Below are 46,215 nucleotides of genomic sequence, written 5' to 3' on the forward strand. Positions count from 1 at the left end.
AGGGCGAAGGCGCCTGCGGTGACGAGCTCGTCGGCAATCATCTGTGGTGTCCTTGACGGTGCGTTTTGGGGCGCTGCGTTTTGGGGCGGCTGGAGCCGGACGGGATGCCCGGCCCCTTTATGCTGCGTTGTGCGCTGCACCTTAACAAACACCACGGATGGGCGGATTAATCCAAAGGATCAGGCAACCGCTCCGCGCAACATTGTCATGCGATCCCGGTCGACCCGGATGCGGTCCAGATGCTGGGCGACCACGGCGGTGATCGGCAGGGGCAGGTCCTTGGCGAGCGCGGTGTCGTAGCGGCTGACGCATTCGGTCTCGCCGCGTTGCACCTCGGCCAGGATGGCCTGCCGGTCGTGGCCGAGGACGTTGTTCTTCAGTTCCAGGAAAAAGCGGTGCGCGCCGCCGATCACGGTGCCGCCCATGTCCGGAGCCCCGCCCTGCTCGGCCACCAGCCGTTGCAGTTCGCGAACGATGGCGCCACGCTGGGCGGCCAGATCGTTGAACAGCGCCTTCAGATCATCCTCCTGCACCGTCTCCGCGGCCTGTCGGTAGGCTTCGTGGCTGTCCTCGACGATGCGAATGAGATCGTTGAGCGTGTCGACGATCTCGTCCTTTTCCATCATGGCCGCCCTCCCCTGGCGTGCTGCCCTACGATTGCTCAACCTGCGGCCCCGCCAAAGGTTCCCGGGCCGGCTGCCGGCAGCGGCCATGGTGACGGACCTTGGCCGCGCCTGTTGTTCGGGTCGAGCCCGCAAAGGGCGTTCCGATAACGAAACGACGGAGAGAGAACGTGGCCAACAGCAAAGAGTCCCTGACCGACTGGCTGCGCGATGCCCACGCCATGGAAAGCCAGGCGGTCGAAATGCTGGAACGGCAGGCCGAGCGCATCAAGAACTACCCCGAAGTGCTCGCCAAGGTGCAGGAGCACATCCAGGTCTCCAACCGGCAGGCCGACCGGCTGAAGCAGTGCCTGCAACGGCTGGGCACCGACACCTCGGCCATCAAGACCGGTGTGGCGATGCTGATCGGGAACGCGCAGTCGCTGTCCGGCGTCATCACCGCCGACGAGATCGTAAAGGCGGCGATCTTCAACTATTCCTTCGAGCATTTCGAGATCGCCAACTACCGCTCGCTCATTGCGGCGGCGGAACAGGTCGGCGAGCCCGAAATCGCCCGTATGCTCCAGCAGAGCCTGGACGAGGAGCTGGAGATGGCCGGCTGGCTGGAACAGCGCCTACCGCAGCTCACCAAGACCTATCTGGAGCGCAAGGAAACGGCCGGCGTCGCCGAGGCCAAACGCTGACCGCCGCACCGCGACCGCGGAACGGAGAGGGAGACGCCGCGCGCCGCGCGGCCTCCCTTGCGCGGCCACCTGGGCAGAGGTGGCGGCGCGGTCGCGCCACAGGCTCCACAGGTGGCCCGACAGCGCCAGCGCGTCGGAGGCCAGCCCGAAGGTCGAGCCGGCGAGCAGGTTGTGCCCGGCCCCGACCACGGTGGAGGACAGGAAGAACAGCCGCATCGTGCCGACCGAGCTTTGCCAGCGGCCGATGGTCCCCAGGATGAAGCCGGCCGCCGACAGGGCGGACATCGGCCCGTTCCACGTCGCCGCGGCGATGACCAGCGCCGTCGGGACGGTCATCGCGAAGACGACGCCCAGCCAGCGCGGGCGGTTCTCCGGATAGGCCGTGGCGAGCTGGATCAATCCAAGCGCGCACATCAGCATGCCCGTCTGGGCACCCAGGCACAGGAAATGGAGCACGAACAGAGCGCCGGCCCCGGCCTGCGCGGCCAGGATCGCGCGCCGGTCCTGCAGCAGCGTCGACAGCGTGGCCAACGCCAGACCGGCAAGTCCCGTGACCGTGACGAGGGACAGGGACGGCAAGTAATGCAGCAGGAAAACCATAATCGAACGCCCTTGAGTTCCGGGTTCTTTGAATTCGGTTGACCCGAATTCCGCTTGATGCTGCGGCGCAGCAAAGGAAGAAGCAAAGGCGGCCGACCATAGGCGCCGGCGGTTAATCGGTTATGAATCGCGATGTGACCAGGAATGGACAGCTCTGCGGAGGAAGCAATACCGCCAGCACGGGCGCGCATGTCCATCCTGTACCATCGCTGTATTGAAAAGCATGGCCACTGTTCCAAGGGATAGCCGCTAACACCTTTGCGCGGTTCCCCCAGCGTTGGCGCGACGGCATTCTCCGCCCCCGACCGACCGCCCCTTCCTGTGACGAGCGATGACCACGCCCAAAAAGCCCACCAAGGCCCAACCGATCTGCTGTCACTGCACCCGGCCCCTGCGGACGGGGGAACCGCATTGGGCGGGCGACGCCCAGAACCGGCCCTGGCACTACGGCTGCGCGGAAAAGGCGGGGCTGACCGTCTCCTGGATGCGGGCCGCTTCCGGCCGCCCGCTCTGAGCGGTTTTGCGGCGACCGTTACGAAGCCGCGTCTTTTCTGTTGTCTGGCCTGTTGTCCAGGGATCAGCAACGGAGGGACGGATGAAGGGAAGCCCGCGCAGCGTCTGGCTTTCGATGGCGAACCGCACAGCCAATCAGGCGATCGGCTTCTGGAGCGGGATGTTCACCGCGGCGGCCAAGCGCAACCAGACCGCCCTGCTCAAGGCCATGACGAGCCCCGCGAAGGCCAAGGCCCCGTCGAAGGCAAAGCGCGCATCGAAGAAAAAGGCCCGCTGATCGGTCGGCCGGAAAACACAAAAGCCGCCTTGCGGCGGCTTTGTTGTGCACTTGAAGAAGAATGGCGCGCCCGAAGAGATTCGAACTCCTGACCCCCAGATTCGTAGTCTGGTGCTCTATCCAGCTGAGCTACGGGCGCATCCTGTCTTGTCTTCCCGGCGTCGGCGGTGACCGTCCGGCGTCGAGGCGCGCAACTTACTCAAAAGAGTTTTGGTCTGCAAGCGCTTTTTTCACCCGTCCCGCAAGGTTTCCCGCTGTGGCCTTTCGGGCAGGTCCGGAGCCCCGGATTGCCCACGCGCCAGGCTTTGCGTTATAAGCGGCGCACGTTTCTTTCGGAGTCCAAAACCGTGCCCGAAGCCGTCCCCTTCAACAAGCACTTCCCCGTGTCGTGGGAGGAGCTGCATCGCAACGCCAAGGCGTTGGCCTGGCGCCTCATCGACAAGGGTCCCTGGAAGGGCATCGTCGCGGTGACGCGCGGCGGGCTGGTCCCGGCCGCCATCATCGCGCGCGAATTGGAACTGCGCCTGATCGACACCGTCTGCGTCTCCAGCTACGACCACCAGAACCAGCGCGAGGCGATGGTCCTGAAGGGCGTGGAAGGCGCCAACGCCGGCGACGGCGAGGGCTGGCTGATCATCGACGACCTCGTCGACACCGGCAAGACGGCCATCATCGTGCGCAAGATGCTGCCGAAGGCCCATTTCGCCACCGTCTACGCCAAGCCCGCCGGCCGGCCGCTGGTCGACACCTTCATCACGGAAGTCAGCCAGGACACCTGGATCCACTTCCCCTGGGACATCGAACTGCAGTTCTCCCAGCCGATCGCGAAGCAGCACCGCGGCGGGTGATCCGCAGGCCGGCCCCGCGCAGCGGCGACGACGCTATGACGAAAGCAGTGCCCGTCCCGGCGGGCGCTGCTTTTTTCCTTTGCGCAATGTTAACCTTCCCCCGCGCATAAAAGTCGTCGCAAACTTTACCAATCGCGCGACCGAATCCGCATGTTCGACATGTCCGACGACTCCCTCCGGGAGAAGATCAACGATCTGGTCGCGCGCCTGCCCGCCAGCTTCGTCTACAGCCTGCTGAGCGAGATCGAGGGGATGGACGGCGAACCGTCCGAGCGCGTCCAGCTCGTCCGCCAGTATGTGATCGAGTATCTGAACCGCCAGCGCACCAACCGCGCCCGGCGCCTGTTCACCACGCTCTTCGAAGCCTTCATGATCGACGACGACGTGCTGTTCCACGCCGGCGTCTCCGTGCCGGGCATGGTGCAGCGCGTGGACGTCGGCGCCCTGTGGGAGGTGATGAGCCGCGACGCCTTCCCCCTGCTGGCCGTCGAGGCGCAGGAAAAGCTGGACGACATGGCGCGCAGCGAGGTCATCGACCGCGTGCTTCGTTCCGCAGCCGCAATGACGCTGATGGAACGCATGCGCGTCGCCGCCGTGAAGCATCTGGACGCCGTGCTCGCCACCAAGAAGGCGACGGACGAGACGCTGGCCGCCATGTCGCGCAATCGGCCGCGCCGCACGCGCCTGCTGTCCGCCTTCCTGGACAAGGCGCCGCACATCGAGGCCGGGACGCTCCAGACCATGCGCGACATCCTTGCGCACGCGGAAGGACCGGCGGCCATGGTCGCCGCCCGGCTGGAATCCTTCCCGGTCAACAGCGCCTCCGCCTGGGAGCGGGAGCGCATGGCCGAGGCGCTGATGAACGCCACCGACGATCTGGCGGAGCGGCTGAAGGACACCCCGCAGATCGCCGTGCTGCTGCCCCTGTCGGTGCTGAACGTGAAGCGCAACTACGCGGTCACGGCGCTCTACATCAGGCAGAGCGGCATCGACCCCGGCCGGGGCAACACCATCACCGACGCGCTGACCGCCCACTTCCTGGCGACCACCCGCGCGCTGACCGCAGCGCTCACCGCCGTGCTGAAGCTGAACGAGCGCGTCCCCGGCTCCCCCATCCGGCCGAGCGTCAAGGAGAAGGCCCGGATCGAGGCGCTGATGCAGCGCCTGGGCCAGTTGATGGAGGCGGTGACGGCGTCGGGCATGATCGAGGACCGGCGCAGCGAGCCGACCTTCCGCAACGCGTGGCAGGCCGCCGACAAGATCATGGCCGTGCGCGTGGCCGGCATCGCCATGGAACGCTCCGCCCAGGCCGCCGTCGCGCGGCGCCACGGGGTGGTCGATCATGCCGATGTGATCTGGCTGGACCGCCTGCTGTGGGCCTGGCAGGACCGCGCCCGTGACTTCGGCTATGAAACCTACGAGCTGGTGAAGTGGCGCGAGACCCTGCTGGAGGAGATGCGCGCCAACGTCGAGAAGGCCATGAAGTTCGAGGACACCGAGACGCTCGACGAACGCATGGAGCATCTGCTGCGCATCAACGGCATCAGCACCGTCTTCGGCCTGCGCATCAGCCGCTGGATCCCCACGACCAGCCACAACATGGTCCGCCTGCTGTGCCACCGTCTGGAGCAGGCCAAGACCACCGTCCTCGCCCCCGAGGAATGGGACATCATCGATGACCTGATCGCCACCGCGCGGACGGAGGTCGGCAAGTCCCGCTACTGGAAGAGCAACGAGCTGGTCGATCTGATCGAACTGTCGGAGAAGGCCCGGCAGCCGGGTTGACACAATCCCATTCGTCTTGTGTCAAGTGACGGCCGATTGCCCCCTCCCCCGCTTCGCGGAAGAGGGTTAGGGAGGGGGCAAGCGCCGCCTCACAGCACCCCCGCCGACCGGTGCCGCGGGTCCAGCACGTCCCGCAGCCCGTCGCCCAGCAAGTTCAGCCCCAGCACCGTCACGGCGATGGCCGCCCCCGGGAAGACCGCCTGGAGGGGTGAGGTGAACAGGAAGGTCTGCGCGTCGCCCAGCATCTTGCCCCAGGAGGGGGACGGCGGCTGGATGCCCAGGCCCAGATAGCTCAGCGCCGCCTCATTCAGCACGGCCACCGCGAACAGCACCGTCGCCTGCACGATCACCACCCCGGCCACGTTCGGCAGGACATGCACCAGCGTAATCGACACCGGCCCGCGGCCGAGCGCCAGCGCCGCCCGCACGAACTCCCGCCGCCAGACGGACAGCGCGGCACCCCGCGCCACCCGCGCGAAGACGGCGGCGTTGAACAGGCCCAGCGCCAGCACGACGTTGACCGCCCCGGCGCCCAGCACCGCCGTCAGCAGGATCGCCGTCAGCACCGCCGGAAAGGCGAACAGCAGGTCGCCCAGCCGCGCCACCGCCTCATCCCCCCAGCGGCCCCAGACGGCGGCGGCCAGCCCCAGCGGCACGCCCAGCGCGGCCCCAAGAGCCACCGCCGCCGCCCCGACGGCCAGCGAATTGCGCGCGCCCACCAGGATCATCGACAGCACGTCGCGCCCGAAATGGTCGGTGCCCAGCCAGTGCCCCGGCCCCGGCGGGCGCAGCCGGGCGACGATGCGGATCTGCTCCGCCGGGAAGGGCGTCCAGACCAGCGACAGCAGCGCCGCCCCCACCACCAGCGCGGTGAGGACGGCGCCCAGGATCAGGCTGGCCGGCCACTTCCGAAATCTGCTCCACAGGCAACTCATGCCTGCACCTTCGGGCGCGGGTCGATCAAAGCGGCGGCGATGTCCACCAGCGCGTTGACCAGAACCACCATCACCGCCAGCAGCACGACCACCCCCTGTACCACGATCAGGTCGTGCTGCCCGATGGCCTGGTACAGCAACCGTCCCAGCCCCGGCAGCGTGAAGACATTCTCCACCACCACCGCCCCGGCCACCAGGAAGGCGAACTGCAGGCCGAGGATGGTGGTCACGGGGATCAGCGCGTTCGGCAGCACATGGCGCAGCAGCACCGCCCGCCGCCGCAGCCCCTTGGCCCTGGCCGTGCGCACGTAATCCTCGCGCAGGGTGTCCAGCGCGGCGGTGCGGGTGATGCGGGCGAGGATGGCGGCCTCCGGCAGGGCCAGCGCCACGGCGGGCAGCAGCAGCGCCTTCAGCGCCGGCCCAGGCCCGCCCACCCAGCCGGGAAAGCCGCCGGCCGAAAACCAGCCGAGCCGCACGGAAAAGCCGAGGATCAGCAGAATGGCGAACCAGAAGCTGGGCACCGCGATGCCGAGTTGCCCGAAGACCATCACCGCCCAGTCCCCCGCCCGCCCCTGACGCGCCGCCGCCAGCAGGCCGAGCGGGATGCCGATCCCGGCCGACAGCAGAAGCGCCAGAACCGCGAGCGGCGCGGTGACGGCCAGCCGCTCCGCCACCAGATCGGCGACCGGGCGGGCGTAGGTCAGGCTGACGCCCAGGTCGCCGCGCAGCAGGCCGCCGACCCAGCCGGCGTAGCGCACCGGCACCGGCTTATCCAACCCCATCTGGCTGCGCAGCGCCGCCACCGCCTCCGGCTGGGCGCTGGTGCCCAGCATCAGCAGCGCCGGGTCGCCCGGCACCACCTCCAGCACGGCGAAGACCACCAGCGTGGCAAGCCACGCCGTCAGGGCCAGGGTCAGCAGACGGCGCGCGAGAAAAGCCAGCACGCGGGTCAGGCCCCCGGCGGGCGCTGTTTCGTCACTTCCACCGCACGCCCGTCACGTCGTTGGCCTGGATGGGGCGGTTGAGCCACATGCCCTCGATGCCGGCCTTCTGCACGGTGGCAGCCGGCAGCATGAAGAGGAAGCCGTTGACCGCGTCCTCCGCCAGGATGCGCTGCTGCTGGCCGTAAAGCTCGTTGCGCCTGACCTGGTCCTGGGTGCGGTCCAGCTCCGCCTGCACGGCGTTGAAACGCTCGCTCTTGTAATTGAAGTAGTAGTCGGGGCGCGCGTAGATGTCGATGTCCAGCGGCTCCGTGTGGGCGATCAGGGTCAGGTCGTAGTCCTTGCCGCGGAACACCTTTTCCAACCAGGGCGCCCATTCCATCGGCTCCAGCCTCACGCGGATGCCGACCTCCGCCAGCATGGCGGCGATCAGCTCGCCGGCGCGGCGGGCGTAGACCGGCGGCGGCAGTTTCAGCGTCGTGTCGAAGCCTTTGGGGTAGCCGGCCTCGGCCAGCAGCGCCTTCGCCTTGCCCGGGTCGTAGGGATACAGGCCCGTCAGGTCCACATAGCCGGCGCGGTGCGGCGGGAAGTGGCTGCCGATGGGCGAGCCGTTGCCGAACAGCACCCCGTCGATCAGCGTCCGGCGGTCGATGGCGTGGGCCATGGCGCGGCGCACCCGGACGTCGTCGAAGGGCTTGCGGGCGTTGTTGGTGGACAGGATCGTCTCCCCCTCCGTCGTGCCGACCATGACCGTGAAAGCCGGGTCGTCGCGGAACTGGGGCAGGGCCTCGTAGGTGTCGAACTGCGGGAAGCTGTCGATGTCGCCGGCCTTCAGCGCGGCGACCTGCGCCGCCGGGTCGCTGACGAAGCGGAAGGTCACGCTGTCCAGCGCCGGCTTCGGCCCGTCGTAATCGGGGTTGCGCGTCAGCACCACCCGGTCGCCGGCCACCCAGCGGTCGAACTTGAAGGGGCCGGTGCCGATGGGCTTCTGCTTGTTGGTGGCCGCCGTCTCCGGCGCGACGATGGCGGCGTCGCCGGTGGCCATGTGGAACAGGAACAGCCCGTCGGGCCGCGACAGCGTCACCACCACCGTGTGCGGGTCCGGCGTGTCCACCGAGGCGATGGCCGCGAAATAGGCCTTCTGCGCGTTCACCGAATCGGCGCCGCGCGCGCGGTCCAGCGAGAATTTCACCGCCGCCGAATCGGCCGGCCGCCCGTCGTGGAACTTCGCCCCCTTGCGCAGCATGAAGGTGTAGGTCAGCCCGTCGCCCGACACGGTCCAGCGCTCCGCAAGGCCGGCGACGACGTTGCCGTCGGCGTCGACGCGGGTCAGCGGCTCGAACAGGTTGGCGTAGGTAACCTCCTTGATGGCGGCGGCGGCCCCGGCGGTGGGGTCGAGGTGCGGCGGCTCCAGCCGCATGCCGACCACGAGGTCCGTGCGCGGCCCGCCCTTGCGCTCCTGGGCCGCCCCGAGACCGGGCGCCAGCACCAGCGCCGCCCCCAGCGTCAGGGCGGCGGCGAGCGCGGCGCGCTTGGTGCGGTTCAGCATGGCGGCATCTCCCCCTTCTTTTCGTCTTGGCGCGGGATGATGCGTCGCCGCCTGCCCAAGTTCAAGGCCGCACGCGGAGCGAATCCCCCCCCTCGCCCGCCTCCGGCTCTCAGCGAATGCCGGAGGCATTCGCCTGACGCCGTCAGCGCAAGCTTCGCTTGCGCGAGAGGCGGGAGAGGGAGGGACCCATGGCGGAGCCATGGGAGGGTGAGGGCAAGGTTGAACCGAGAAGTCTGCGACTGCATGCCCTGGATTCTCGGGCTGACCTTGCCCTCACCCTCCCACTGCTTCGCGGCGGGTCCCTCCCTCTCCCAGCGGGGCTGGGCGAGGGTTGGTCGGCTTACGCCTCCGCGACGAAGGCGCTGTACTGGCGGGCGATGGCCTGGACCGCGACCTCGACGAGGCGCTGCCCGTGCTCCGGCGTGGCGAGGCCGGGGGCGGAGCCGATGCGGCCGTCCGGGTGGCGGCGCCGGAAGTCGCGCCCGTCGTAGAAGCCGCCGGCCGGCGCCGTCTCCGGGTCCAGCGTCGCGGTCTTGATGGCGTCGGGGTAGGCGAACTGCGTCACCGACACCTCGCTGGGCGTGGCGTGGGAGCCTTCCTTGTTACCGAACAGCTCCTTCGACAGGCGGCCCACGTCGGCGTTCTCCCACCAGTTCACCAGCGTGCAGCGCAGGTCGGGCGCATCCTTGCCCCGCTGCGCGCGGTTTTCCGCATAGACCTCGTAGAAGGCGGCGCGGACGGAGGGGATGTTGCCGCCGTGGCCGTTGATGAAGAAGAAGCGCTCGAACCCATGCTCCGACAGCGCCAACAGATAGTCGCGGATCACGGCGATCAGCGTGGACGGCTTCAGCGTCATGGAGCCGGGGAACTCCATGTGGTGCACGGCCATGCCGACCGGGATGGTCGGCCCGACCATGGCGCCGGCCGCCTCGCCCACGCCGCGCGCGATGAATTCGGCGCAGATGGCGTCGGTGCCGATCAGCCCGTTCGGCCCGTGCTGCTCGGTGGAGCCGATGGGCATGATGATGCCCTTGGATGTCTTCAGATAGGCCTCGGCCTCGGCCCAGGTGCTGAGAAGAAGCTGCACGGTCCCTGTCCCTCTTGTTTGGTGTGCGGAAAGGAGTTTAGGGCAGATCGGGCCGCTTCCAAAAGCCGGTTGGCCGGGGATCGACCGGGGATACCCGCGACGCTGGCAAATACCTGCGCACTTTCATACACTCGCGTGCGTTCGCACGGGGGTGACGGTCGGCATGGTTGCGAGGATCAACACGGTCGCGTTCCAGGGGATCGAGGTTCTGGACATCGACGTCCAGGTGCAGATGTCCGGCGGCATCGTGGCCTTCACCGTGGTCGGCCTGCCCGACAAGGCGGTGGGGGAAAGCCGGGAGCGGGTGCGGGCGGCGCTGCACGCGCTGGGGTTGGCCCTGCCGGCCAAGCGCATCACCGTCAACCTCGCCCCCGCCGACGTGCTGAAGGAGGGCAGCCACTTCGACTTGCCCATCGCGCTGGCCCTGCTGACCATCATGGGCGTGCTGCCGGACATCGAGATGGCCCGCTACTGCGCGCTGGGCGAACTGGCGCTGGACGGGGCCTTGACGCCGGTGGCTGGGGTGCTGCCCGCGGCCATCAACGCGCTGGCCAACGACCGCGGCCTGATCTGCCCGGAGGCCTGCGGCGGCGAAGCGGCCTGGGCGGGCGAAAATCTGGAGGTGCTGGCGCCCGCGAACCTGCTCACCCTCATCAACCACTTCAAGGGAAATCAGGTGCTTGCGCGGCCCCGACCGCGCCTTCAGGAATCGGGCGAGGCGCCGCTGGATTTGCGCGACGTGAAGGGCAACGAGACGGCCAAGCGCGCGCTGGAGGTGGCCGCCGCCGGGTCGCACAATCTGTTGATGATCGGGCCGCCTGGGTCCGGCAAGTCCATGCTGGCGGCGCGCCTGCCCGGTCTTCTGCCGCCGCTGGACCCGGCGGAGGCGCTGGAGGTCTCCATGATCCACAGCGTTGCCGGCCTGCTGGACGACGGCAAGCTGCTGCGGCAACGGCCCTACCGCTCTCCGCACCAGTCGGCGAGCCTTCCGGCGCTGGTCGGTGGCGGGTCGCGGGCCAAGCCGGGCGAAATCTCGCTGGCGCACAAGGGAGTCCTGTTCCTCGACGAGCTGCCGGAGTTCCCACGTCCGACGCTGGAGGCGTTGCGTCAACCGCTGGAGACCGGCAAGGCGGTGGTCAGCCGTGCGAACCACCATGTCACCTACCCGGCGCGGGTGCAGCTGAGAATTACAAAAGAGAATGACTTTAGCAGAAGAGGATGACATCATCCTTAGATAGCATGACATGCTCAGATGGTTGCCCCCACGGCGGTACACCGTTTTGGTATCCCGCCGCCCAAGTTAGGAGACGGGCGGATGCGGTTGCTTTATCCCGGGTACCAATACAAAGATCTCCCGGAAACCGGGTTCCATGAAGTGGTTTCACACGGCCGCCTCATGCCCGCCTTAGGGCGGCGTCAGTACCAGATTGAGGTTGGCTTACGGGAGCGTTTGGCCAACCCGGCCGACCCTAAGCGCCCTCTTGCGGAATACGTTAGTCAGCGTCCCTGGACCCTTGTGGTCGGCGTTGCTGATTTGGTCGCGTTTCCGATTGGCCGGATATTTCGCGGCCGGGAACCGATTGCTGATATTGTGCTCGACCCCGCACTTCGATGTCGCGACCATTTCAAGGTAGATCTTGAGGATGTTGTTCCCGACACGCCCGATGCTGTTCAGCCTTTCGATACAGGGATTCCGGACGGCCATCTCGCCCCGGAGTCGCTGATTGACCGACACATTTTGTGTACTGTGCTTTACTCGCGAAAGACAGGACAGCGGATTTTTGTTCCATGCTCCGAGTTGGTCCGTAAAATCTTTGGTGCAAGTTCTGAGATGCTGAAGGCGGTCGTGCATGGAAATCTGGGAACGCACAGTACAAGACGCCTTGCCATCTTCAACAAAGATCGGAGTCACTGGGACTCGGGGACCCAGGCGCAAGTCTACGTCCACGCTCACAGAAAGCTCACGGCATCTGAAGCACGCCTTGCGGGACGTCTCGTCGCCGATGATCCACTGTGGGAATTTTCGAGGTCAATATGGGGCCGGGCGCGGGTGGATAATATCGAGAAACACCCCGTTCATCTGAAGGCCTACCTTCCAGACCGGCCCATTCCCCGCGTCAGATTGCTGTGCCAGGATTTGGTTTTTGAACCGCCAAGCGGAGTCCAACCGGATCCGGGCAACTTGGTCAGCGGGCAGGTTCGGCGAACGATGGTCGCCCGTATCCTGGAAATCGATGTTCCCAATCCGGTCAAACGTCTGGTGGTCGGCGTACCATCAAAAGCCTTTGATCCCGAGCGTCCAGGTGGACCACGCTATAAGCCGATGACTGTTGACCCGCCGAGTCTTACGTCGCTCAATCACGCGGACGAACCCGGCCATGCGGGCGCAAGCCCCTTCGATTTGCCCGACCCCAAAATGGAATCCGTAGCAAGCAACTCGAACCCGATAAAAATTGAAGAAGTCCAGTATATCATAGGGTCTTCGGGGGACAAACTTCAGCAACTCGGCCCAACCGCCGCGTCGTCGAATGGCTCGACATCGGATCCGAGCTACGGAAAGCAACGCGTGAGTCACGTCAATCTCGTCGATACGGGAGCCGATCTATCGCTTCTGCATAACCCGCCGGCGGATCGTGGCCTTTCCCGCCGCCTCGTCGTCGCGGCGGAAGCGTTGCTCATCGCTTCCCAACAGAGGGCTTTGCTCGCAGCGGAAATCACCGCGTCGGGACAGCACCCGCTGACGGGGTGCCCATCGTGCATTCTTTTTCCGGTGGAGTATCGGGACGACGAACTGACGTGGTCTTACATTGATCAGGACGCCGACATTCGGCGGCGAGCGTTGGTGGTATGTCTCGCAAGCGCATCGTGCCGCTATCTCATCATTGAGATCGAAGTCGAAAGGGACCCAATCAGACCTCCGAACGGTGTTGGCAACGAGAACGACAGCGCGCGCCTTCTCGTGCTGAGAATGCCGCACGACGCCGAAATCACGCCACGGTTCCTGAACCTGCTGCTGGTTGCGCTCGCCAAAAAACATGGATGCTGGAAGCGGGTTGGAGAGCTTCCTGGAAGCTTCGTGCTCGCTCGACATCATGCCGGCAACGCCGAAGCCGAGGGCATGGCACAGACCATTGAAGACGCATTGGATGAATTGGGTTTCCGATGAGCGGCACGATCAGGGGTGCATCGCGGTGACGACTGCTTGGCATGGACAGGCCCCGGGGAGGGACTGCCAAGCGCTTACTGGTGTTGCGGGTGACAGGGGCGCACCCTAAGTAATTGATCGTAGGCGGGAATTCTCGGTTTAAGAAACGTAGCAGGAACAGCCAAGCGCATCGCCGTCGACCTCGCCCCGGCTAACGTGCTGAAGGAGGCGAGCCACTTCCACCTGTCCATCGCACTTCCGCGACGTCAAGGGGGCCGAGATGGCCAAGCGCGTGCAGAAGGGCTACGTTTGGCGGGTGACCGATTGCCGCCGGCTGGAAGCTCTGTGTGGCTAGCTCCGGTTGTCAAAAGCTCGTGGCACCGGCCGGCGTTCCTAGAGAGCGATCTGAGATGAGCGATGAGCGGTTCCGGATCAGGTTTCGGGAACAGGGAAGAAGGTCTGGCCATGGTTGCTTGGTGACGCGGGAACGCCGGGTCACGAGCTTTGCAAGCCGCAACGAAGGTCTGCACGCTGGTGAGCATGGGACGTGGCTGATGGCGGCGCAACCGCTCGTGTAACCGGCTGGGTCAATGAGTGCGTAAGCCCCGATTCGGGATCGTGAGGACGCCCGAGCAGCCCATTCATCAATCCGGCTTTCGCCAACTTGAGCGGCGGCCCGGCAGCAACAGGTAGGATAGCCTAGGATCCTGCCAAAATGGGCAGCGTGAGGGATAGTTTGGCGGTCCACATCAGCGGCCATGCGTGCCAATGCCGCGGTGCGGGACATCACGCAGAAGCCCCCGCTGTCGGTTACGGCGTAGAACCCTCGACGGCGCGCCCAAGCCACGAATTTGGTTACATCCAACGGGCTACGAAGCACGGTTCGGGCGACCCGCTTTAGCCTGGTATCCAGCAAGCGCCAATCGACGGCAAAGGACGGCGGCAACCAATGGGGCAGCGCCGCGCGCCGGTGTGCCCAGGCCAAGGAGCGTACCGACGCCACGTTCATCCGCGCCGCCAGACCATGACCAGTTGCGTGTGCCCAGGCGTCTCATCAGCCACGAACCCGGCCTCTTCGGCGGCCCGCCGTGAGGCCGCATTCGATTTGCGCATGTGGGCGTAGACTATGTCATGTCCACACGCTTCGCACGCCAAGCGGTAAGCAACGCGCCCAATGCGGCGCCCTTGACTGCGCTGATTTAGGAAGATCTGAATGGAAGCGTGCCGTCCCAACGGCGGCTCGTCGATGACATTGATGAAGACTTTGCCCGCGCGCTGTTCGCCGAGGTGGATGTGCCAGTAGAACCCGCCGGGTCCACCGCCACTGCTTTTGGAGCCTTTTCCGGCAACCAACGCAACCGCGTCCGCTGGCACGGGACCTTGTGCGTGCGACGGAGGCCTTGACTTTGGATGAGCAGACTTCCGGCCGGCCGCCGTTCGGCGGGTCGCCCCGCGGGTTTTACTGGCCATGGAATGGGCTCCGCGCAACCACGTTGCCGACAATCCGCTTCCACGCTGCCTCCCAGAACTCCGCCGGAAAGAACCCTGGTGAAACGCCGACCGCCACGCCGTCCAGCCGGTCCGCAACGTCGGACGCATGCAGCGTGGCGAAGAGCGCATCAATGCCTGCGAGAACATCGGACAACGGCGTGTCGTGCCGGTCCGGAGCCTCCGTCCAGTCGCTGTCACCGTCGAAGCGGTTGCAGAAGAAGTCCATGTCGATATGAAGAAGCACCGGCCATTGTGGCGCGTCGCGCAGCCACTCATCAACCGCGCACGTGGCCCGATAGACTTTTCCCCCTTGCCCCGCCTCTGTCGCGCCCAAGGGCGCCATCGCTACCGCGGGGCGCAAGCCGCCGGGTGACAGAAGCGCGTCTACCTCGGTCGTTGGAAGCAGTCGTCTGGTCACGGTGTCCCGCCCGCGGCGAGGAGGGCGCAGGTGCCTAATCTCGATCCGCTCCACCGCATGAACCATGGGGGTTAAGAAGGTGCCCATGGACACCGCACCGCTTTCGATGGCCGCGGCCACGGTGCTGGGCCGCCGCAGGTCGAAGGGCGCGCCCGTGATGGCATCGGTCCAACCATCGCTGCCGACGAAAAGCCTTGGGCTGCCCAAGTCCAAGTGATCGTCCACATGAAGGATCAATGCCTCGCGGCAGCCACCGTGCCGTTGGAGCCACTCACTCCAAGCGTGCAGCGTCCACGTGTCGAAGAGTGACAGGGCGATGCCCGATTCGCGCCGACGCTCCAGCGGTATGGCCTGGATATCCGGCACGGTTCCTCGCCCCCACCACCGCAGGCCATGCTCAAGCTGTGGGTCGACATACCAGTCGGCCTCGCTGGGCCAGTCGAGGGTGAGGTTCCAGCCTTGCGCGCCCAAGGTCGCGGCGGCCTCCTTGTCGCCGAAATACGACCGAAGCGCTTGCCGCCGCTGTTCGGCGGCTTCGGGGAGCATGTGCCGGGCGACCGTGAGCGCCATGACGTCAGCACGCCGGCAGGGCGGCCTCGCCCTCGAGGATATCCAGCAAAGACTGACCGAAACTGGTGAGCGGGCAGTCGCGAAGCGTCGCAATGCCTTCGGCAAGCCTCCGATCCGTTTCGGAAATGGTGGCCGCAGCGCGGGATGCCAGATCAGCGGTGGACGTCTCGCGCACATGCATCCACAACCGGCGCAGCTCGACGAACACGAACACGGCGTGAAAGAGCCCGCTCGGTGGGCGGAGGTCCTCGCGCCAGGGCGACACGACGAGCCGCGAGGTCGGCTCGACGATCGGCTGCATCCGTTCCAGCAGATAGAGTTTCTGATGCCGGTGTTCATGGACGAGGGAATCGGCCAAGTCGTGCGCGGAGATCAACCCGGCGCTGGTCCGCACCGACACGAAGAGCGCCCCAGGCACGGCGTTGTCACTGAACGAGACAATCTTATCCGGATGCGCGCTGGGATCCCGGATCACCTGCACGTCTGGACAAACGGCCCGCATTTCGGCGGCGAGCGCCGGTCGCCAAGCCTCGACGATCGCCATCGCCTCCGAGAACGTGGCCCGGGCGCTCTCCACGACGTCGGCACACTCAAACTCGACGCTGCTTCCAAACGGCAGTCGCAGCCAAGGGTCGTTCGCCCCGAATCGCAAAGAGCCAGGGAGCGCCTCGCCGGAACCGCCTCGGTCCAGAAGATGGCGGCCGTAGTCGCGGTCCGGTTGCACGGGGCTGCCGTCGACCGCCTGTGCGGCACCGTAGCGCTCCAACCTCCGCACGGCCCCTTGCCACGCCACAGTGCCTGGGCAGCAGGCAAGGTCTGCCAAGCGATGCGTACTGAGCCCGCTTGCCTCCACCCCCATTGACGTGAACGCTTCGGTGAGGCCACTGGTCCACTCCGATCGGGCCACGTTCCACAGGTTTTCCACGACAGCCCGTGCCGTCTCGGCCCGTTCAAACGCGGCGAGATCGATCCCCGTACCGGCTGTTCGCACGAGCGGGGGGACAGCCGGCGCAACGGTCTGAGCAAGACGTCGGCGGACATGACGGATCAGTCCCAGCATCTCACGGCAGTAGACGGTCGGCTGGGCAAAGCCATCGGCGGCGTACCGGTGAGGCACGGACCCTCCGCCACACACGTCAACCTCATGACAGGAGCGGCATTTCGGCGCCAGACCATCGGGGCATAGGAGCCGGCGATGCTGCTGCATCTGGGGTGAGGCGGCGGCCAGCCCGATGGGTGTGTCGTCCACCGACCCGACAAGCTTGGTGGCGCCTTCGGCGGTCACCTTCAGCACGTCCAGATCGTGGTACGTACCGTCCGTCTCAATGGTGATGAGGCTGACGTCACCAAAGCCAAACGCGTCGGTCCCCGAGGGCAATCCAGCTATAGCGTCGAGCAGTGCTTCAAAGAGGCGCAACGGTAGGTGGGCGTACCGATCAAACCACAGATCAAACGCCTCGACGAGCCACCGCAGGTAAAGGTCGGCATCCGCGTTGCGCCCAGGCGGAGGCCGCACATGGTTGGCGTCGGGCAATAGAAAGTCGAGCTTTGGTGGCAGATGACGGTCGAAAAATTCCAAAATTGCGGAGGGCGCGACCGCCGGATCGACGACAGCAATAACCCCGGCGAAGAGGCCCGGTCTTGCTCGAAGACGTTCCAACGCGGCGTAGGCACCGTCGAAGCTCGATCCGCCCCGCCGGGTTAGCCGGTGACGATCGTTGACGCCGCGGGGACCGTCGAGGCTGAGCGAAACCGAAATCGACTCCTTTTCCAGCAGATCCAAAGTCTCTTCGGTGAGCAACAGACCGTTGGTTTGGAGCCCGACATCAATCTGCGCGCGCTCCCCGACCGTTTGTCGCAGCAGCCGTGCAAAGGCGGCGAGTTCTTCGCCCCCCGCCAGCAGCGGCTCGCCTCCATGAAAAATCACGGCGACCCGATTGATAGCACGCTCACCAAGGTATTCGGCCAAGCGATTGGCAAAGGCCGTCTGATGCGAAGGCGACAGGAAGCGGGGCATATCGCGCCAGGACTGATCGGCGTGATGGTACATATAACAATAATCGCAATCCAGATTACACCTGGATGCGCTTTTCACGAGAAAGCTCGATATGCGTGCCGCCTCCATGACTTGCTCCCAAACCCGATCAGGAGCGGTTATGGCGATGATGCATGCGGTCGTAGCTCGTGATGAGCGCACCGTTGTCACTGCCCGCACGGATGCGCGCCTGGAGACGCTGGATCGCTGGGTTGGCCGTGTCAGATCGGAGGATCGTGCCGCGCACGTCCGTCGCGACGCCGCTGTTCGGTTCGGTCATGGAAACGCTGTCGAGCATGCAAAGGACTCCTCGGAACGTCAAAGCGATAAAGCCAGGACACCCTTTCGGCATCGCTTGGCCTTTATGGTTGAACGGCCATCGTTCGTATTCATAAAAACGAGGCGTGTATTGCAGAGTTTACCCTCATTCGACTCTGCATTCCATATTATTGTCTCGCATAGCGAGTCTTTCCGTCCATCATTAGCAACCTAAGGAGTTCGTTTTCGCGGCCAACCAGCCGCTCACCGGCAACGACCTGCCCAACGCCGCGGCATTGCTCCCCCAAAGGCGCGCGCCTACCGTCAGGCCCAGGCCGGCCACACCTGCTGGTGCGGCTGGCTCAGCTTCTATCCGCTCGCCGGCGCTCCGTATGTGATCGAGATGAAATTGGAACACTGGGCGACCGCCTGACGCTCGCCTCAATCCGCCCGTGCCTCGCCGCCCTCGGCGAGGCGCACCGCCGAGCCGGTCCCCCCTTCGACGCCCGCCCCCACATTATCGGCGTGTTTGACGGCATTGCTCACACCCTGAACGCCGCGCAACGTCAGGTCGCCCCGGTGCACGGCGACGCGCCATGCTGGGGGCAGTGTGCATTTGGCCTTTGAGTCTCCAACTCCTGCGGTTGCCACGTCGAGCGCCACAGGCGCCAGGAGCGATGGCCAGCGGTGGCCCGGAGGACCCATACTCCGCCGCACCAGCTGCGGCCCTGGGGACGACGTCGGGGCACCCATCAGCGGGTGCAACAAAGCGTCCAGTGTCCTTACGATAGGCTTCTTCCAAGATCGGTGTAAATTGGTTCCAACTCGTCCATTGTCAGAGGCCAGATTTCCTGCGTCGTATGTGGACTCTCTTGCGCCAGAAGATACACAAGCAGAATTGCAGGCTGCCGGTACAGCGCGCGGTCGTTGGCGCGCGCCGCGATTTTTTCCTTAACAAACGGATTTTTGTCCAAAAAGCTGTCGAGGGCGGCGCTCAGATCAGCAGGCAGTTCCGACGCCATCGCATCCAAAAGCAGCGTGTTTGCGCGAGACGCCTCCGGCGCTCGGCCAACCGCAGTAGCATACTTCTGATTGAGGGTTTGATCCGCAATGCGCAATGGTGCTTCCGCCCTTTCGAATTCCCTCACCACCTCACAGAAGAAATCGTCAACCGTCTCGACGAGGGCCATACTCCTTGCGACGTACCGCCTTGCGGCAGGCGAAGCCTTGGTGGCCTTCGGCTTGTAGATCGTATCGTGCGTCAACTCGCTGTGCGCGTGCTGCAGAAGCGTTCGGAGTTGCACCTCACAGGGAGTGCCCTGCCGAACGATCGTGCCGTCGCAACTGATATCGTGCGCTGCCCTTACGACGAAATGGACTGACTGATAAGCAAAAAGGTCGGGGTTCTTTTCCCTCTCCTCCTCAAAATCCTTGTCTTTAGAGTAGGTCCAGTCGCCACACTCTTGAATTGTTTCTGCAATTGGTTTTATATCTTCCGTCACAAGAACAACGAACCGGACACCCACCTTGTCGGTAATTTGGGCGTATGGATCCGTATACGTCTTATCCGCCCGCAGAAAAGCTTTGTCCAGAAGAGACCGCGTTGCTTTGACTCGCGGGTGGGCCGGTATGCGAACAAACTCGGCCGTAGGCCTCGGCGCAATACGAGCCTGCAAGCCGCTTTCGATGCGCCGAGCAACGTGCCACCCCCACGTCGCGTAGACCTCGCGTTCACGCTCCCAGAGTGTCAGAAACTCCTGTTCCGTCATGTCAGGTCCGAAATCACGTCGCGAATCGTGACGCGGGTCCACTGTCCCCGGTTCCCATCGTTTGCCGCTCCGTCGGCGCCATCAGGATCGATCGTCTCTATGTGCACCAAACGCTCGTATTTATCCGCAGGCACAATGAGACGGATATTGGACTTAAAACGAACCCTGCGGTTGACCAGCAGCTTTGCCACGTCGGAAACGTCTTTGCGAACCGCAGCCTGCGGAAATTGCCGCCCCGCCATAAAACGCAGGTAGTCATCGCGCGTCCTCGGGTCCGGCAAGTATGTAAGCGCGAAGGTATTCACCTCGACATTCGGGGACTGGTCGACTTTAAGATAGGTGTAGAGCCCCGTGTGCAGATCGGATTTCTCCTCCTCGGCCATGGAAAGCCCGTTAATGAATTCCTTTGTGTAATCAAAAAACTCGCGCGTAAGCCGCGCGCTCGTCGCCGCGAAGCCGAACCCCAGAAACGATTCGTAGAAATACAGGGCCGCCGACTGCCGATTGGTCACCGTCATCAGGTCATCGTACACGAAAGCCTTGAACCGTTGCCTGTGGTCAACGGCACCCGGATTCTCTTCAACGAAAACGCCAACTTTATACATGCGGGCCGCAGGGGTGAGAAAAAGATTTTCGAGAAAGTCGAAATTGATGTTAAAGCCGTTCTGTGGCTCCGCTTTGATGAAACCGAGGACTCGCTTGGCAGGGTGATCTGCTTGTCCTTCAAAAATGACAAGGATGCCGCCGGGAATGGCGCGTGTCTGTTGAGCATGAGCAAGGTTGTCGGCCGCCGTGCATGATTGCGTGACAAATGCACCATCGTCAGCGCAGCCGAGCAGGTCGTGGACCACCTGAACGCACGTCCCAGCTCCAATGTTCACGATCTGCATTTCGATGCTGCGGGACTCGCTTCCCAACACCTTCGTGATGCGCGCGCAGAGCGCATCACGAGCTGTCTGAGTCAACTGCGCTAAGCCAGTGGCATATCGCGGCGTTCGAGGATTGCGATCATCATCGCGCTTGAAGACCTCGTGCACGATCACCCGGTTCAGCGTGAGATTCGCGAAATTCATAGCCCTAACAGAGTAGCCAATTGAGACGGATGCAGACGTTACATCAGGGATTCCGGCTTGTCTAACGTTGGTAGCACCTGTCGCAAGCAAATCAGCAAATAACCTTTGCTGCATACGGGAGTATGCGTTTGACAAACATCCCAGAATTCGTGCTCGATCTCTGGTAAAGTTAGCCTGCATTCTTGACATCAGATCTGATCCCCCGTGGTAACGCCTTTGCCCGCCGCACCGCGCTGTCCAAACCGGCATCCGCAAGACCGTCGGCGAAGGCACGTGGAACGGCGCGCCACCGCGCTCAACACGCCCACAGGCGCTGGGCAGTTTCCATCGCCCAGTATGGACAGCCTCCGAAGGGTCCGCGACGAGCGAGCACTGTCACCGCCCGCTCCAGCGAGCGGGTGTAGCCCGGCATCCAAGTGGCAATCCGCATCCCGACACCGTTAAGCGCCGCGAGGGTAGCGTGCCGGATGAGCATGATGCATGCCTACGCGTAAGTCGGCGCGCCGCAATCGACCGGACCGAGCATGACTTGCCGGGCGCCGAGGGAGCGGGTGGGATTGCGTGCGCTAAGGGGCGCCGGGCACGGTCACCCACATCGGAGGGCGGGTCCTCGACCGCATCCGACGGCCGGTCAGAGCACGCTCTCGCTCGGTACATGCTGCGGTTCTAACGCCAGCGAGCAGCGCGGCACTTGGACATGCATCGGCGCCGGCCGCGTGGAGGCCTGCCAGCGGTCGAGGAAGGTGCCCAGATGAGGCCGGCTTTCCCGCTCGCGCACCAGGCACTCCACGAGGCTGTCGACGCTGGCGTTGTGCCCGGTCGGGTCGGTGCGCCCGGTGAGCAGCGCCCAGCGGACGTAGGCGGCGTACAGGGTCAGCACGTCCGACTCGCAGTAGGCCCGCACCTTCTCCAGCTCGCCCCGCGCCATCATGTCGGCCACCTCGCTGCCGTGGCCGCCGATCTTGCCGGGCAGGCCGATCAGGTCGGCGATGCCCTGCAGGCCGATGCGTTGCGAGGCGCCGTAGTCGGCGACCTGCTCCATGAGGTCGCAATTGAAATCCGGCTGGTAGCGCTGCGTGTAGCCGGTCCACTTGTCGCCGGTCTGGAACCACGCCGGCACGGGCACGCCGTAGACCATGGCGCGCAGGCGCAGCACCGGCAGGTCGAAGCCGCGCCCGTTCCAGGTCACCACGCGCGGCAGCGTCCGGGTGAAGTGCTTCCAGAAGCCGCGGATCAGCCGCTCCTCGTCGTAGTCGAGGTCGCCGCCGGACCGGCACTCGGTGACCCGGTAGCGCTCCACGCCGGACGACCGGTCGATCGCCGCTTCGACAAAGCTGATCGCCACGATCTGGTGGCAGTGCGGCGGCGGGAACTTCTCAGCCGGCCAGTCCGCCGGAAGGATTTGGCGGTCCGGCATCGTCTCGATGTCGAGGCAAAGCAACGTGTCGTGGTGCATGGGAATCCCCGGGTGCGGCGGCGCCATGCTCCCCAATCGCTTGGCGTGGCGCAACGGACAAATCAGCAGCCAGCCGTCACGTCGTAGCGCACGGCTTGGTCGGCACGCCGATGGCCAGCCAACACGCTGTCGCGCGATGCTTCGCCTTCCTGCACAACACCCGAGTGAGTTATGCTCAGCGCCTTCAACTGGGGGCACCGCGATGAACAGTCGAAAGATCACGTTGACCATCGCTCCCGAGGCGGCCCTCGGTGGTGACCGGTTCCTGGTCGCGCTGTGCCGGACTATTCCCGCCATCGCCGGACACGACACCGTCATCACGCTTCGCGAATACGCCCTCGCCGTTGCGGCCGCCGACCGCCTCGCCGACCTGTCCGGGCGACGCATCGCCGTCATGCACATCGTGCTTGAGGGATTGCGGGAACCGCCGGGGCTGAAGGCGGCGTTGAAAGATTTGTCCAAGGCTGCCGCCGACAGGGCCGACGATGTCCGTCAGGCGGGGCTCGCCGTCCTTTACCCTTTGCTCACAGCCCAAGGTGCACGGGCCCAGGACCTCTTAGACCGGGTTGCCGACGCCCTGACCGTCCCAAAGGCCATGCGGCCCGACCTGCGCGTGCTCAAGGAAGGGGGCGGCCTCATCCAAGGCCTCAAGTTCCTGTGGAACGACCCCTATGCCGACGTTTCCGACTTCGCCGAATCGTTCGGTCTGACCGACATCAGCGCAGCGGTGACCCGATGCAAGAGCGGCCAACTGGCCACGGAGAACCTGCGCGGCATGGTCGAGAGCGCGGTCACCCTGATCCGTGGCGAACTTCAGGACTTCGCAGCGAACCTGGAGCACCTCGACCGGCAAAAGCATCTCGCGTCGAAGCTGCGTTTCACCGCACAGGCCTTGATCGAGCAGGTGGAGCAGCGCCTGGATGGGCTGGTCCGCCGGGCCGCGCTGCAGAAGGAGATGTTCCGCGAGGAACTCAAGGCGTTCCTCGAGGACGCAGTGAACGACATTGAGATCGAAATGCGCGACCGTATGAAAAGCGACGATTGGCTGGACGAACAGGTCTGGACGTCGTTCGCCAAGAGCCAGCACGGCCGCGCAGTTCAGGTCCGCTACGAACAGCTCAAGCGCCGCTACGAACGCCAAATCGAAGCGTTCCGGAACGAGTTGGCGATCTTCCGGAAGCAACTGGAAGTCAGCAGCGTCGCGTTCATGACATCCTTCGACCACCGAGACTTCGCCGGGCTGGTGAGGCCCCCCTCTTGGACTCTCCAGGCGCTCGGCGCCGCGGACAAGGCGGCGTCGGCAACGCTCGTCGTGGGTGGGGTGGCCGGCGTCGGATCGGCGATCGCCATCGCCAGCGGCGTGCTGTCGGTGTCCACGGTCGGAGCCCTCGCGCTGACCCCCGTCGCCCCGCTGGTCCTCGCCCCTCTCGCCGTCGCCGGCCTTTACAAGTGGATGGCCGATCCGGAACGGCGGAAGCAGAAAGCCCTCAAGAGCAAGCGGGCGGAGATCGAGGCCGGGCTTGCCGCTCTGCTCGGCGATCCATCAAAGGCTCATGACGAAGCGTTGGACCGGCTGCTGGACGAGTTTTACCGGGTGGCGGCCGACCTGCTGTCGCCCATCACGTACGAAGGCCAAGCCGCCGAAGCGATGCTGACGCTCCAAAAGAAGTTGTCGACGCAGCTCTGCCGGACCACCGAGGAGCGCCTCATCGCCGTGTGCCGGGCATTGCCCGCGCACGCCGACGGGTGATCCGCGGAACCCCACATGACAGAACCTCCAAACCTCGGACGCCTGGGCGATCCCGTGGCCGTCTATGACCGCCAAGCCGGGGAACTGGTCGCGCAGTACGAGTCGGTTGCCTCGGAGGACGTGCACGGCGCGGTTCTCGACCTGCTGCCTTCCGCTCCCGGGGCCGTTCTCGACGTCGGTGCCGGTTCCGGCCGTGACGCGGCTTGGCTTGCCCAGCTTGGCCATCAGGTCGTTGCGGTGGAGCCCTCCGTTGGAATGCGCGCCGAGGCTCAGCGACGGCATCCCGACCCGCGCATCCGCTGGCTTGATGACCGGCTGCCGGGGCTGGAGCGCATCCACAAGCTCGGCCTGTCCTTCGACGCGATCCTGCTCAGCGCGGTGTGGATGCACGTCCCGCCGCCCGACCGGCGCCGCGCCTTTCGCAAGCTGATCACGCTGCTGCGCCCGGGCGGCCGCCTGCTGCTGACGCTGCGGCACGGTCCACCCGCTCCGGACCGGGCTATGCACCCGGTTTCGGTCGCTGAGGTCGAGCGGCTCGCCGCCGAGCACGGCGCGCTGGTCGTCCGCGCGCAGCGGCTGCCCGACCGCCTCGGCCGCTCCGACGTCGCCTGGGACGCGGTTGCCGTCCAGCTCGCCGACGACGGCACCGGGGCGCTGCCGCTGATCCGGCAGATCGTCCTCAACGACTCAAAGAGCAGCACCTACAAGTTGGCGTTGCTGCGTTGCGTTGCCCGCGCCGCCGACGCTTGGCCGGGGCTGGCCGTGGCGGACGGCGACGACGGTGTCGACCTGCCGCTCGGGCTGATCGCGCTGTGCTGGCTGCGGTCGTTCCTGCCGCTCGTCGCGGCCGACCTGCCGCAGACCCCAACCAGCCGGAACGGCGCCGGGCTGGGCTTCGTCAAGGAAGCCTTCCGGCGTCTGGCCGGCACAGCGCCCTTCGAACTGCGCGTCGGCGCCACCGTCCACGGAGACCGCGGGGCGGCGCTGCGGCAGGCGTTGCGCGACGCCGCGACGACCATCGCGACGATGCCAGCCCGCTACATCACCTACCCCGGCGGTGACCGTCCGGTCTTCGCGGTTGCGCCCCAGCGTCCGCTGCCCCTCGGTGAGACCGTGGTGGTGGACGCGCCCTTCCTGTGGTCGTTCGGCCGGTTCCGCGTCCCGACGCACGTCTGGCACGCTCTGACCCGGATGAACGCCTGGATCGAGCCGGCCTTGCTGGCGGAGTGGACCCGTCTCATGCAACGCTACCTGGACGGCCAGGGGCGGTCCGTGCCGGAGGGGACCATCGCCGCCGCGCTCACTTGGCTCGACCCCGCACGGGACACTGCCGAGGTGCGTCGGATCGCCGCCGCAATGCTGGACGCGGGCGAGCCGATCCGGTGCGTGTGGAGCGACCGCCCCCTGACGCTGCGCACGCTCGACGTTGACCACGCTCTGCCGTTCGCCGCGTGGCCATGCGGCGACCTTTGGAACCTGCTGCCGGCGGCAGCCCGCGTGAACCGCCACGAGAAGCGCGACCGGCTGGTGTCGGCGGACCTGCTCGATCGCTCCCGCGAGCGCATCGCCGACTGGTGGGAGCGCGCCTACCGGCGGCGCACCGAGGTGCTGGCGGCGCGCTTCGACCGAGAGGCCCAGGCCTCCCTGCCCCTGGACGCCAGCCCCCATGTCGGCGTGGACGTGGCCGACGTGCTGGACGCTGTGGCGGCCAAGCGGCTCGTCCTGCGGGTCTCACAGCAGCTGCCCGAATGGCCGGGACCGCGCGCCCTTGGTTGACGATACCGCGAGGCCATGGTCGACGCGGCGCTTCTCAGCGCGCCATGCGCGCCGCCCGACCCACGAGAATTCGCTCCTTCCCGGCGCCACACCTCGAGCAGCGCCATGGAAGCCGCTCCGGCTCAGCAGCCCAGCCGAACCGCAGAATCAGGCAGCTCGGCTCCACCTCGGCGACGTGCCCGCACGCCCGGCAGCGCAGTGGGATCAGAACGTTGTGGTAGGCGAGGCGGCCCAGGCAATCAAGGCGCTTGGTGCTCATCGCCGCACTCCCCCGAGCGTTGCACCCCATTCCGAAAAGGATCGGTCCGGGATATGGCCCAACGCCGGTCCGGGCGCAGGCAATCGGCGTCAGAACCCGAGCCCCGCGCGACGACACCATGCATGAGGCACACCCGGTTCGCCGCAACCGCTGCCGCCACAGGACCGACCAGCGTGGCCGGTTTGGAAACCAGCCCAGGCGCGGAGCCCGAATCACCGCTGACCCAATCGTTACAGCGGCATCGCGGCCAGCCGGCAGCCGCCCGCCGCCTCGAACTCCCTTGCCCGCACGACGAAGGCCGCCCACTCCTCGTCTTCCGGTTCCCGCACCCGCAAGGCGTCGCGGTCGGCCGCCGGCGCCCCGTCCAGCAGCATCACGGCGGCGATCGTTCGCGCCCAGCCGGCATCGCGCGCCGACACCACCACCCGCTGGCGGGCGGCCTCGACCACGAAGAGACGACGGGAAGGCTGCTCGGGCATGGCGAACTCCACTGCTTTCTTGTTCCGTATTTGTTCCATTTTGGCCGGGAGGCGTCAAGCGCGGATCGTTGCGGTGCGGCCATCGACCATAGCACCGCCCCAGCGAAACAGGCGGCATCCGGCAGAGGTCCGTCACACGCTTGGTAGAGGGTGCCGCGGTGTTGGACCGCCCGTTGCGCTCACCAGCGTTAGCAGGCGGTGACCGCCACCAAAGCGGAGCTGTGCTCCCAGCGACCTGCGGTGCCCAATGTGGCCGAACTCACCACGCGTCACGCCGCAAGCAACAAAACGATGGGGCGTCGGCATAACATTGCACAGAGCGTTGCATTGCTTTTCTTCTGTTTGCGGTGGGCGACCTTTACCAAGTCGGGCGAGGATCTGCCAAGACCAGGGCGCGTTACCCAAGTGAGGAGAGTGCGTGTATTCTCCTGGTGCGTCGCACGTGCGGGCCAAGTTCATTGGTGCCATGGAGCATGCCGACACAGAAATGTTTCACCACAAAAGGTATCAACCATCGTGCTGCCGACTGCGAACGTGCTTTCCGCGATGCCCGGAGCGGCCAAAGCGGTGGTTTGGGCTGTGGTTTCAGCGGGAGCGTTCGCCTTCGGACAGGCCTCGGTCAAGCTTTTGAGCGAACGATTGCCCCCTGCGGAGTTGGCGTTTCTTCGGGCGAGCGTCGGGGTCCTGCTCGCCATCGGCACCTGGGGGCTGCTCGCCGAATTGCGCAGGGCGCGCCATCCCTTCTGGTTTGCGGCGCGCTGCATACTAGGCGTCATCGCGATCTACGCGTTCATGGACGCCATCGCGCGCATTCCCCTGGCCCTCGCCAGCCTGGTCCTGTTCAGTCGCCTGCTCATCGTGCCAGCTCTAGCGTCGTTGCTGCTGAACGAACGTGTCGAGCGGAGCGTGTGGGGCGCGGTGCTGGTCGGGCTGGTGGGGGTCGCCGTGGCCTTGACGCCGTCGCTGGGAGAGTGGCGCGCCACCGGCGCCATCTCCGCCTTCATCGCCGCCATCGCCTCCGCCGGTTCGCAAGTCGCGGTGCGGCGTCTGGCGCAGGCGAACAGCGCCGGCGTCATTGTGATCGTCAACTCCGCGGCGGCGGGATTGCTGCTCGCCTTTCCCGCAGCGGCAGTGTGGGTCACGCCACCGCTCGGGGATCTTCCGGTGCTGGCGGCCCTCGCCGGTTTCGCCTTGATGGCCCAGTACGCGGCGGCACGGGCGTTCGCCGGTTCCCGCGCTGCGTTTGTCGCCTCAATGGATTTTCTGACGGTGCCGATGACCGCCGCCATCGGATTCCTGGTGTTCCGCGAAGCGGTCACGCCCCATCTGGTGATCGGCTCAGCGGCGATCCTCGCGAGCACACTTTACATCTCATGGCACAGCACTCGCCACACCCTGCAGCTGCCGAAAGCACAGAAAGCCGCGTGATTACTTTCATAAAAAATGATTATGACCTGTTGAGTTCTGTTTGATGCCGATCCGCCATTGCTCTTGACGCCCCATTTTCTAGGCGGCGACATTCAGAGGCACACGCGATTGTGTGCGTTTGAATGTGGCGGAAGGGACAATCATGGATCATGCGGAACCCCAGTCGATCACCATGGGCCGGCACCGGACAACGGTCCGTTTGGAGCCGGCGATCTGGGAGGCTTTGAACGAAATCGCCGCGCGCGAAGGGCGCACCGTGAACGAGCTTTGCACCGAGTTGCGGGAACGCTGGCATGTCAGCAAAACCAGAAATTTCACAGCGAGCCTGCGCCGGTTCGTATTGGCTTACTTCCGGACAGCCGTCGCGCATGCCGATCCGGAACCGGGCGCCGGACGGGCTGCCGTCCATCACGCCTTGAACACCGTCGGCGCGCCCGGTCCGTCCAGGCCGGCAGGTTCGCCACAGCGCAAGGAGCGCGCACCGAACCGCCTAGAGTGGACCAAGGCGGCACCCCGAGCGTGCAATACATCGGCCACCGATTCGCTATGAGTGGTGGAAAACCCCATTAAAGTCAGTTCCAGAGCGCTATAATGCCGCACTTTACTCGCATTTGAGTCAGCGTTCGGTCATAGTCACGATTAACGATGCCGCCATGACTTCGCACCAAACCCTTAGGTTGCAGAGCAGTGCGCCACCCATGAGAGGATGATGAGCACGCGCATGACCGCCAGCACCGCGTCCATTCCGGACGCCTTGATGCACATCGTGTCCGGCGCGGACCAGATGGGAGCGATCGCCTACGTGTTCCACAACGACCGCGTCGTCCACGCCAACCGGCCGGGGCGGCTGGTCTACCCCTCTCTCGACTGGTCCGGCTCCGTGCGGTTCGACGACTGTTTTCGCGCCGCCCTGTCCGATCATCGGATATCGGACGCGGATGTGCTCGGGGACCCGGACGGGCATTTGGCGGCGGCGAAAGTGATGCGTGCCCGCAGCCGGGCATTCCGGTTTCGTCGCCGTTACGGGGCTATCGATTACGACCGCCACCACATCGGCCTGGACGCCTCTTGGAACGCGCAGGTCTGGTTCCCGGTGCGGCACGAGTCCGTGGGGGACCTTGTGCTCACCCCGGACACCAAGCCTTGGGAATTGCGTCGGTACGCGGAGCGCGAACGGGCGCTGTCCCGCGTGGCTCAGGCGCTGGACGGCCTGGGGGTGGCGTTGGCGGTGCTCCGCGCCGACGGCGCTCTGCTCGACGCCACCCACTCGATGGAGCAAGTTTTGGCGGCGCGGGCTGGTCTGGAGATCGACGACAAGGGGTGCATCGCGGCACCGCCGACCACTACCGCCCGCCTGCGGCGAGCGGTCGCCCGCGTGGCCGCGCGGGAAGCGCCGGCCACGGTTGTGCCGTTGCGCTTGGCGGGCGTCGCCGAGCCGGTGCACGCTGGCATCCTGCCCGCCGGACCACGGGACCCGGCCGTGCTGCTCACCCTGGAACGCGGTGGCGGGGGCAACGCCGAGTCGGCGCTTGCGGATGCCTACGGGTTGACCGCCCAGGAAGCGGCCGTCGCCGCGCGCGTGGCCGCGGGCCTCACGGCCGAGGAGGTGGCACTCGACATGGGCCGCGCCTTGCCGACGGTGCGCACGCAGCTGAGCGCGGCACGGCAGAAAATCGCCGCGGAGCGGCAGCACCGGCTCGCGCACGTCCTGACGCGCGCCGCGGCGATGGTCGGGGGATTGGCCCCCAAAACGCAAGGAACCGTAAACCATGGAAGACCGCATCACGTTCATCGAACAGTACGACCTCGGCTTTCTCACCGCTCGCCTGGTGAAACGTGGGATGCCGATTGACGCCGCAGCCGCTTCGGTGGCCGATTTCCGTGCCCTGGTGACGATGCTGGCGCGGCACCCCGACACGCCCTTCGCGGCGTGGGGGCGCGTGGAGGATGCCCTGCACGAGTTCATCCTCGACACCGCGCGTTACCGGGCGTTCTGCTCGGCCGCCGTGGGCCGCTTCATCGACCATGATCCCAGCGCCTTCGGCACGGACGCGTTCCGCGCGGCCTGGGGGAACAGCGTGCGCATCCTGGGCGACGAGTTCGGTATCGCGCTGAACCCCGATCCCGATGCCGGTGAGGGTGACGCCAGCGGTGCGGCCATGTGCATGGTCACCATGTCGGCGGCCATGTGCATGGTCACGCTCGCCGCGGCCTGAGCACACGACCGGCCGCCGGTGTCCCAGCGGCCGGTTCCCGGTCCAAACCGGACTGTTCCCGCCTACCCATTTTGAACAACGGACACAAACTTCCGGTGCCTCGTTCCGTTCCGCTCATCCTCTGCGCTCTCGCCCTGTTCATGGTCGCCCCACCGGCGGCCTCCGTCGGCGTGATCGAATGCTACCCATGGCAAATCCGTCCGACCGGGGTCAGCGACGGCCCGAAGCTGGAAGCTTATCGCCCCGGAAACGGTTGGGTAACCGTCCGCCCTCGCGGGGTCGATGGGCCGCGCCCCGATGGCTCCTGCTCAACCGAGCGCTTCCTCGCCGTCCTCGCCAAATCCAAAACGATGCTGGCTGTGGCCGAAGCGCGTCTGGTGGCATTCTGCGCGCCGCAGGACATCGGGGACGGCGAGGTCGAGGCCACGGTGCTCGTGGACGGCGTCGAGTTGGAACGCATTCTGGCCGATGCGAAACTGGCGCAGCCGATGGACGGCACGACGCGATTGGATTGGTGCGGCAGATGAACTGCGCTTGATAACGCTGAGTAGCAAGCCTATCCGGAAAACGCCTTTGTTACGGATGAGCGATCTTCCGTAACCGGCGACCATCCAGGCGCCTGCTACGAAACACACCCCTCGGGCGTGCAGGAGGGCGTGGGTCCAGAAGGTAAGCTCGGATGGGATCCCAGATACAAAAAGGGGGATCTGCCAAATCCTTAGCAGCGTAGTTCGAGGTTACCCTAGCCTCCAGACACGCGCCGATGAACCGGAAAGGCCAGCCGACCAGCAGGCGTGCTGCCAGGCCCAAAAGAGCGTGGCGGTCTTGTGGGCAAAGGCTTTCCAACTCAACGTGAACGGCTCGTTGTGGCTGATATTGCAAATGGCTTTGCCCTCCGTATGTGTGGGCAACGATCTCTCGCAATGCCAAAGCACGAGGGCCGAATGCCAATATCTTCAAAAGGTGCCGAACCACACGAAAATAGCTGATGGGATGAACTGCACCGTATTCCCCCAAGCGTACAACGGCGTTGCGACGTATGTGCCCCAATAGGGCTTCGTATTCAATGGCTGTCGCTTCGCCAGATACGCGCGGATACTCTCGTCGATCCACCCCGCAGGCGTGACATACCGGTTCCGGGTGCTTCAGCGGCGATGCGGGCATACCACACTGATGGCAGCGATCGGCCAACAGGATGCCGTGTCTGGGGCAACACGCCGAGGAGGCAAGGCGCCAACCCAATCGATAATAGGGTACGACGTCGTCCGCAAGGCAGGCCGGACACCATTGCTGACCACAGCCGCCCCAATGTGAAACGTAACGAATGGCGTTGACCGCCCAAGGCAGGTTACCACGTGTTGGAATCGCTTCAATCATCGTCCCGATGAGGCTGCGGAACGTCGTCGCTACAACACGGTCGTACGGGGTCGCTGTTCGAGTCGCGAACAGGTCCAAGAGAGCGTCGTCAGCGGAGCGGTCAAGGTCAAGAGGACGCACGTCAAGGCGCTTGTGAACGAGAAAGAATGTCTGTGGGCGAGTCCCATTGCCGACCACCACACGCCCGATCCAGGAGGACAACGATTCATCCTCGAGCGGCTTTGGATGATAGGGCCACAGCCGCAGCGGTGACATAGGACTTAGCCGTGTGTTCCATCGCCGCTCATCGCCTGTGCCTCGTCGATGAGAGCCTCGGTGATGCATGGCAGGACTCGCATGGCCCCGAGACAGGCGGCATCGTAGAGAAGGCCGCTTACCTTCCCCATGGTCCCGTCTGTGTAAGAGTGGATCCGGCGCGCCATCGCACCCGCAGATAGCCTTGACGGTTCCGGAAACGGAATCATCCTTTCAAAGGTTGCAAGAAGACGACGGAACTCGTCCCCAAATCTCCACGCAGGCAGGACGGTTCGTGAAAACCGACCATCCAACTGTGGGTCGCTCCGCAAAACCGTTCGCGCCTCCTCCGTGCCGGCCGCAATAACGGGTATTTGCAGGTGATTGCACAGTTCCTTGACCACAACGAGAAAGGCTCTTTGCCGGTCCCGGCGTGCTTCCACCAAGATGTTGTGCAATTCGTCGATCATCAACATACGGACGTGGCATCGCCGGAACAAGGCCAACGCTTGGCTTTCCAAACTGGCCATCGGCTCCGTAGGCCGGAACACGGCTCCGAACTCCCGCAGCACAGCACACCAGAAGCGGCGCTCGTCGGCCCGCACCGGGGCATCGATCTTAATCACCGGGATCTCAACGGCGTCAGCGTCCTCACGTGGCACAGCCGGATGCCGGCGCACGAATTCATCGAGCAGAGTCGTCTTGCCATTTCGCGCTGGTCCCCACAGCAGCAGGCATCGTGGCCCCGCCGCTTGCGGCATGCAAAGCATCGCCTCCAAGCGTGCGTGAATGTCCAAGGCCGTCGGATACCCGAGCCAAAGACCTTTCCATGCGGCCGGCATCCGCTCTTCTGCGGGCAAGGCGAGCAGTTCAACCGCTGCGGGATGGAGGTGATCGAAGGCCATCTATTCTGATGTGCTGATCATCGAATGGCGCCAGAGTATCATCATCAGCGGCACTTGGCAGTGGCTCAATAGGCTTGGGCGGAGCCGGCGGACGGTGAGGAAGGTGGCGCGTAGCCTCTTCGACATGGTGCCGTCGCTTTTCCGCCTGGAGCTTGAAACGCTTCGACCGCCGAACGCTTTTCGTTTTGGCAATCGCCTCTTGCTCGCGCTCCTGCAGCCGGCGGTGGGCCTCCGCAATCTCACGCTCGGTGATCGCCCGCTCGGACTCGGCGACGTCTTTGGCGTGACGAATCGCACGCTTCAGGTCCCATCGGGTCATCGGCGGAAAATCGGGGTTCGCGTAGCCGACCGCGAGATAATCGTTCAATTCATCCAACCAAACCCAGATGGTCCTCATGTCGCGTGGATCGTAACGAATCATCCGATCTTTGCGCCTTTTCGCCTCCGGATCATAGTATTGATGGAGTGCAGGGCTCCACCAATTCACGTAGTCGATGCGAATTCCGTAATCGAGTATTTTACGGGTGTCCACTGGCATAAGCGCCAACTTGAGCCGGCATTTATCCTCTGCATCGTCGGGTATGCCAATGCCGTTGTCACCGAAAAAACCTTCGTGAGCTTGCTTCAGCGGCGAGCAGCCAAGCCCGGAATGGTGACGTTTGTGGTAGTCATTGACGATCCAATCCGCGAGCCAGGCCTCCAACTCGCGCAACGTAAATCTGGCATGCTTTTGCGGGTCGTAGGCGCCGAGTTTGACCGCGTCCTCCTTTGTCGTACCGACCAGAAGGTGGGTTTCGTTGGCGATGGTCCCCATCAGCCGCTCAATCGTGCCGCCGTACGACGGTCGTTTGACCGGACGGAAATGAGGATCGATGCCGAACTCGCGGCACGCCTCCTTGACCATGTGTCCGCGGAACTCCTTGGCATTGTCCATGAGAAGCTTGGCCGGCTTTCCCCGCATCGGCCACTCCCCGGGAACCCCAAGTTCACGCAGCCACGTCTCTTTCTCGACGATGGAACGGTAGATGCACATGCCGACGGACATCGACCCGGCGTGCTCAAAGGAAACATAGAAGCCGGTCACCATGCGGCTGTAGACGTCGATGGCGATCGTCAGCCAGGGCCGTCCGATCGGCTCCCGGTAGATGCTGTCGACGAGGAATACGTCCATCAACGTGTGGTCGATCTGCACGACCGCGAGCGGAAAGTCCGCACCGGGAAAGTGCTTGAGCCGCGGGGCCAGCAGTTGCCGGGCCCGGCGGCGCCCCTCACGACCGATCAGGCGGGTCTTTGGATCAAGGGCAAGAATGCGATTCCGCAGCGTTCCATAACTGGGAGGCTCGATCTTTGCCGTCCGGCAGAGGTCCTTGAGCGCCTTGTAGGTTCCCGTGACGCGGGGCTTCGAGGTTTTCAGGTAGTGCTTCTCGATAACCTCGTTCAGGAGCGCGTCCTGTTCCGGAGAAAGGCGGGATTTGCCACGGCCACCGTCCGGCTTTCCCCGTACCAGCGCGCTGCGGCGTGGGTTCTCGAGATAGCGACGCCGCATCCGGTAGACGGTCGAGCGTGACACGCCCAGCGACGCCGCGACCTCCGCCTGAACAGCGCCGGGGGCCCGACCATGACTCAGCAATGGGGTCAGCATCGCGACTCGGCGGTCGGCTTCGGCGATCTGCTCCGGCGTCAAAGACTCGAGGGCAACCTGGGTCGGCCCTGCATCCGTCGGTGGGCGAGTGGTGAGATCGGTTGTTTTGGCCACCAAAACGCTTCCATCGCCCACCCGCGTGACCAGTACCGTGTAGAAGTCGATTGGTTTCGCGACCCTGACCTGCTCTGGGCCGAGATACAGTATGCTGCCGGGGCGGTACGAAACGTCAGGCATGTTCACACCTTCCCCCTGTTACGGCACCGTCCGACAGCGTGCGCATCGGTGTTTCTTGGTTGGGCCATATCAGACGTCGGTCCACCAGTTTCTGACCACGGTATCATCCGTGAGGGGTACCGTCAGGTCGGCACGCAACCAGTCAATGCGCATGATGTGGTGGATATGTTTGCGCACAAGCCAAGGTTCGCCAAGGCCTAGAGCAAGCAGTAAGCGAATCGGCTGAGGGCCGGCTTCCAGACAGTCGTGAATTGCTCCAATCAAGCTCTCGCTTCTCTCTGCACCCAGTTGGCGAGCGCGGTTCAGCAGATTTGCATTCGCCAGAAGCGGCGTTCGGATTCGCTGCTCGGTGATGACATGGAAAACCATCCCGTGAGCTAGGGCCCACGTCTTGGCCGCAGAGAACTTGGGACGCAGGTCCGTCCATTTTCGACGGAGGTCGGCCGCGTACTTCACCTCGAACAGCACCCTTTGATGCGTCCCGCAGGGCATGGTCCGGGAAGGGTGAAAGCGGGCGAGCACGTCGGGGGTGTATCGGTGGCGCTTCCCCTCGTGCTCGTACTCTATGGTGACGGGTTGCGTCTCGATGGAGACGGTTGCCGGGTGGAAGTCGAGCAGAATGAGCAAGTCCCGTTCGAGAGTGCTCTCGAAATGCAGCGGCCCGATTCCGCAGGCGCTTTGCACCGTACCGGTAACGCTTGATGAGGTCGGGCGGATGTTGCGCGTGCTCATGGGGCGGCCCCTCCGTTGACCGAGGGTACCTTCCCCAGCAGCGATTCACAGGGGAGATTTCGAAGCACCAACTTATGACAAGCTGCAATCCGAGGCGTGCTCTCGTGACAGCATTGCCCGTCGTGCGTATCTGAATTTGAAGAGTGAGTGAGCGGTGGGTTCATGGCGTTTTCAAATCCTCAGCAGCTGGTCGCCGCGATGAACCCCTGCCGCTGCGGCCATCTGGACGACCCGTCGCTGGCCTGCGCCCGCGCGCCGAAATGCGCCGCCGACTACCAGTCGAAAATTTCAGGCCCGCTGTTCGACCGCATCGACCTGCACATCGACGTGCCGGCGGTCAGCCCCGCCGACCTCAGCCTGCCGCCGCCCGCCGAGGGCAGCGCCGACGTGGCGGAGCGCGTGGCCGCCGCCCGCGCGATCCAGGCGGAGCGCTACGCCGCGCTCGGCCCCTATCCGGAAGGCCGCGCCGTGCGCACCAACGCCGAGGCGGACGGGGAACTGCTGGAGAAGGTCGCCGGGCCGGACCAGCCGGGGCGTGCCCTGCTGACCGAGGCGGCGGAGCGGATGAAGCTGTCGGCGCGCGGCTATCACCGCGTGATGCGCGTCGCCCGCACGCTCGCCGACCTGGAGGGCAGTTCCGGCGTGCGCCGCCACCACATCGCCGAGGCGCTGAGCTACCGCCGCATCGCGCCGGGGCGTTGAGCAATCGCTCCCGTGGCCTCGCAGCAACCTCGTAGGTTGGGTTAAGCCGCAGGCGCAACCCAACGCGCGCCGCCATTCGGACATGTTGGGTTGCGCTGCGCTTAACCCAACCTACGGCCCCTCTATGGTCCCTCGAACGCGGGCGGCTTGGCGGCGTTGGGGCAGATGTTGGGGGGCAGCGTTTCCTGCTCCACGAACAGGGCGGCGGCGGCCACGGCGCAGTCGTCCGACCCGGTCACCAGATGGCCGGCGCTGCGGAACACCAGAAGGCGGCTCTTCGGCAGGGTGACGGCGGCACGCTCGGCCCAGTCCGGCGGGGTCAGCGGGTCGTAGGCGCCAGACAGCAGCAGCACCGGCGCGGGGCTCGCCACCGGCAGGCGCTCCACCGGGTCCTGGGCGCCGGCGGGCCATTGTGTGCAGACGCGCCGGCCGGGATCGTCCGCGGCCAGGGTGCCGAAGGGCGCGAAGCGGCGCGCGCTGTCGGCCAGCTTCGCCGGGTCGGCGGGGTTGACCGTCTCGCGGCATTCGATGGAGAAGGCCACGCCCTCCGCCGTGTCGGCGTCGCCCAGCCACAGGCCCGGCACCCAGTCGGCCAGCCGTTCGTACCGGCCGCGCGCGGCGCGGTCGATCAGGGCGGGCAGGCGCGGCACCGGATCGCCCTCGGCCATCGCCTCCAGCAGGGCGGACATGGCGGCGGCGTTGTCCAGGCGGATCGCCTGGGGGATGTCCGGGTTGCCGACCGGCGCGTCGACCGGCGCCTTTTCCAGCCGCTCCACCAGTTCCAGGAACCGCCCCTCCAGATCCGGGAAGGCGGCGCGGCAGGAGCGGTTGGCCGCACAGTCGTCGAACAGCCGCCGGAAGGCCCGGTGGGCGAGCCAGGGCGCCTCCTCCACCGCGTTCACGTCGGGCGGGTAGACGGAATCGAGCACGGCGGTGCGGACCCGCGCGCCGTGGCGCCGCAACGCCTCCAGCGCCACCCGCGTGCCATAGGACACGGCGAACAGGTTGACCCGCGGCGCGCCCAGCGCGGTCGCCACGTCCATGGCGTCGTCGGCGGCGGCGGGGCTGGAGAACAGGGCGCCGTCCAGCCCCCCGGCCTTGAACCGCTCCACGCAGGCGATGACGGCGGCGCGCTCCAGCGCGGCGCGGCGCTCCCGCGACACCGGGCGCGGGCGGGGGGAGGCGCCAAGCACGTCCAGCTCCGGACAGTCGGTGTCCGGCTCCGCCCGGCCGACGCCGCGCGGATCGAACAGCACCACATTGCGCGTGCGGCGGAAGGGGGCGGACAGCTCCCACCACACCTCCATCCGCTCCTCGACGGCCTCGCCGCCGCCGAAGGGGGAGGCGCCGGGGCCGCCCTCCAGGAACAGGACCGGGTCGGGGGCTGGCTGCCTGGCGGTGGACAGCAGCACCACGACCGGCAGGCGGAAGGCCCGCGTGGCCGGGCGGTCGCGGCGGTCGGGCACGGCGACCGTGCCGCAGAGCGCCGCCTCCCCCTCCGGCACCGAGAACCAGCAGGGACCGGGGACGAAGCGCGGCTCCGCCAGCGCCGGAGCGGGCGCTGCGGCGAGTTGGGCGAGCAGCGCGGCCAAAAGCCACCAGGATCGCGGGCGGGGAGCGGAAACGGACACGCGGGATGTGGACACGCGGGATGTCTGGCCGGACGTCGGGAACGATGCCCCTGTTTGGCCCAGCGAACCGGGCTTGTCCAGGCGCTATCGACCGCAGACCGGGCGGTTTCGGCCGGTCAGCCCCCGTGGAAGCCCTTCAGACACTCGGCCGGCACGCCGGGAGGGAAATGGGCGGTGCGCGCCGCCTGGATCACGTCGTCGATGAAGGCGCGGTAGGGATCGGCCCGGTCGGACGGCCGCTTCGGCGGGTCGACCGGGCCGCCATAGGCGGTGTCGTTCTGGACGAAGGCGCCGTATTCGGCGCTGTTCAGCAAGGGGCAGAGAAAGACGCTGTTGGCGGTGTCCTGCGCCTCGCCCACATGCCGGTTCGCCCGCTGGAGGGAGAAGGTGCCGTCGGGTCCCGGTTCGGACAGGATCATCAGGCCGTGCTGGACGGTCGTCTTGTCCTGGGAGTTCAGCCGCGCCTCCTTCTCGAAGTCGGCTCGGGAATACAGGGCTTCGACGCTTTTGGGATCGTTCACGTTGGCGGTCTGCACGGGTGTCCTCCCCTGTCGGCGGCTTTTGGCCGGTTCGTCCCGGTGCAACAGGGGGTCGGGAAGCGAGGTTCCGGGCCGCCGCCCTGTTGCCGCCGGCACACACCGCCGGGGATTCCATGCAACGCTTCTTGACGCAATCCATCCGCTAGCGGATGTTTTGCGTCTCTGCAAACAGGAGGATCCCATGCAGACGCTTTGGAACGCCTTGCGGCGGAGATGGCTGGATTCCGGCGGGGACGCCGGGGTGGAGCACCTGTGCGACCACCTGCGGCGCGACGTCGGACTGACCGGCTCCGAACACGGCCATCTTGCGGCCGAACACATCCGCGAGCGGAACTTTTCGGACGCGCGGTCATTTTTGACGTTGCAAGCCTACCGCTGACGGGCGATACCGGATCCCGTCGGATCTCAACAGCCGGCACATCCTTTCAACCCACGGAGACCACGATGAAAGCCATCGTACCGACCACCTGGCATCGCCGACATGGCGATCCGACCATGCGAGCTTACGGCCGCAACCTTACCGCCGCCCGATTTGGGTGCCTGGGACTGGAACGGGAATTCCGGATATCGAGAGGAAGCCATGTGTGTCTTTTGGAGCCTTTGCGGCCGTTCCGTCTTCGTTGAGCACGCCCTCTGGGCCTCTCCGGATCGTGTTTTCGATGTCCGGCGGGAAAACGGGGAATTCGTGATATGGCTTGGACGCCTGCACATCATCTACACACCGGCCCGATGGGGACCTCCGGCGGGGGGGCTCGCTGATGCCGGCCCGCGCTCGTCATGACGAGGTAGCCACCGTCGTCCATGTGCTTGAGGCGTTTCGCAAGCTCGATCCCGACCTGCCGATCCAGTACGCGCTGTCGTTCATGACGATCGCGCAGAATGAAGGGATTTCGATTGGCGAGCTTGCGGAACGTCTGGGCATCGCCCAATCCTCCGCCTCGCGCAACGTCGCGGCGCTCAGCCGCTGGCACAGCTTCGGCAAGGCCGGTCTGGACCTCGTCCAGGCGCAGGAAGACCCGCGGGAGCGCCGCCGCAAGATCGTCACGCTGACCGACCGGGGCCGCGCGTTCCTCGACGAACTGCGCGCTATCGTCAGCGTGCCGGATCGCAAACAGGCCAAATCGGCGTGATGGTGTCCGCTCCGTGCCGGACAACAGGATTTACACGGATTCCACGGATTTAAGCACGGATCACACGGATTTTTCTTTGGCTTGCGGCGCGACGGCTTCGTGGGAAGCCGGCGCTGCGCACGGATCTTTTTTAATCCGTGAAATCCGTGGTCTAATCCGTGAAATCCGTGAAGCCCCTGCTGCTTCCAAGGATCACGCGCTCTCCGCCATCCCGTGGCGCAGCAGGCCGACCAGGGTGCGCACGGCCAGTTCCTGGCGGTCGAGCGGCAGGCCCCGGCGGCCCGGCTGGTCGGCGACCTGCTCCGGCAGGGGCGGCAGGTGGATGAAGCCCATCGGCAGGTCGAGGCCCTGCGTCTCGATCAGGTGCCGCGCCCGGTAGAACAGGTGGTTGCAGACGAAGCCGCCGGCGAAGTCGCTGAAGGTCACCGGCAGGCCGGCGATTGCCAATTCCCGCATCAGCATCGGGATCGGCAGGGCGGAGCCGTAGGCGGTGGGGCCGTCCGGCACGATGGGCGCGTCCTCGCGCACCACGCCGGCGTTGTCGGGCTGCCCGCTCTCGTCCCGGTTCCAGGCGAGGCGTTCGATCTGGATGTAGTCGGTGCGGACGGCAAGGCCGAAGCAGAGCGCGGCGACCGGCTGGTGCTGCTCCAACAGCGCGGCGAAAGCCTCCGCGCAGGCGTCGTATTCGACGGGAAGGACGGCCGTGACGATCCCCGGCTCCCCGGCCAGTCGCTCCATCAGCAGCGCCGTCGGGTTGACGGCGTTGTCGCCGAAGGGCTGGAAGCCGGTGAGGAGGATGGGTTGCGTCACGGTATCGACCCGCTCAGGACCGCGACCGCGGTCCCGGTCGCATGTGCGACCGGAGCCCGGCCGGCGAATGAGGCCATATGGACCTGAAGCGAACGCCAGTTCGCTTCAGGGACGGAGAAGGCCGATGATGTCCTTCACGTCGTTCAGGTTCTTCTCGGCGATGGCCTGGGCGCGCTCGCCGCCCTTGCGGAGCAGGCGGTCGATCTCGGCCTTGTCGTCCAGCAGTTCCTTCATGCGCGTGGTCATGGGCGCGAGCTTGGCGACCGCCACGTCGACCAGCGCCGACTTGAAGCCGGAGAACTGGGCGCCGGCGAACTGCTGCACCGTCTGCTCGCGCGTCTGGCTGGACAGGGCGGCGTAGATGGTGACGAGGTTGTCGGCCTCCGGACGCTTCTCCAGCTCGGTCACATTGTCCGGCAGCGGTTCCGGATCGGTCTTGGCCTTGCGGATCTTCGTCGCGATGGTGTCGGCGTCGTCGGTCATGTTGATGCGCGAATATTCGGACTCGTCCGACTTGCTCATCTTCTTGGTGCCGTCGCGCAGCGACATGACGCGCGTCGCCTCGCCCAGGATCTGCGGCTCGGGCAGCGGGAAGAACTCGGTCTCGTAGCGGCGGTTGAAGGCGCCGGCGATGTCGCGGGCCAGTTCCAGATGCTGCTTCTGGTCCTCGCCCACCGGAACGTGGGTCGCCTTGTACAGCAGGATGTCGGCGGCCATCAGCACCGGGTAGGAGTACAGGCCGAGGTTTGCCATGTCCTTCTGCTTGCCGGCTTTTTCCTTGAACTGCGTCATGCGGTTCAGCCAGCCCAGCGGCGTGTGGCAGGACAGGATCCAGCCCAGCTCCGAATGGGCGGAGACGAAGGACTGGTTGAAGAGGATGTTCTTCTCCGGGTCGATGCCGGCGGCGATGTAGGCGGCCGTGACCTCGCGGATGTTGTTGCGCAGGACTTCCGGGTCCTGGTCGATGGTCAGCGCGTGCAGGTCCACGACGCAGAAGATGCATTCGTAGGCGTTCTGCAGCTCAACCCAGTTGCGCAGCGCCCCCAGATAGTTGCCGAGGTGAAGCTGCCGGGTCGGCTGCATGCCGGAGAAGATGCGGTTCACGGTGTTCTCTCGCTCGAAACTTCTGGAAGGCCGGTGTTATCGCCCCGGAACCGGACCGGGTCAAGCCATCCGGCGGAGACATGCGGCGCCGCCCGTTGTCACAGATCGCCCCTCCCGCTGCTGTGCCGATGCTCTATAGTCCGTACGCAAAATTTTCGCCGAAGGTGATCGCATGAGCCCGGACTCGCCGGACAGCGCCGCGCTGGCCCGCCAGTCGCTTGCGGCAAGGAACAGCCGGGACGTCGGGCTGCGGCTGCTGAAGGATCTGGAACGGCTGTGGGAGGAGCGGCGCGGGGGGCGGATCGTCCCGGCACGGCAAGACTTCGCGTTCGAGGATTTCCGGCCCTGGCTCGGCCACATCCGAATCATCCGCGTGGAGCGGGAGCCTCTGCGCTTCAAGGTCACGCTGGACGGGTCGGAGATCGTCAACACGGCCGGCGTCGACCTGACCGGGAAGTATCTGGACGTGGTCTACGGGTCCGATGCGCTGAAGTTCCTGCTGGACGGCTATTACCCGTGCATCGCCGACAGGAAGCCGGTCTACGAGGTGCTGACCCCGAACGGCGCGCTCGTGAATTTCGGGGAGATCATCCGCGTCCTGCTGCCCTGCGGCGACGAGACGGGCGTCACCCACATCCTCTACTGCGAATACGCCTACAACGTGCTGCACTGGAGCCGGACGGTGTTCGCCAACCCCGGCGCGCTGAAGCTCTGACCGGGGCGGCCCTTTACGGAAGCTCCCCGGCCGGCTCCTTGCGCAGGAACGCCTTCACGTCGGCGAGGTCGGCGCCCCCCAGAAGCTGGGCCAGGACGGCGAACAGCGCCATGCCGCCGCTGACCAGAAGCCCCAGCGCGCCGAAGCGCACCAGCGTGGCCGGCGCCTCCAGCCAGGGGGCCAGCGCGGCCCCGCCCAGCATCAGCCCAGCCCCCATGCCGACCGCCGCCGCCGCGATGCGCGGGGCACGCCGCAGGAAGCGCTCGTCCAACTGCAGGAACCCGCGCCCGCGCAGCGCGCGCACCAGCAGGGCAAGGTTCAGCCACGCCGTCAGCCCGGTCGCCAGCGCGATGCCCACATGCTGGAGGACGGGCATCAGCGCGAGCCCCAGGGCCGCGTTGGCGACGGTCACCACGACGGCGACGCGCACCGGGGTGGTGGTGTCCTGTCGGGCAAAGAAGGCGGCGTTCAGCGCCTTCACGATGACGTGGGCCGGGATGCCGACGGCGTAGGCGGCCAGCGCCCAGGCCGTGGCCTGCGCCTCCGCCGGGCCGAAGGCGCCGCGCTCGAACAGGACGCCGACGATGGGCGCCCCGGCCACGCCCAGCGCCACCGCCGCCGGCAGGCCCATCAGCAGGCTGAACTCCAGCGCGCGGCTGAGATAGTGGCGGACCATGCGCTCGTCGCCGGCCGCGGCGTAGCGGGCCAGAACGGGCAACAGGGCCGTGCCGATGGCGATGCCGATGATGCCCAGCGGCATCTGGTTCAGCCGGTCGGCGTAATAGAGGAAGGACACCGCCCCCGACGGCAGCAGCGAGGCCAGCACCACGTTCAGGAACAGGTTGATCTGCACGACCCCGGCGCCCACCGCCCCCGGCCCGACCAGCCGGAACAGCCGCCGCATACCTTCCGTCAGGCGCGGCCGGACCAGCCGCAGCGTCACCCCCGCCGCGCGGCAGGCCCAGGCCATCCAGACCACCTGCACCACGCCCGACAGCGTCACCGCCGCCGCCATGGCGCGGCCCGGCTCCAGACCCAGGCGCGGAGCGGCCAGCAGGGCCGCGATCAGCGTCAGGTTGAAGGCGACGGGCGCCGCCGCGAATGGCCCGAAGCGGTCCAGCGCGTTCAGCACGCCGCCCAGCAGCGCCACCAGCGACACCAGCATCAGGTAAGGAAAGGTCAGCCGCGCCATGTCCACGGCCAGCGCGAACTTCTCCGGCTCGTCCACGAAGCCGGGAGCCAGCCCGTGCATCAGTCCTGGCATGGCCGCCACGGCCAGCACGGTGAAGGGCAGCAGCACCGCCAGCAGCACCGCCAGCGCCTGCTCCGCGAAGGCCACGGCGGCGGCGCGGCCGTTGCGCTGCAACTCCGCCGCGAACAGCGGCACGAAGGCGACGCCGAACGCGCCCTCCGCGAACAGGCGGCGGAAAAAGTTCGGCAGCTTCAGCGCGACGAAGAAAGCGTCCGCCGCCGGCCCGGCGCCGAGCACGGCCGCGGTCAATATGTCGCGGGCGAAACCGGCGAGCCGGCTCAGCAGGGTCAGGCCGCCGACGGTGGCGATGGAACGGGCGAAACTCATGGAAAGGCGGGTATAGCGGTCGCCGTCCGGGCTGGGAAGCCCCGCATAAGCATCGGGTGACACCACCAATGGGATAGGCCCGGCCTGAGCTTGCCCATTGCGGAGAGCAGTGTTGCTCATGCATTGTCACCTAAAAGCAGAATTCGAGGACCGCGTTGGGAAGGGGGACCAGCTTTTCAAAGGGTGTGGACGCCCGCCTGATCCTTCCCGCGGTGGCCGTCGGGGTCGCCATCGCGGCGCTGTGGTGGGCCATGCTCGACCGCATCGACCGCGAGGAGCGGTTCCTGATGGACACCACCCGCCAGCACACCGCCACCATGGCGCAGCTGGTGGAAGAGCAGGCCATCGCCACCTTCCGGCGGCTGGACGACCTGCTGATCGACGTCTCGTCCCATGTGGAACGGGATATTCCCCTCCTCATCCCCGCCCGGCGCTCGTTCGACGAGGGGCTGGCCGCCTCCATCCGCATCTATGACGAGCACGGCCAGATGACCATGGCCCTGGGGCGGACCACCACCCGCGACCTGATGATGGAGCGGGACGAGTTTCTGTTGCACCGGGACGGGGCGCACACCAAGGCGATCCGGAAGGGCTTCGTCATCGGCATGCCCTTCGTCAGCCCCGGCACGCGGGAGGTGTTCATCCCCGTGTCGCGGCGGCTGGACGGCACCGATGGCCGGTTCCGCGGCGTCGCCGTCGCCGACGTTCCGGCGCAGACCCTGGCGCGCTTCTACGGCGGGCTGGATTTGCCGCCCGGCAGCTCCGTCGCCCTGATCCGCGCCGACGGCCCGACCCTGGCGCGGCAGCCGATGCAGGAGGAGGTGGCCGGCCGCACATTCGCGAATTCCTGGATCTGGCCGAAGCTGGCGCAGGCCCCCATCGGGCACGAGCAGTCCGTCAGCCCCATCGACGGGGTGGAGCGGATCCTGGCCTACCGCCTGTCGCGCGACTATCCGTTGGTCACCGTCGTGGGCGAGTCGGTGGACACCGTGTTCGGCCCCTGGCGCCACAACCGGTTCATTTCGCAGGCCTGGGCGGCCACCATGACGGCCGTGGTGCTGCTGTTCACCACCGCCTTCCTGGTCGAGTTGCAGCGGCGCCGGCGCAACGACCGGGCGCTGCGCATCCGCAACCGCGCCATGGCCTGGAGCGGCGACGGCATCCTGATCGCCGACGCCACCCAGCCCGGCATGCCGGCGGTCTACGCCAACCCCGCCTTCGAACGGCTGATGGGGCTGGCCGATGACGACGTGCTCCGCCGTCCGGTGCTGAGCATCCTGGAAGGCCCCGTGCCCGACCCGGAGATCTTCCAGCCCCTGCGCAAGGGCATCGCCGCCGACGGCGACACCCGCGTGGAGTTCCTGCGCCCCGGCGCGGACGCCGCGGAACCGGCGATCTGGCTGGAACTGCGCGCCTCGCCCGTTCGCGACGACGCGGGGCGGCTGGTCAGCGTGATCGCCACCGTCCGCGACATCTCCGAACACAAGAACGCCCAGGCGGCCCTGGCCGAGGCACGGCGCGAGGCGGAGCGGGCCAACATCGCCAAGTCCAAGTTCCTGGCCGCCGCCAGCCACGACCTGCGCCAGCCCGTGCAGTCGCTTCTGCTGCTGATGGAGGTGCTATCCGTCCGCGCCGCCGACGACCAGACGCGCAAGGTGCTGGGCACCATGGACCGGGCGTTGAACGCGCTGAAGATGCTGCTGGACGGGCTGCTCGACGTCTCCCGCCTGGAAGCCGGCGCGGTGGAGCCGGCGCGCAAGGTTTTCCCGGTGTCGGAACTGCTGGACCGCATCGCCGCCAACAGCCGGCCCGTGGCCGCGCGCAAGGGCCTTGTCCTGCACATCGTCCCCTGCTCGGCCCATGTGAACAGCGACCCGATGCTGCTGGGCCGCATCCTCCAGAACCTCGTCGAGAACGCGCTGCGCTACACCCCGAAGGGGCGCATCCTGGTCGGCTGCCGCCGGCGCGGCGATGTGCTGCGGATCGAGGTGTGGGACACCGGCATCGGCATCCCCGCCGACCGCCAGGAGGAGATCTTCCAGGAGTTCGTGCAGGTCGGCAACCCCAGCCGCGACCGCGACCAGGGGCTGGGGCTCGGGCTGGCGGTGGTGCGCCGTCTGGCGCAGATGCTGAACCACCGGGTGACGCTGCGCTCCGAACCGGAGGGCGGGTCGGTCTTCCGCGTGGAGGTCCCGCTGGCCCGGCCGGCCGCCGCCGAACCGCCGCCCGCACCACTGGCCAAGCCGGCTCCCCCGACCGCCGACCGCCCCGCGACCACCGTGCTGGTCGTGGAGGACGACCCCATCGTCCGCGAAGGCATGCGCATGATGATGGCCCAATGGGGCCACGCCGCCCTCGCCGCCGAAAGCTGCGCCGAGGCGCTGCGGCTGGTCGCCGCCAACCCGGCCCCCGACGTCATCGTCGCCGACTACCGGCTGGCCGACAATCGGACCGGCACCGAAATCATCCGCGAAGTCCGCCGCGCGGTGGGGCGCATGGTCCCCGGCATCCTGGTCACCGGCGACACGGCGCCGGAACGCCTCGCCGAGGCCGAGGCCGGCAACTTCCGCGTTCTGCACAAGCCCGTCATCGCCGAGGACCTGCAACGCGCCGTCGCCGACGCCCTGGACACGGCCCAGCCCGAACCGGCGGACGGTCGGTGATTGCCAAGGAAGCCGAGAAGTTCCCTTTTGGCAATCGCCGACTCCAGCCCGTGCCGCCCCTTGGCAATCGCCGACTCCTTGGCAATCACCGACGCGGGCGAGGGAAGGGCAATCGCATTTCAATTCCCTCTCCCCTCTGGGGAGAGGGTTAGGGCGTGTCGTCAGTTAGGGGATTCCCAGCGGGCGGAATGCGTGATTCATAGAGCGTCGGCTGACGGGAGGGCCGACCGATGCGACGCTATGCTTTGCGC

Annotated in this window: 43 protein-coding genes, 1 tRNA gene and 1 pseudogene (1 of these 45 cut by a window edge); 19 read left to right on the forward strand and 26 right to left on the reverse strand. The window is 66.1% G+C overall.

Features of this window, described 5'->3' with window-relative positions; all coding sequences use genetic code 11:
- Both ACSVC7_RS20975 and ACSVC7_RS20980 read right to left on the reverse strand, forming a co-directional pair.
- On the reverse strand, nucleotides 1-41 hold the beginning of the coding sequence (locus ACSVC7_RS20975; RefSeq protein ID WP_448206425.1) for a hypothetical protein. 169 nt of this gene lie to the left of the window's left edge; 41 of the gene's 210 nt are visible here — the first part of the coding sequence; its start codon is at nucleotides 39-41; its stop codon lies beyond the left edge, outside the window.
- 138 nt (nucleotides 42-179) lie between these two features.
- On the reverse strand, nucleotides 180-626 hold the full coding sequence (locus ACSVC7_RS20980) for a PA2169 family four-helix-bundle protein (protein ID WP_448206426.1): 447 nt from the start codon (nucleotides 624-626) through the stop codon (nucleotides 180-182).
- A gap of 167 nt (nucleotides 627-793) precedes the next feature.
- On the opposite strand from ACSVC7_RS20980, the gene ACSVC7_RS20985 reads away from it, so the two are divergent.
- Nucleotides 794-1,306 (forward strand): ferritin-like domain-containing protein, encoded by a 513-nt coding sequence (locus ACSVC7_RS20985; RefSeq protein ID WP_448206427.1) that lies wholly within the window; start codon nucleotides 794-796, stop codon nucleotides 1,304-1,306.
- Here ACSVC7_RS20985 and ACSVC7_RS20990 read toward each other — a convergent pair.
- Nucleotides 1,238-1,906 (reverse strand): YgjV family protein, encoded by a 669-nt coding sequence (locus tag ACSVC7_RS20990; RefSeq protein ID WP_448206428.1) that lies wholly within the window; start codon nucleotides 1,904-1,906, stop codon nucleotides 1,238-1,240. The two genes, ACSVC7_RS20985 and ACSVC7_RS20990, sit on opposite strands and share 69 nt — an antisense overlap.
- A gap of 331 nt (nucleotides 1,907-2,237) precedes the next feature.
- Between ACSVC7_RS20990 and ACSVC7_RS20995 the strand changes: the two genes are divergently transcribed.
- Entirely contained in the window at nucleotides 2,238-2,420 is a 183-nt protein-coding gene (locus ACSVC7_RS20995) for a hypothetical protein (RefSeq protein ID WP_448206429.1), read from the forward strand.
- An 81-nt stretch (nucleotides 2,421-2,501) separates the two neighbouring features.
- Nucleotides 2,502-2,696, forward strand: a complete 195-nt coding sequence (locus ACSVC7_RS21000) for a hypothetical protein (RefSeq protein WP_448206430.1) — start codon at nucleotides 2,502-2,504, stop codon at nucleotides 2,694-2,696.
- 62 nt (nucleotides 2,697-2,758) lie between these two features.
- Here the strand turns inward: ACSVC7_RS21000 and ACSVC7_RS21005 are convergent.
- A tRNA-Arg gene (locus ACSVC7_RS21005) sits at nucleotides 2,759-2,835 on the reverse strand.
- 208 nt (nucleotides 2,836-3,043) lie between these two features.
- Here ACSVC7_RS21005 and gpt point away from each other — a divergent pair.
- Together gpt and ACSVC7_RS21015 are read left to right on the forward strand one after the other, a co-directional pair.
- Nucleotides 3,044-3,544: a xanthine phosphoribosyltransferase gene (gene gpt, locus ACSVC7_RS21010; RefSeq protein ID WP_448206431.1), complete on the forward strand. Its 501-nt coding sequence runs from the start codon at nucleotides 3,044-3,046 to the stop codon at nucleotides 3,542-3,544.
- Between the two features lie 159 nt (nucleotides 3,545-3,703).
- Nucleotides 3,704-5,329, forward strand: coding sequence for a hypothetical protein (locus ACSVC7_RS21015; protein ID WP_448206432.1), 1,626 nt, complete (start codon nucleotides 3,704-3,706; stop codon nucleotides 5,327-5,329).
- 89 nt (nucleotides 5,330-5,418) lie between these two features.
- On the opposite strand, the gene ACSVC7_RS21020 is transcribed toward ACSVC7_RS21015, so the two are convergent.
- The 4 genes from ACSVC7_RS21020 to ACSVC7_RS21035 form a co-directional block, all read right to left on the reverse strand.
- Complete coding sequence (locus ACSVC7_RS21020) at nucleotides 5,419-6,264, reverse strand: ABC transporter permease (RefSeq protein WP_448206433.1); 846 nt, start codon at nucleotides 6,262-6,264, stop codon at nucleotides 5,419-5,421.
- Nucleotides 6,261-7,208 (reverse strand): ABC transporter permease, encoded by a 948-nt coding sequence (locus ACSVC7_RS21025; protein ID WP_448206434.1) that lies wholly within the window; start codon nucleotides 7,206-7,208, stop codon nucleotides 6,261-6,263. The genes ACSVC7_RS21020 and ACSVC7_RS21025 overlap by 4 nt, the downstream gene beginning before the upstream one ends.
- A 31-nt stretch (nucleotides 7,209-7,239) precedes the next feature.
- On the reverse strand, nucleotides 7,240-8,754 hold the full coding sequence (locus ACSVC7_RS21030) for an ABC transporter substrate-binding protein (protein ID WP_448206435.1): 1,515 nt from the start codon (nucleotides 8,752-8,754) through the stop codon (nucleotides 7,240-7,242).
- Nucleotides 8,755-9,094: 340 nt separating this feature from the next.
- Nucleotides 9,095-9,841, reverse strand: a complete 747-nt coding sequence (locus ACSVC7_RS21035; RefSeq protein ID WP_448206436.1) for a creatininase family protein — start codon at nucleotides 9,839-9,841, stop codon at nucleotides 9,095-9,097.
- Nucleotides 9,842-10,004: 163 nt separating this feature from the next.
- Here ACSVC7_RS21035 and ACSVC7_RS21040 point away from each other — a divergent pair.
- Nucleotides 10,005-11,024, forward strand: a pseudogene (locus tag ACSVC7_RS21040) (YifB family Mg chelatase-like AAA ATPase); the annotation flags it as partial.
- Between the two features lie 132 nt (nucleotides 11,025-11,156).
- Nucleotides 11,157-13,007 (forward strand): hypothetical protein, encoded by a 1,851-nt coding sequence (locus tag ACSVC7_RS21045; protein WP_448206437.1) that lies wholly within the window; start codon nucleotides 11,157-11,159, stop codon nucleotides 13,005-13,007.
- Between the two features lie 984 nt (nucleotides 13,008-13,991).
- On the opposite strand, the gene ACSVC7_RS21050 is transcribed toward ACSVC7_RS21045, so the two are convergent.
- The 7 genes from ACSVC7_RS21050 to ACSVC7_RS21080 all read right to left on the reverse strand — a co-directional run bounded on the left by ACSVC7_RS21050 (nucleotide 13,992) and on the right by ACSVC7_RS21080 (nucleotide 22,056).
- Complete coding sequence (locus tag ACSVC7_RS21050; protein WP_483508590.1) at nucleotides 13,992-14,360, reverse strand: GNAT family N-acetyltransferase; 369 nt, start codon at nucleotides 14,358-14,360, stop codon at nucleotides 13,992-13,994.
- A gap of 85 nt (nucleotides 14,361-14,445) precedes the next feature.
- Nucleotides 14,446-15,465 (reverse strand): hypothetical protein, encoded by a 1,020-nt coding sequence (locus ACSVC7_RS21055; protein ID WP_448206438.1) that lies wholly within the window; start codon nucleotides 15,463-15,465, stop codon nucleotides 14,446-14,448.
- A 4-nt stretch (nucleotides 15,466-15,469) separates the two neighbouring features.
- Nucleotides 15,470-17,590 (reverse strand): cyclophane-forming radical SAM/SPASM peptide maturase YhhB, encoded by a 2,121-nt coding sequence (yhhB, locus tag ACSVC7_RS21060; protein ID WP_448206439.1) that lies wholly within the window; start codon nucleotides 17,588-17,590, stop codon nucleotides 15,470-15,472.
- A 19-nt stretch (nucleotides 17,591-17,609) separates the two neighbouring features.
- Complete coding sequence (gene yhhA, locus ACSVC7_RS21065; protein ID WP_448206440.1) at nucleotides 17,610-17,798, reverse strand: YhhA family cyclophane-containing RiPP; 189 nt, start codon at nucleotides 17,796-17,798, stop codon at nucleotides 17,610-17,612.
- Nucleotides 17,799-18,540: 742 nt separating this feature from the next.
- Nucleotides 18,541-19,527 carry a GTP pyrophosphokinase gene (locus ACSVC7_RS21070; protein ID WP_448206441.1) on the reverse strand — a complete coding sequence of 329 codons (987 nt, stop codon included), beginning with the start codon at nucleotides 19,525-19,527 and terminating at the stop codon, nucleotides 18,541-18,543.
- Complete coding sequence (locus ACSVC7_RS21075) at nucleotides 19,524-20,600, reverse strand: nucleoid-associated protein (protein ID WP_448206442.1); 1,077 nt, start codon at nucleotides 20,598-20,600, stop codon at nucleotides 19,524-19,526. The genes ACSVC7_RS21070 and ACSVC7_RS21075 overlap by 4 nt, the downstream gene beginning before the upstream one ends.
- 631 nt (nucleotides 20,601-21,231) lie before the next feature.
- On the reverse strand, nucleotides 21,232-22,056 hold the full coding sequence (locus ACSVC7_RS21080) for a 3'-5' exonuclease (RefSeq protein ID WP_448206443.1): 825 nt from the start codon (nucleotides 22,054-22,056) through the stop codon (nucleotides 21,232-21,234).
- Nucleotides 22,057-22,258: 202 nt separating this feature from the next.
- On the opposite strand from ACSVC7_RS21080, the gene ACSVC7_RS21085 reads away from it, so the two are divergent.
- The gene (locus tag ACSVC7_RS21085; protein WP_448206444.1) at nucleotides 22,259-23,806 is read left to right on the forward strand and encodes a DUF445 domain-containing protein; all 1,548 of its coding nucleotides are present in this window, start codon (nucleotides 22,259-22,261) and stop codon (nucleotides 23,804-23,806) included.
- Nucleotides 23,807-23,821: 15 nt separating this feature from the next.
- The gene (locus tag ACSVC7_RS21090; protein ID WP_483508592.1) at nucleotides 23,822-25,582 is read left to right on the forward strand and encodes a class I SAM-dependent methyltransferase; all 1,761 of its coding nucleotides are present in this window, start codon (nucleotides 23,822-23,824) and stop codon (nucleotides 25,580-25,582) included.
- A 34-nt stretch (nucleotides 25,583-25,616) separates the two neighbouring features.
- Here ACSVC7_RS21090 and ACSVC7_RS21095 read toward each other — a convergent pair whose 3' ends face one another.
- Together ACSVC7_RS21095 and ACSVC7_RS21100 are read right to left on the reverse strand one after the other, a co-directional pair.
- Nucleotides 25,617-25,841: a hypothetical protein gene (locus ACSVC7_RS21095; RefSeq protein WP_483508593.1), complete on the reverse strand. Its 225-nt coding sequence runs from the start codon at nucleotides 25,839-25,841 to the stop codon at nucleotides 25,617-25,619.
- A 230-nt stretch (nucleotides 25,842-26,071) separates the two neighbouring features.
- The gene (locus tag ACSVC7_RS21100; RefSeq protein ID WP_448206446.1) at nucleotides 26,072-26,320 is read right to left on the reverse strand and encodes a hypothetical protein; all 249 of its coding nucleotides are present in this window, start codon (nucleotides 26,318-26,320) and stop codon (nucleotides 26,072-26,074) included.
- Nucleotides 26,321-26,836: 516 nt separating this feature from the next.
- Here ACSVC7_RS21100 and ACSVC7_RS21105 point away from each other — a divergent pair.
- The 5 genes from ACSVC7_RS21105 to ACSVC7_RS21125 all read left to right on the forward strand — a co-directional run bounded on the left by ACSVC7_RS21105 (nucleotide 26,837) and on the right by ACSVC7_RS21125 (nucleotide 30,491).
- Entirely contained in the window at nucleotides 26,837-27,748 is a 912-nt protein-coding gene (locus tag ACSVC7_RS21105) for an EamA family transporter (RefSeq protein WP_448206447.1), read from the forward strand.
- A 142-nt stretch (nucleotides 27,749-27,890) separates the two neighbouring features.
- The gene (locus tag ACSVC7_RS21110; protein ID WP_448206448.1) at nucleotides 27,891-28,298 is read left to right on the forward strand and encodes a ribbon-helix-helix domain-containing protein; all 408 of its coding nucleotides are present in this window, start codon (nucleotides 27,891-27,893) and stop codon (nucleotides 28,296-28,298) included.
- Between the two features lie 171 nt (nucleotides 28,299-28,469).
- Nucleotides 28,470-29,600, forward strand: coding sequence for a helix-turn-helix transcriptional regulator (locus ACSVC7_RS21115; RefSeq protein ID WP_448206449.1), 1,131 nt, complete (start codon nucleotides 28,470-28,472; stop codon nucleotides 29,598-29,600).
- Nucleotides 29,518-29,964: a UCP032817 domain-containing protein gene (locus ACSVC7_RS21120; RefSeq protein WP_448206450.1), complete on the forward strand. Its 447-nt coding sequence runs from the start codon at nucleotides 29,518-29,520 to the stop codon at nucleotides 29,962-29,964. Before ACSVC7_RS21115 ends, ACSVC7_RS21120 begins: the two co-directional genes overlap by 83 nt.
- Nucleotides 29,965-30,059: 95 nt before the next feature.
- Nucleotides 30,060-30,491 (forward strand): hypothetical protein, encoded by a 432-nt coding sequence (locus tag ACSVC7_RS21125; protein ID WP_448206451.1) that lies wholly within the window; start codon nucleotides 30,060-30,062, stop codon nucleotides 30,489-30,491.
- Nucleotides 30,492-30,540: 49 nt separating this feature from the next.
- On the opposite strand, the gene ACSVC7_RS21130 is transcribed toward ACSVC7_RS21125, so the two are convergent.
- The 4 genes from ACSVC7_RS21130 to ACSVC7_RS21145 all read right to left on the reverse strand — a co-directional run bounded on the left by ACSVC7_RS21130 (nucleotide 30,541) and on the right by ACSVC7_RS21145 (nucleotide 35,091).
- Nucleotides 30,541-31,665: a TniQ family protein gene (locus ACSVC7_RS21130; RefSeq protein WP_448206452.1), complete on the reverse strand. Its 1,125-nt coding sequence runs from the start codon at nucleotides 31,663-31,665 to the stop codon at nucleotides 30,541-30,543.
- On the reverse strand, nucleotides 31,602-32,480 hold the full coding sequence (locus ACSVC7_RS21135) for a TniB family NTP-binding protein (RefSeq protein WP_448206453.1): 879 nt from the start codon (nucleotides 32,478-32,480) through the stop codon (nucleotides 31,602-31,604). The genes ACSVC7_RS21130 and ACSVC7_RS21135 overlap by 64 nt, the downstream gene beginning before the upstream one ends.
- Entirely contained in the window at nucleotides 32,446-34,359 is a 1,914-nt protein-coding gene (locus ACSVC7_RS21140) for a TnsB C-terminal domain-containing protein (protein ID WP_448206454.1), read from the reverse strand. Before ACSVC7_RS21140 ends, ACSVC7_RS21135 begins: the two co-directional genes overlap by 35 nt.
- 69 nt (nucleotides 34,360-34,428) lie before the next feature.
- Nucleotides 34,429-35,091: a TnsA endonuclease N-terminal domain-containing protein gene (locus ACSVC7_RS21145; protein ID WP_448206455.1), complete on the reverse strand. Its 663-nt coding sequence runs from the start codon at nucleotides 35,089-35,091 to the stop codon at nucleotides 34,429-34,431.
- A 147-nt stretch (nucleotides 35,092-35,238) separates the two neighbouring features.
- Here ACSVC7_RS21145 and ACSVC7_RS21150 point away from each other — a divergent pair, with 147 nt between their 5' ends.
- The gene (locus tag ACSVC7_RS21150; RefSeq protein WP_448206456.1) at nucleotides 35,239-35,793 is read left to right on the forward strand and encodes a magnesium chelatase subunit ChlI family protein; all 555 of its coding nucleotides are present in this window, start codon (nucleotides 35,239-35,241) and stop codon (nucleotides 35,791-35,793) included.
- Between the two features lie 122 nt (nucleotides 35,794-35,915).
- Here ACSVC7_RS21150 and ACSVC7_RS21155 read toward each other — a convergent pair whose 3' ends face one another.
- Both ACSVC7_RS21155 and ACSVC7_RS21160 read right to left on the reverse strand, forming a co-directional pair.
- Entirely contained in the window at nucleotides 35,916-37,439 is a 1,524-nt protein-coding gene (locus tag ACSVC7_RS21155) for an alpha/beta hydrolase (RefSeq protein WP_448206457.1), read from the reverse strand.
- A gap of 101 nt (nucleotides 37,440-37,540) precedes the next feature.
- Entirely contained in the window at nucleotides 37,541-37,960 is a 420-nt protein-coding gene (locus tag ACSVC7_RS21160) for a hypothetical protein (protein ID WP_448206458.1), read from the reverse strand.
- A gap of 184 nt (nucleotides 37,961-38,144) precedes the next feature.
- Here ACSVC7_RS21160 and ACSVC7_RS21165 point away from each other — a divergent pair, with 184 nt between their 5' ends.
- Together ACSVC7_RS21165 and ACSVC7_RS21170 are read left to right on the forward strand one after the other, a co-directional pair.
- The gene (locus tag ACSVC7_RS21165) at nucleotides 38,145-38,342 is read left to right on the forward strand and encodes a hypothetical protein (RefSeq protein WP_448206459.1); all 198 of its coding nucleotides are present in this window, start codon (nucleotides 38,145-38,147) and stop codon (nucleotides 38,340-38,342) included.
- 379 nt (nucleotides 38,343-38,721) lie between these two features.
- Nucleotides 38,722-39,093, forward strand: coding sequence for a MarR family winged helix-turn-helix transcriptional regulator (locus ACSVC7_RS21170; RefSeq protein ID WP_448206460.1), 372 nt, complete (start codon nucleotides 38,722-38,724; stop codon nucleotides 39,091-39,093).
- A 192-nt stretch (nucleotides 39,094-39,285) separates the two neighbouring features.
- On the opposite strand, the gene ACSVC7_RS21175 is transcribed toward ACSVC7_RS21170, so the two are convergent.
- Nucleotides 39,286-39,903, reverse strand: coding sequence for a pyroglutamyl-peptidase I (locus ACSVC7_RS21175; protein ID WP_448206461.1), 618 nt, complete (start codon nucleotides 39,901-39,903; stop codon nucleotides 39,286-39,288).
- 105 nt (nucleotides 39,904-40,008) lie between these two features.
- Complete coding sequence (gene trpS / locus ACSVC7_RS21180; RefSeq protein WP_448206462.1) at nucleotides 40,009-41,007, reverse strand: tryptophan--tRNA ligase; 999 nt, start codon at nucleotides 41,005-41,007, stop codon at nucleotides 40,009-40,011.
- 172 nt (nucleotides 41,008-41,179) lie between these two features.
- Here trpS and ACSVC7_RS21185 point away from each other — a divergent pair, with 172 nt between their 5' ends.
- Nucleotides 41,180-41,722 carry a PAS domain-containing protein gene (locus ACSVC7_RS21185; protein WP_448206463.1) on the forward strand — a complete coding sequence of 181 codons (543 nt, stop codon included), beginning with the start codon at nucleotides 41,180-41,182 and terminating at the stop codon, nucleotides 41,720-41,722.
- Between the two features lie 13 nt (nucleotides 41,723-41,735).
- On the opposite strand, the gene murJ is transcribed toward ACSVC7_RS21185, so the two are convergent.
- Nucleotides 41,736-43,301, reverse strand: coding sequence for a murein biosynthesis integral membrane protein MurJ (murJ, locus tag ACSVC7_RS21190; RefSeq protein ID WP_448206464.1), 1,566 nt, complete (start codon nucleotides 43,299-43,301; stop codon nucleotides 41,736-41,738).
- Between the two features lie 185 nt (nucleotides 43,302-43,486).
- On the opposite strand from murJ, the gene ACSVC7_RS21195 reads away from it, so the two are divergent.
- A complete protein-coding gene (locus ACSVC7_RS21195; RefSeq protein WP_448206465.1) occupies nucleotides 43,487-45,964 on the forward strand; it encodes an ATP-binding protein in 2,478 nt (825 codons plus the stop codon).
- Nucleotides 45,965-46,215 lie beyond the last annotated feature (251 nt).

The organism is Azospirillum mesophilum (assembly GCF_053470405.2).

Bases quoted from the DNA above. Each gene is read 5' to 3' on its own strand.
- ACSVC7_RS21115 (WP_448206449.1), top strand. From the start codon at position 28,470: ATGACCGCCAGCACCGCGTCCATTCCGGACGCCTTGATGCACATCGTG.
- ACSVC7_RS21165 (WP_448206459.1), top strand. From the start codon at position 38,145: ATGCAGACGCTTTGGAACGCCTTGCGGCGGAGATGGCTGGATTCCGGC.
- ACSVC7_RS21045 (WP_448206437.1), top strand. From the start codon at position 11,157: ATGCGGTTGCTTTATCCCGGGTACCAATACAAAGATCTCCCGGAAACC.
- yhhB (WP_448206439.1), bottom strand. From the start codon at position 17,590: ATGGAGGCGGCACGCATATCGAGCTTTCTCGTGAAAAGCGCATCCAGG.
- ACSVC7_RS21070 (WP_448206441.1), bottom strand. From the start codon at position 19,527: ATGACGGAACAGGAGTTTCTGACACTCTGGGAGCGTGAACGCGAGGTC.
- ACSVC7_RS21120 (WP_448206450.1), top strand. From the start codon at position 29,518: ATGGAAGACCGCATCACGTTCATCGAACAGTACGACCTCGGCTTTCTC.
- ACSVC7_RS21140 (WP_448206454.1), bottom strand. From the start codon at position 34,359: ATGCCTGACGTTTCGTACCGCCCCGGCAGCATACTGTATCTCGGCCCA.
- ACSVC7_RS21030 (WP_448206435.1), bottom strand. From the start codon at position 8,754: ATGCTGAACCGCACCAAGCGCGCCGCGCTCGCCGCCGCCCTGACGCTG.
- ACSVC7_RS21185 (WP_448206463.1), top strand. From the start codon at position 41,180: ATGAGCCCGGACTCGCCGGACAGCGCCGCGCTGGCCCGCCAGTCGCTT.
- ACSVC7_RS21080 (WP_448206443.1), bottom strand. From the start codon at position 22,056: ATGCACCACGACACGTTGCTTTGCCTCGACATCGAGACGATGCCGGAC.
- ACSVC7_RS20995 (WP_448206429.1), top strand. From the start codon at position 2,238: ATGACCACGCCCAAAAAGCCCACCAAGGCCCAACCGATCTGCTGTCAC.
- ACSVC7_RS21110 (WP_448206448.1), top strand. From the start codon at position 27,891: ATGGATCATGCGGAACCCCAGTCGATCACCATGGGCCGGCACCGGACA.
- ACSVC7_RS20990 (WP_448206428.1), bottom strand. From the start codon at position 1,906: ATGGTTTTCCTGCTGCATTACTTGCCGTCCCTGTCCCTCGTCACGGTC.
- ACSVC7_RS21055 (WP_448206438.1), bottom strand. From the start codon at position 15,465: ATGGCGCTCACGGTCGCCCGGCACATGCTCCCCGAAGCCGCCGAACAG.
- ACSVC7_RS21090 (WP_483508592.1), top strand. From the start codon at position 23,822: ATGACAGAACCTCCAAACCTCGGACGCCTGGGCGATCCCGTGGCCGTC.
- ACSVC7_RS21020 (WP_448206433.1), bottom strand. From the start codon at position 6,264: ATGAGTTGCCTGTGGAGCAGATTTCGGAAGTGGCCGGCCAGCCTGATC.
- ACSVC7_RS21145 (WP_448206455.1), bottom strand. From the start codon at position 35,091: ATGAGCACGCGCAACATCCGCCCGACCTCATCAAGCGTTACCGGTACG.
- ACSVC7_RS21015 (WP_448206432.1), top strand. From the start codon at position 3,704: ATGTCCGACGACTCCCTCCGGGAGAAGATCAACGATCTGGTCGCGCGC.
- murJ (WP_448206464.1), bottom strand. From the start codon at position 43,301: ATGAGTTTCGCCCGTTCCATCGCCACCGTCGGCGGCCTGACCCTGCTG.
- ACSVC7_RS21095 (WP_483508593.1), bottom strand. From the start codon at position 25,841: ATGAGCACCAAGCGCCTTGATTGCCTGGGCCGCCTCGCCTACCACAAC.
- ACSVC7_RS21135 (WP_448206453.1), bottom strand. From the start codon at position 32,480: ATGGCCTTCGATCACCTCCATCCCGCAGCGGTTGAACTGCTCGCCTTG.
- ACSVC7_RS21100 (WP_448206446.1), bottom strand. From the start codon at position 26,320: ATGCCCGAGCAGCCTTCCCGTCGTCTCTTCGTGGTCGAGGCCGCCCGC.
- ACSVC7_RS21075 (WP_448206442.1), bottom strand. From the start codon at position 20,600: ATGAATTTCGCGAATCTCACGCTGAACCGGGTGATCGTGCACGAGGTC.
- ACSVC7_RS21130 (WP_448206452.1), bottom strand. From the start codon at position 31,665: ATGCATCACCGAGGCTCTCATCGACGAGGCACAGGCGATGAGCGGCGA.
- ACSVC7_RS20980 (WP_448206426.1), bottom strand. From the start codon at position 626: ATGATGGAAAAGGACGAGATCGTCGACACGCTCAACGATCTCATTCGC.
- ACSVC7_RS21000 (WP_448206430.1), top strand. From the start codon at position 2,502: ATGAAGGGAAGCCCGCGCAGCGTCTGGCTTTCGATGGCGAACCGCACA.
- yhhA (WP_448206440.1), bottom strand. From the start codon at position 17,798: ATGCTCGACAGCGTTTCCATGACCGAACCGAACAGCGGCGTCGCGACG.
- ACSVC7_RS21085 (WP_448206444.1), top strand. From the start codon at position 22,259: ATGAACAGTCGAAAGATCACGTTGACCATCGCTCCCGAGGCGGCCCTC.
- ACSVC7_RS21170 (WP_448206460.1), top strand. From the start codon at position 38,722: ATGCCGGCCCGCGCTCGTCATGACGAGGTAGCCACCGTCGTCCATGTG.